The following is a 57671-nucleotide window of genomic DNA, read 5'->3' on the forward strand; positions in this document are numbered from 1 at the left end:
GGCGCCTTCAACCGGTGGACGGCGGGCAGCCCGCTGGCTCAGCCGGCCCGGCGCACGGTCGTGCAGATCGCCCTCAACCTGCTGGAAGGCGCGGCCATGGTGACCCGTGCCCATCAGTTGCGCTCGTACGGCGTACCCGTGCCTGGGGAAGGTTTTGCCCCTCGCCCTCGCCTTTTGTCCCTAGGAGCATGATGGAGCCGATCGCTGTCGTGGGGTTGGCCGCGCTGATGCCCGGGGCGCGCGACACGAGCGAATTCTGGGCCAACATCGTGGCCGGGCGCGATCTGATCACCGAGGTGCCGGCCGGGCGCTGGCCCGCCGACGGGTTCTACGACCCCGATCCGGCGACGCCCGACACGACCTACAGCAACCGCGGCGCGTTCCTGCCGGACATCGAGTTCGACGCCCTCGCCCACGGACTGCCGCCGGCCACCCTCGGGGCCATCGACCCCGCCCAGCTGCTGGGTCTGACCGTGGCCGACGCGCTGCTGGCCGACCTCGGCCGCAACCTGGCCGGCCCGCCCGACCGGGAGCGGGTGAGCGTCATCCTGGGCAGCTCCACCCTCAGCCGGGTCGGCACGATGGACGCGCGCATCCAGCGCCCGGTCTGGCTCGCGGCGTTGCGGGATCTCGGTGTTGGGGATGAAGACGCGCGGCGGATCTGCGACCGGATCGCCGACCGGTACGCACCGTGGCAGGAAGATTCCTTCCCCGGCCTGCTGTCCAATGTGGTGGCCGGGCGGATCGCCAACCGGCTCGACCTGCACGGCACCAACTGCACGGTCGACGCCGCCTGCGCCAGCTCGCTCGCGGCCCTGTCGGCCGGGGTGAACGAGCTGGCCCTGGGCCAGGCCGACCTGGTCATCACCGGCGGGGTGGACGTGACCAACAACCCGCTGATGTACGTGTGCTTCAGCAAGACACCGGCCCTGTCCCCCACCGGCGACGCCCGCCCGTTCGCGGCGGACGCCGACGGCACGATGCTCGGCGAGGGCCTGGCGATGGTGGGCCTCCGGCGCCTGGCGGACGCCGAACGCGACGGCGACCGGGTCTACGCGGTGATCAGAGGGCTCGGCACCTCCTCGGACGGCCGGGGCGGCGCGATCTACGCGCCGATGGCCAACGGGCAGGTCCGGGCGCTGCGGCGGGCGTACGAGGCGGCGGGCTACGGCCCGGACACCGTCGACCTGGTCGAGGCGCACGGCACCGCGACCCGGGCCGGGGACGCCGCCGAGTTCGAGTCGCTGCGCCGCGTTTTCGGCGAGACCGGGCGGCCGGACCGTGGCTGGTGCGCGCTCGGCAGCATCAAGTCCCAGATCGGGCACACCAAGGCCGCGGCGGGCGCGGCCGGGCTGGTCAAGACGGTGCTGGCGCTGCATCAACGGACGCTGCCGCCGACCATCAAGGTGCGCGAACCCAACCCCGCCCTCGGTATCGAGGGCAGCCCGTTCTACCTGAACACGGTCGCCCGCCCATGGACCCGGCGCGCTTCGCACGCCCGGCGGGCCGCGGTCTCCAGCTTCGGTTTCGGTGGGGCCAACTTCCATCTAACCCTCGAGGAGTACGGCGGTGCCAACTCGCCCGCGCGAATCGGGGCCGGCGAGCTCGTCCTGCGCAGTGCCGGGTCGCCGGCCGATCTGATCGGGAGCGACCACTTCGACGCCGGTGACCCGCATCGGTTGGCCGTGGTCGACGGCGGCGACCTGCCCGAGAAGCTCGACCGGGCGGCCGAGATGATGGCCCGGCAGCCCGGCGTGCCGTTCACCCTGCCCGGCGGCGTCTCCTACTCGTGCGGGCCGGCCGATCCCGGCCGGGTCGCGTTCCTGTTCCCCGGGCAGGGTTCGCAGTACGTCGGGATGGGCGGTTCGATCGCCCAGGCCCTGCCGACGGCGCAGGACGTGTGGGATTTCGTGGCCGGGCCCGATCTGGCCGACGTGGTCTTCCCGCCGCCGGTCTTCGGCGACGAACAGCATGCGGCGCAGGAACGCCGGCTCACCGACACCCGCTGGGCGCAGCCGGCGCTGGCCGCACACAGCCTGTCGCTGCTCGCGCTGCTCGACTCGATCGGGCTCGCACCCGACTGCGTGGCCGGTCACAGCCTCGGCGAGCTGGTCGCGCTGCACGCGGCCGGCGTCCTGGACGCGACGAGCCTGCTGCGCCTGGCCCGGCACCGGGGTTCGCTGCTGGCCGACGCCTCCGTGTCGCCGGGCGCGATGCTCGCGGTCGACGCGGAGGCGGCCGTGGTGGAGGCGGCGCTCAAGGGCGACGTCTGGATCGCGAACCGGAACGCACCCCGCCAGACCGTCGTCTCCGGAACCGCTACGGCGATCGACGCGCTGGAAGAGCGACTATCCGCGGACGGCGTCACCGCCCGCCGGCTGGCGGTATCCGCCGCCTTCCACAGCCCGATGATGCGGTCGGCCGAGGTGCCGATGCACGACTTCTTGGCGACGCTCTCCCTGGCCGCACCGCGCATCGACGTGTATGCGAACGAGGACGCCGCGATCTACGACCCATCGCCCGCCGCGATTCGCCGCGCTCTGGCGCGGCACCCCGGCGTCCCGGTGCGGTTCCAGGACCAGATCGAAGCGATGTACGCCGCCGGAGCCCGAACGTTCGTCGAGGTGGGTCCCGGCGCCGTGCTGACCGGCCTGGTCGGACGGATTCTCGGCGACCGGCCGCACTTGGCGGTCAGCCTGGACCGTCGCGGCCGGGACGGCGTTGCCGCGTTCCACGAGGGCGTCGGCCGGCTGGCCGTGCACGGCGTCGCAATGACCCTGCCACCGACCGAGAAGCCGGCGCCGACCGAGCGGCCCCGAATGCCGGTCCGCGTCAACGGCACAGGCTACGTCGCACCGCCGGCGCCGGCGCCGGCGCCGAGCTTGCCCGCCACCGCGCAGACCCTGCCGACCCCCGCCCAGCCGGCCCTGCCCACCTTCGCGCGGACCCTGCCCGCCTCCGCCCAAACCCTGCCCGCGCAGACCCCGGCCGCCTCCACCCCGCCAACCCATTTGGAGCCCGTCGCCCCGATGACCAAGCCAGAGCACAACGCCGATTGGCTGGCCGCAATGCAGGAGATGCAGCGCCAGACGGCCGAGGCGCACATGCATTTCCAGCGCACTCTCGCCGAGTCGCACCAGGCCTTCTTGCAGATGGCCGAGAACACGTTCGCCGCCTTCGCCGGACAAACCCCGCGAAAGGACCAGCTGCCTCGGCCGGCCCAGCCACCTCTCACGCCAACGGTTTCCGCGTTCGCGCCCCTGGCGCCTGCGCCTGCCGCGCCCGCACCCCTCACGCCCGCACCCCTTGCGGCAGCGCCGATCCAACCCTCACCCCTCGCGCCCACGCCCCCTCCAGCAGCGCCGAACCAACCCGCGCCCTCCGCGGCTGCGCCGACCCAAGCCGTGCCCATTGCGGCCGTGCCCATTGCGGCATCGGAGCTTCACCAGCCCGTGGCCGCGCCGGTGGCCCCGGCCGCGCGGGTCACTGAGCCGGTGAGCCTGACGCTTCTGCTGGCCGTGGTCGCGGACAAGACCGGCTATCCGGCGGACATGCTGAACGGCGGCATGGATCTGGAGGCGGACCTCGGCATCGACTCGATCAAGAAGGTGGAGATCTTCGCGGCGGTCCGGGAGCGCGCGGAAGGGCTGCCCGACACCGACTCGGCCCAGATGGCCCAGCTGTTCCAGGCGCGCACGCTGGACGAGGTCATGCGCGGCATCACCGCCGAACCGAACCTTCCCGGCCTGCCTCGATTACAGGTCCAGCCGGTCGCCGCGCCGGCATGCGGGCTGACTCTGGCCGGCCTCCGGGACGGACCGATCACCGTCGTCGACGGCGGCAGCGCGCTCGCGCCCGCCGTGGTCGAGCAGCTTCGCGCGCACGGCATCACAGCGACCGCCGCGGACCTGCCCGCCAGCGACGCGCACGGCGCCATCCAGCCCGACGGGGACGCACACGGCGTCCCCCTGCTCGGCGGCGACGTACACGGCGTCATCCTGCTCGGCGGCATGGCACCGGCCGCGGACGCCCGGCGCGGGTTCCAGGCCGCTCGGGTCGTCGCGGCCGCGATGACCGAACGCGGCGGTGTCTTCGTCACCGTGCAGGACACCGGCGGCTGTTTCGGGCTGGCCGAACCGAAGCCGGCTGCGAAGGAGACCGAGACCGACCTCGGCGGTCCGCAACGCGCCTGGCTCGGCGGCTTCGCGGCACTCACCCGGACCGCCGCCCAGGAGTGGCCGGCGGCCGCGGCCAAGGCGATCGACTGCGAGCGCGGCGGCCGCGGCCCGGACGAGGTGGCCGCCGCCATCGTCACCGAGCTGCTGACCGGCGGGCCGACCCTCGACGTCGGCCTGCGCGCGGACGGAACGCGATGGACATTGACGGAAATCGAGGCACCGCCGGATCCGTCCGACCCGCGGATCACCGACCGGTCGGTCCTCGTAGTCAGCGGCGGCGCCCGCGGTGTCACCGCGGCCGCGCTGCTGGCGCTGGCGGCCGAAGGCAAGCCACGAATGCTGCTGCTCGGGCGCACCGAGCTCGCCGACGAGCCCGAGTTCCTCGCGGCAGCCCACGACGAGCCGTCCCTCACCCGCCTGCTGGCCAACCACGAGCCGGCCGCCACGCCGGCCCAGCTGACCGCTCGGGCGCGGGTCGTCCTTGCCGTCCGGGAGGTGCGTGCGACGCTCGCCGGGCTCGAACGGGCCGGGGCAACCGTGCGCTATGCGGCCGTCGACGTCACCGACCGGGCCGCCCTGGACCGCGAGCTGGCCCGGGTGCGCCGCGAATGGGGTGCGGTCACCGGGCTCGTGCACGGCGCCGGAGTGCTCGCCGACAAACGGATCGCCGACAAGACCGACGACCAGTTCGACCGGGTCTACGCCACCAAGGTTGCCGGGCTCCACGCGCTGCTCGACGCGACCGCCGACGATCCGCTCGACGTACTGTGCCTGTTCTCGTCCGTCGCGGCCCGCTTCGGCAATCCCGGACAGTGCGACTACGCGATGGCCAACGAGGTACTCAACCAGGTGGCCCTGGCCGAGCAGCGGCGGCGGCCGGCCTGCCGGGTCCGGGCGATCGGCTGGGGACCGTGGGAGGCCGGCATGGTCACCCCGGCCCACGCCGCGCACTTCCGAGACCTAAAAATCCCGCTCATCCCGCTCGACGCGGGCGCACGCGCCTTCGTCGCGGAGTTGAGCACGCCCGGCGACGTGGTCCAGGTGCTCATCACCGGCGGCGAGACCGCCGAAGCGGGCCGGCCGCGGCTCCGGGCCGAAGCCCGTACGGATGATTTCCTGACCGACCACGCCCCGGCCGGTGTGCCCGTGCTTCCGCTGGCCATGGCGGTGGAATGGTTCGCGGCGGCCGGGCAGGCGCGCTACCCGGGCCGTCCGACCGCGTTGGGCGGCCTCCGGGTTCTCCACCGGATCGAACTGCCCGACCTGGCCAACGGCGGTCACCGGTTCACGATCGAGGTAACTCCGGCCGACGAACTGCGGCTCGGGAACCACTACCGCGCCCGGCTCGCCGCCCCGGAACGCCCACGCACCTGGAGCACGCCGACCGCGCTGGAACCCTTCAACGGATCGGTCTACGACTCCGACGTGCTGTTCCACGGTCCCCGGTTCCAGATGCTGCGAGAGGTGCGAGGGCTGTCCCGCGAGGGCGCCGAAGCGCAGGTCGTCGGAGTGCGGGCAGTCGGCTGGCCAGACGCTCCCTGGTGGTCGGACCCGGCCGCGGTCGACGGCGCCCTGCAGACCGCGGTGCTGTGGGCCCGGCACACCACCGGCCACGCGACCCTGCCGATGGGCGTCGAGGCGATCCACGTTCACCGCCCCGGACCGGCGCCGGCGACGCTGCGCTGCCTGGTCCGGGCCACCTCGGTCGCCACCGACGAGACACGCTGCGACATCGCGCTGTTCGACGGGGACGGGGAGATCCGCACCGAACTGCTCGGCGTCAGCCTCATCCGGCGCCCCGACGTCGCGCCGGCGGGTCGCCGGTGACCGAGCCGATCGCCATCGTGGGCCGCGGCTGCGTGCTGCCCGGCGCGCTGAGCCCCGACCAATTCTGGGACAACATCAAGAAAGGCCAGATCAACCTCGATGCCGTACGGCCTGAGGAGTGGCGAATGCCGCCGGGCTCACTCCCGGCCGGCACGACGGCCGGCCTGGTCCGAGGCTTCGCCGACGTCTTCGATCCGGACGGCTTCACCGCCGAGGCCGGGGCCGTCACCGCGTACGATCCGGCTCTGCAATGGGTTTTGCATGCCGGCCGGACCGCCCTGCGCGAGGCCGGCGAGCACGCGAGCCCGGCCCGCACCGGCCTGATCCTCGGCAACCTGGGTTACCCCAGCCGGAGCCTGGCCGCGTACGCCGAACGAATCTGGCTGGACGGCCATCCCGGCGGCCTGGACCCGCGGTCCCGTTTTTGCTCCGGCCTCTGGGCGCACACCGCGGCGAACGCCCTAGGTCTTACCGGCGGTTCGTTCGCCCTCGACGCGGCCTGCGCCTCCGCGCTGTACGCCATCAAGATCGCCTGCGACCGCCTGCACGACGGCCGGGCCGACCTCATGCTGGCCGGTGCGGTGAGCGGCTGCGACGGCCTGATCATCGACTCCGGCTTCGCCGCGCTCGGCGCACTGAGCCCGTCCGGCCGCAGCCGCCCGTTGCAGCGCGGCGCCGACGGCCTGATCCCCGCCGAGGGCGCGGCCCTGCTCGCGTTCATGCGCCTGCCCGACGCGGTGGCCGCGCACGTGCCGGTCCTCGGCGTCATCCGAGGCATCGGCCTGTCGAACGACGGCCGAACCGGCGGCTTCCTGGTCCCCGCGGAGGGCGGCCAGATCCGGGCCATGGACGCCGCATACCGCGCGGCGGGCTTCACCCCGGACACGGTGGAACTACTGGAATGCCACGCCACAGGTACGCCGGTAGGCGACGCCGTGGAGGCCCGCTCAACCGCCCGCTTCTTCGGCGACCGACCCGCGCCCTTGCCGATCGGCTCAGCCAAGTCAAACGTAGGCCACCTGCTGACCGCCTCCGGCGCAGCCGGCCTGCTGAAGCTCCTGAGCGCGATCGAGCACGGCACCCTCCCGGCCACGGCCGGCGCCACCGACCCCATCGACGACCTACGCGACGCCCCGCTGCGCCTGCTCCAATCCAGCGAACCGTGGCCGAGCGGGCGACGGCGGGCGGCGATAAGCGCGTTCGGCTTCGGCGGCAACAACGCCCACCTGATCGTCGAGGCCTACGACGACCACCCCGCAACGAGCATCGCGATGCCCAGCGCGCCCACCCCGGCCCCGAACTCGGCCCCGGATTCGGCCTCAGACCCAGACCCGACGCCGGCCACAGACCTGGACCCGGCCTCGGATTCGGCCCCGGACCCGGACCCGGGCTTGGGCTCGGACCCGGCCTCGGACTTGGTCTCGGACCCGGCCCCTGATTCGGCGGAGGCCGCGATCGCGATCGTCGCGATTGGCACTCGCGTCGGGGATGTGGACGCGGGTGGGCTCCGGGACGCCGTTCTCAGCGGGCGGGTGCCGGGCGAGGCGCCGGACACCGTCGAGGTCGCGCTCGACGACCTGCGCTACCCGCCGCGCGACCTTGGCGAGACGCTGGGCCAGCAGCTCCTCGTGCTGGAGGCCGCCCGGGAAGCGGTGCGCGGCATCGCGCTTCCGCCGGAGCGCACGGCCGTCCTGATGGGCATGGGATGCGACCCCGAGATCGCGCGGGCTCACGCCCGCCGGCGGCTTGAGGCCGCCGGCCAGGCCGGCGACGAGTTCAGCCCGGCGCTCACCGCCGCCCGCGTGCTGGGCGCCATGGCGAACATCGTGGCCAACCGCATCGGCGGCCAACTCGGACTGTCCGGACCGGGCTTCGCCGTCAGCGCCGAAGAGGCCTCCGGAATCATGGCGCTGGAGTTGGCGGCACGGGCCCTCCGAACCGGCGAGATCGACGCCGCGCTGGTCGGCGCGGTCGACCTGGCCGACGAACCCGTGCATCGCACCGCCCTCGCCCAGCTCGGCCGAACCGCGAAGCCGACCGACGCGGCCATCGTCCTGGTACTCAAACGCCACGACGACGCCCAACGCGACGGCGACCCCATCATTGCCTTGCTCGACCGCGACGCTCAGAGCAATCGCGACGGCGACGACGACGCCCAACACAACCAGAGCGCCCAACCCGCCCGCGGCGCGCGGAACGACCGCGACGCCCAGCACAACCGGGGCGCTCAGAGCGACCGCGACGCGCTGAATGACCGTGACGCTCAGGGTGACTGGCACGGCCTTGTCGACGGGGAAACGCTGGGCGCGGACGCGGGCTGGCTGTTGCCGAGTGGGCTGTTTGGGTTGCCGCATGCTGCTGTTGGGCTGCTTGACGTTGCGGTTGCGGCGCTGGCGCTGCGGCATCGGGTTCGGCCCCGGGCGGGGCTGCCCGCTCGGCCGGACCTCGGTGCTACGACCGTGGACGTCGTCACGTCGGTGCTCGGGGCTGCGCCCGTTCGGGTTCGGCTTCGGGCCGGTGACGCCGCGCCTTGGGCGCCTGGGCCCCTCGCCCGGCTGCACCTCTACTCGGGCGCGGACCGGGCGGGTGTGCTCGTCGCTGCCCGGGACGGCGTCGAGAGCGACACGGGGCCGGCTCGCCTTGCTGTCCTCGCCCGCGATTCGGGGCACCTCGCCGATCAGCTGGCGCGTGCTCGTGCCTGGCTTGGCGGCGAGGCGCTGCGGCCGGCCGGGGTGGCCTTCCGGGAGAGTCCGATCGGTGGTGAGACGGCGTTCGTCTATCCGATGAGCTCGTCGTTCTACCCGGGGATGGGCGCCGACCTCGCGCTCGCGTTCGCGCCGATCGCCGCCGCCGCGGACGGGGCTTCGCTGGTGTCCTGGCTGTACAAAGCGCAAACCGAACGGCCCGAGCCTCTGGACGAGATCCTCGCGGTCGGCTTCCTCTCCGGCTTGCAGACGAGGATCTCGCGCACGGTGCTGGGCATCGAGCCGCAGGCCGCGATCGGGTACTCCTCCGGGGAATCGGCCGCGCTCGTCGCCCTGGGGGCCTGGACCGACGGGGCGGCCATGGCCGCTGACGCCCGGGCCGACGGGCTGTTCACCCACGATCTGAGTGGCGAGCTGCGGGCGGTTCGGCGGTTCTGGGAACGGCGCGGGATCGACGGCGAGCGGTGGATCGGCTATCTGCTCGCGGCCGACCCGGAAGTGGTGCGGGCCATGGTCAAGGACGAGCCGGCCGTACACCTGTCGGCGGTTTGTGCTCCCGGAGCGTGCGTGGTCTCCGGGGAAGAGCGGGCCTGTACCGCTTTCGCCGAAGGGTTCGAGCGGATCCGGCTTCAGCTGCTGGTGGCGCACGTTCCCGAGGTGGCCGAGGTGCGTGACCGCTGGCACGCCCTGCACCGGCGGCCCACGGCCGGCGTGCCCGGCGTGCGGTTCTATCGAGGCGCGACCGGCGACTGGTACCACCCGACCGAGGAGTCGGCCGCCGACGCGATCACCGAGCAGATGCTCGCGCCGGTCAACTTCCCCAACCTGATCGAGCGTGCCTGGCAGGACGGGGTCCGGGTCTTCATCGAGCACGGACCGGCTGCCCAGTGCACCGGCTGGATCCGCCGCATCCTCGGCGACCGGGAGCACGTCGCGGTGGCGCTGGACGCCGTACCGGGTCAGGGTTTGTGGTCGTTGTCGGTGGCGGTCGCGGAGCTGGCCGCAGCCGGCGTCCCGGTGCGGCCCGACGCGCTGGCGGCCTACTTCGCGACGCCGGCGCCCGCCGGCCCTGGCGCCGGCATCACCATCGACCTGCCCAAACGGCTGCCCGCCCCGGTGCTGACCGAACCGGCCGGAGAGTACGAGGTGATGGCGCCCGCCCCGGATCTCACGCGGATGCCGGCCTCGGCCGCGCCCGCGGCCCAGACCGTGCACGAAGTGGACGAGGCCGCCCAGGCCGTGGACGAAATCGCCGCCCCCGCCCCCGCGCGGTCGCCGGAACCGGCCGCCTCGCCGGCTCTGGCCTGGTATGCCGCCATCACCGCCGCACACCACCAATACTTGGAGCTGCAGGCTGCCGCGCACCGGCAATTCCTGAGCGGCCGCTCCGCCGCCGTCGCCGCGATCACCCCGGCAGCAAACCCAACCGCCGCGATCGCCCCGGCGGCCAGCCCAATCGCCGCGATCACCCCGGTCGACGACGGGTGGCCCGGGCCGAAATTTGGCCGTGCGCAACTCGAACACCTCGCGTCGGGACGGATCTCCGAGGTGTTCGGGCCCGTGTTCGCGGCGCAGGATGACGACGTGCGGCAGACCCGGATGCCGCGGCCACCCCTGCTGCTGGCCGATCGGGTCCTCGGGATCGATGCCGCGCCGGGCGCGATGGGCACCGGCGTCATCTGGACCGAGACCGACGTACAGGCTGATTCCTGGTACCTCGACCAGGCCGGGCGGATGCCCGCCGGGCTCGTCGTCGAGGCCGGGCAGGCCGACCTGCTGCTGATCAGCTGGCTCGGCGCTGACCTGCACAACCGGGGTGAGCGGGTCTACCGCCTGCTCGGCAGCGACGTCACGTTCCACGGCCCGCCGCCGGGGCCCGGCCAGACCCTCCGCTTCGAGATCCGGATCGTCCGGCACGTCGCGCACGGCCCGATCCGCCTCTTCTTCTTCGAGTACGACTGCCACGTGGGCGACGCGTTACTGCTGACGGTCCGGGACGGCCAGGCGGGATTCTTCACCGACGAGGAGCTGAGCCGTACGGGTGGAGTGCTCTGGGAGGCAAAAGCCGACCGGCCGGCCGGGGCCGTGCGGTCCTTCGATGCCGCCGCGGTCGCGGCCTTCGCGGAGGGCCGCCCCGACGAGTGTTTCGGCCCGAAGTGGGCGGTAACCCGCGCGCACGTGCGCACCCCGCGCATCGGCTCGGGCCGGCTGCGCCTGCTCGACGAGGTGCCGGTCCTCGATCCGGCCGGCTACCTCCGGGCCGAGACGGCGGTCCGCCCGGACGACTGGTTCTTCGACGGCCACTTCCACAACGACCCCTGCATGCCCGGCACCCTGATGTCGGAGGGCTGCCTGCAGGCGGTCTCGTTCTACCTGGCCGCCGCCGGTCACACGATCGACCGCGACGGCTGGCGGTTCGAACCGGTGCCGGGACGCGTCGCGCGGATGCGCTGCCGGGGCCAGGTCACTCCGGACAGTCGGCGGCTGACCTACGAGGTCTTCGTCACCGAGATGTCGGCCGACCCGTTCCCGACCGTGGTCGCGGACGTGCTGGTCACCGTCGACGGCGTGAAGGCCCTGCACGTCGCGGATTGCGCGGTGCGGCTGGTGCCGGACTGGCCGCTCGAACACTGGCGGCATCTCGGACCGCCCACCGTGCAGCAAACCGAGCAGCCCGTGCCGCTCCCGGCGCTGGGCGGGCTCGCCGGGCACCACGAAACCCAGCCGGTGGCGTGGATCGGGGATCTGCCGCTCGGCTACGCCTCGTTGCTGGCCTGCGCCTGGGGCCGGCCGACCGACGGGCTCGGGCCGATGGCCGAGGCGTTCACCGGCAGCCGCCGAGGACCACGGCTGCCCGGGCCGCCGTACCACTTCATCAGCCGGATCGTCGCGGTCGACGGCCCGTACCAGGGCATGGCGGTCGGCAGTGCGGTTGTCGCGGAGTACGACGTACCGGATGAGGCCTGGTTTTTCGAAGGCGCGGCCGCCGCCCTGATGGAGATCGCCCTGCAGCCCTGCGGATGGCTGGGTTGTTATGTCGGCAGCCCGGTGCAGATCGACGCCGAGCTGCTGTTCCGCAACCTCGACGGCGACCTGCGGGTCCATCGCGCGGTGCGGCCGGCCAACCGCGTCGTGCGCACCCGCGCCGAGATCACCAACATCTCCCGGGCCGCCGGAATGATCATCGAGACGTTCCGGATCGAGTGCCAGGTGGACGGTGAGCTGCTGCTGAGCGGCACCGCCGTCTTCGGCTATTTCCTGACCACGGCCTTCGCGCAGCAGCCCGGTCTGCCACCGACCGCAGCCGAGCGCGAGCCGGTGACCGAGGTGCGCGAAAACCCTCCGGCAATGGGCCCGATGCTCACGATGCTCGACCGGATCACCGGATATTCACCCGCTGGCGGGGCAGCCGGCCTCGGCCGGTTGCGCGCCGAGAAGGACATCGACCCGGGCGACTGGTATTTCAAGGCCCACTTCTTCCAGGACCCGGTCATGCCCGGCTCGCTCGGCGTCGAGGCGATGACTCAGCTGCTGCGGTGGTACCTGGGCGAGCCGGTTGCTCTCGAGACGGCGCTGACCTGGACATATCGCGGCCAGGTGGTGCCCACCGACCGGCTGCTCACGGTCGAGGTGGAAATTCTCGAGATCAAGGACCGGAGCGTGTACGCCCGGGGCTGGCTCTGGATCGACGGCCGCCGGATCTATCGCGTCGACCGGCTCGGGGTCCGACTTGACGGCCAGTGAGCAGCCGTCAAGTGCCGATAAAGCGCGCCGACCTACGGTCTTGCCGTGACTGTGAACGTTTTCTACGACGACGACGCCGACCTGTCGATCATCCAGGGCAAGAAGGTCGCCGTGATCGGTTACGGCAGCCAGGGCCACGCCCACTCGCTGTCGCTGCGCGACTCGGGCGTCCAGGTGGTCGTCGGCCTGAAGGAGGGCTCGAAGAGCCGCGCCAAGGCCGAGGAGCAGGGCCTCGAGGTCAAGACGCCGGCCGAGGCGTCGGCCTGGGCTGACGTGATCATGGTGCTGGCGCCGGACACCGCGCAGCGCAAGATCTACGCCGAGTCGATCGAGCCGAACCTGACCGCCGGCAAGGCGCTGTTCTTCGGCCACGGCCTGAACATCCGGTTCGGCCTGATCCGGCCACCGGCCGACGTGACGGTGGCGATGGTGGCCCCGAAGGGCCCGGGTCACCTGGTGCGACGGCAGTTCGTGGACGGCAAGGGCGTGCCCTGCCTGGTCGCCGTCGAGCGGGACCCGGCCGGCGACGGCCTGGCCCTGGCGCTCTCCTACGCGAAGGCGATCGGCGGCACCCGGGCCGGGGTGATCGAGACGACGTTCACCGAGGAGACCGAGACCGATCTGTTCGGCGAGCAGGCGGTGCTGGCCGGCGGTGTGACCGCGCTGGTGCAGACCGGCTTCGAGGTGCTCACCGAGGCCGGTTACGCCCCGGAGATCGCGTACTTCGAGTGCCTGCACGAGCTGAAGCTGATCGTCGACCTGATGTACGAGGGCGGCATCTCCCGGATGCGTTACAGCGTCTCGGACACCGCCGAGTTCGGCGACTACACCCGGGGCCCACGGGTGATCGACGCCCGGGTCAAGGATGAGATGAAGAAGATCCTCTGGGAGATCCAGTCGGGTGAGTTCACCCGGGACCTGATCGAGGACGACGAGCACGGTGGCCCGCTGCTGGCCAAGTACCGTGAGCAGGGCGCCGGCCACCCGATCGAGGTCACCGGGCGGAAGCTGCGGGACATGATGAGCTGGGTCGACCGGCCGATCACCGAAACCGCCTGAGCGGAGCGAGCAATGACCCACAGCTTCCTGTTCCGCGGGACCAGGCAGGCCTATCACGTGGCCGGCACCGGCCCGATGCTTGTCGCGCACTCCGGCGGGCCCGGTGTCGACTACTCCTACCTGCGCTCGCCGGCCCTCGAAGAGCACTTCACCGTGGTCTACCCGGAACCGGTCGGCACCGGCGACTCCCGGCCGCTGCCCGCCGGTGCGACGTACGTGGACACCTACGTCGACTTCCTGGCCGCCCTGGTCGAGCACCTGGGCGTGCCGCGGGTGCACCTGCTCGGCCACTCGCACGGCGGCATCGTCACGCAGCGGTTCGCGGTCCGGTATCCCGAGCGGGTCGCCGGCCTCGCCCTGTACAGCTCGACGCCGGTCATGAACGCGGAGTTCTGGGCGGCCGCCCGGGCCGAGGCGGCCGCGTACCCGGGCCGGAATCCCGGGGTACCGGAGGCGGTCGCGGTGTGGGAGGCCTTCGACAGCGCCGAACCCGAGCGCACCGACGAGGAGATGACCGCCGGTCTGCGGGCCATCCTGCCGGTCTACTTCGCCGACTTCTGGGGGCGGCGCGCGGAGTTCGAGCCGCTCCGGGAAGACCTTCGGTGCTGGCTCGTCAACTTCGCCTCGACCGTCGTCGACACCCGGCCCGACCTGGGCGCGATCACCGCCCCGACGGTGGTGATCTGCGGGCGGCACGACTTCGCCTGCGGCCCGGTCTGGGCCGGGATGCTGCACGACGGCATCACCGGCTCGCGCCTGGCGATGCTGGAAAACAGCGGCCACTTCGGGCATCTGGAGGAGCCGGAACGGTTTGTTGAGGCGGTGCGCGGGCTGATCGGCCGGAGCTTCGCCGAAGAAATCAGAGCGACCTTCCGTAACGGCGACGACGCGGCGGTGACCCGGATGGCGCGGGCCGAGATCGACCGGGCCCGGGCCGCCGGGGAGCCGGCCGGGGAGGTCGAGGGGCTGTACGCGATCGCCCGGGTCGCGTTACGTGCCAACGATCTGCCCCGGGCCGAGGATCTCGCCTCAGCCGCCCTCGACGTCGCGGTGAAGTCGGGTGACCGGCGCCTGGAGGAGCGTCCGCGGCACGTGCTGGCCGCGGTGGCCCGGCTGTCCGGCGACCACGCCGAGGCGCGCATCCGCTACCTGGCCAGTATCGAGCTGAACGAGCTTCTCGGGCAGCCCGAGCTGGTCAACGCGGAGTACCACAACCTGGCCTTCACCGAGCTGCACCTGGGCCACCTCGACCGGGCCCGGGAACTGTTCGCCGAGGGGCGCGAGCGAGTGTTCGCCCACGGCTACCGGGACTTCCTGCCGTACCTCGGGGTGGCCGCCGCCGCGATGGCCTCGGCCGACGGTGACCACCGGCGCGCGGCCCGGATGGCCGGCTTCACCGACAGCGCCTACGCCACCATCACCCAGGTGCCCGACCCGGACGACGCCGCGGAACTGGCGAACGTACGGGCGGCGGCCACGGTCGCGCTGGGCGAGTCGGAATACGCCCACGAGTACGCGGCCGGCGCCGTCCTGGACACGTACGGCGCCTTCGGCCTGGAGTGGCGCAATTAGCGGGACAGCCGGGCGGCCAGCCGGCGCAGCTCGGCCTGCATCCGGCGGGGACCGCCGCCCTGGAACGACTGGAGCACCGCGCTGGCCCGGTCGAACGCCTCCCGCGCCCCCGGCAGGTCGTGGGTTTCGATAAGCAGCTCGGACAGACTCCGGAAGGCCTCGAAATGGTACGGACCCTGGCCCACCGACCGGGCGGCCTCGACCGCCCGCCTCAACTCGGCGGTGGCGTCGGCGGTGCGGCCGAGCTCGATCAGGTTGTGCGCGATCGACACCCGGATCATGGCTTCCTCGTGCCGGCGACCGACTGCGAGGTTGAGGTCCAGCGCGTGCTGCAGCTCGACGGCGGCCCGCTCGTACTGACCGAGGTGGGTCAGCGACCGCCCCTTGCAGTCGAGGCTGCGCATCTCGGCCTTCTGGTTGCCGACCGCGTGGCACAGCGACACCGCGATCTCGGCACGTTCCAGGGCCCGTTCGTGCTCGCCCAGCGCGGTGTACGCCGAGTGGAAGTTGATCTGCGTCAACGCCTGCTCGAGCAGCATGCCGCGCTCGACGAACACCCGCAGGGCGGCCGCCAGCAGCTCCAGGGATTCCTCGTTGGCGCCGAAGAACCACCGGGCCCCGGCCAGGCTGCGCAGCACGTGCGCCTCACCGACCGGGTCGCCACCCTCGCGGGCGGCCCGCAACGCGAACCGCATCACGTCCTCCCAGTCCTGGAAGTGACCGAACCACTCGAAGTACTGCTGCAGGGTGATGGCCAGCTGCCAGGGGACGATGCCGTAGCCGAGGTCGGCCGCGACCCGGACCGCCTCCTTGAGCACCTCGCGCTGGTCGGCGAACCAGTCGATGGCCTCCCGGTAGGACGCCGGCCGCTGCGGAACCACCCCCGGTTCGGCCGGGCCGGGCGCGATCGGAGTGCGGTTCGGTTCCAGTACGACCTGGGCGTGATAGCTGCTGTGCAGGTAGTACTGCAGCAGCCGGGTGACCGCGGCCCGCTGCTCGGCGACCGGATCAACGCTGCGGAAGAGCTCGTCGGCGTACGCCCGGACCAGCACGTGCGAGGTGAAGCACCCGCTGACGTCCTCGGCCACCAGCGCCGCCTCGGCCAGCTCCTCCAGCTCGGCCCGGGTCCGGCCGGCGTCCTGCCCGGCGAGGCTCACGCAGGCCTCGAGCGTGATGCCCGGGGTCAGCGCGACCGACAGCAGCCGGAACAGCCGGGCCGCGCCGGGGCTGAGCTGCCGGTAGGACCAGGAGAACGCGGTACGCGGATCGGTGACGCCGCGGCCGTTCGGGAAGGCGGCCAGCCGCTGGGCGCCGTCGCGCAGCTCGGCCGCGACGGTGGCCAGGGACAGATTCGGCCGTACGCTCAGCCGCGCCGCCAGGATCGCCAGCGCCAGCGGCAGCCGGCCGCACAGCTCGATGATCTCGTCGAGGACCGCGCCGTCGATGCTGCTGCGGGCCCGGCTCGGCAGGGTGGCCAGCCGGGTGGTCAGGATCTCGCGGGCATCCGGCAGGTCCGGGACGTACGCGCGGTAGAGCCGGGCGCCGTCGGAGGCGGCCAGGCCGACCAGCGGCCGGCGGCTGGTGATCAGCACCAGGCTGTCGACGGAGTTCGGCAGCAGCGGGCGCACCTGCGCAGCGTCGTGCACGTCGTCGAGCATCACCAGGATCCGCTGCCCGGCGGTCAGGCTGCGGTACGTGCCGACCAGCGCGTCGAAGGTGTCCGGCACGTCGGCCGCGCGCAGGCCCAGGCCGTACAGCAGGGACCGCAACGCGTCCGCGGCCAGCACGCTGCCGTCCTCCCCCTCGTGCCCGCGCAGGTCGAGAAAGAGCTGACCGTCGGTGAAGTCGGCGGCGACCTGGTGCGCGAAGTGGGTGACGATGGTCGACTTGCCGACGCCGCCCATGCCGTCCACCGCGACCACCATCGGGCTGGTGCGCCGGGTGTCGCGGGTGGAGCGCACCAGATCGTGCAGGACCCGCAACTCGTAGGTGCGGCCCACGAACATCGGCTGGTCCGGCGGCAACTGCGCCGGGCGCAGCAGCGGGAGCGCCTCGGGCTCCGCGATCGGGGCCACCGCCTGCATCAGTACCTGCTGGTGCGCCTCCTGCAGCTCACGTCCCGGGTCGATGCCGAGTTCCTCGACGAGGTGGTCCCGGATGTTCCGGTAGGTCTCGAGCGCCTCGGCCTGGTGCCCGGCGGCGGCCAGCGCCGTCATCAGGGCGGCGTGCACCGGCTCGTGCAGCCGGCCGATCCGGGCGGCGAGCCGCAGCGCGGCGAGGGCCTGAGCCGGCCGGCCGGCCCGCACCGCGACCTCGCCGGCCGCGATCGACGCGTCGAGAAACTCCCCGTCGATGCCGGCGAACACCGCGGTGGCACCGGGGCTGTCCGCGAGGCTGTCCCCGGCCGGCCCGTCGCACAGCCGCAACGCCTCGAGGTACTCATCGAGCGCCCGGTCCATGCGGTCCTGGCCGACGCTCTCCTTCGCACCGGCCACCAGCTGACGAAACGCGACGAGATCGAGGTTGTCCGGCCCGGCCAGGAAGCGGTATCCGCTGTCCCGCCGGGTGATGAACGCCCCGCCGGCGCGGGGCGGCAGGCCCGGTTCGAGCAGGCGGCGCAGGGCACCGACGTACTTGTGGATGACGTTGACCGCGCTGATCGGCGACTCCGAACCCCAGATCAGATTGATCAGCTCGCCCATGCCGACCGGGCGGCCCTCCCGGGCGGCCAGCAGCGCCAGCAGACAGCGCTGCTGGCGGGGGCCCGCATCGAGTTCGACGTCACCGCGCCAGACCCGCAACGGTCCCATGATCTGTAGGCGCACCGGTGAGTTGATCGCTCGACGGTAGTAAGCCGTAGTGAAGGACTTGTGGAATACGACTGAATCGGGAGACAGATGACGACGACCGGCGATCGGATCGCGGACGCGTGGCTCGACGCGATGACGGTGCTGTGCGAGCTGACTCCGCACGGCTGGCACGCCGAGCGGGGTGACGCCCGGGCCCTGGTGTCGGGGGTCGGGGTGGGCTCGCTCAACATCGCGGTCAGCACCGCCCGCGAACCCGGACCGGACTCGCTGCGGTCCCTGGACGAGGCGGCCCGGGACGTCGCGAAGCACGGGCTGCCGTGGTCGATCGTCGTGCTCGGCGAGGCCGGCGCCGACCTGGCCGGCCTGGCCGACCGGCACGGCCTGACCGGCGGCGGCCCGATCACGGTGATGGTCTGCGACGCCGACCGGGCCGACCTGCGCGCCAAGCCCGCGCTCATCGACCGGGTCGGGCCGCACCGCAGCCAGGACTACACCGAGGTGCTGGCCGCCGGATTCGAGACTCCGGCCGGCATCTTCGGCGACCTGATGGGCGGCGGCGTGCTCGACGACCCCCGGATCGCGGGCTATCTAACGGAATCCGCCACCGGGCTCGGCATCCGCACCGGCGGCCTGATCGGCGTCTACAACATCGCGGTCCGCCCCGAGGCGCGCAGTCAGGGCCTGGGCCGGGCGATGACCGCCCGGGTCATGGCCGACGGATTCGCCGCCGGCGCCACGTCGGCCTACCTGCAGACCAGCACGGTCGGACGGCCACTCTACGAGTCGATGGGATTCCGCACCGTGCAGACGTGGGCGACCTTCTTCACGACGTGACCGAAGTGACGCCTGACGCAGTTTCCGCAGGGTTTCCGCCGGGTAAGCTGTCGCCACCACGGGGAGGTCGCAGTGCAGATGCTGGCGGGGCGCTACGGGTTGGGCGACCCTGTCGGCCGGGTCGGCGGCGCCGTCGTGCACCACGGTTTCGACACCGTCCTGCGACGCTCGGTAGCCGTCAAGATCTTCCTTCCGTACGGGGTGGAAGCCACCGACGTCCTGCACGAGGCCCGCATCGCGGCCGGACTGAGCCACCCGAACATCGCCCAGATCTACGACTACGGCGAGATCCTCGACGGCCACCGCCGTACCCCGTACCTGGTCATGGAATTTCTCGAGGGTGAGACCCTGGCCGATCGACTGACCCGCACCGGCGGCCTGCGATGGCGCGAAGCGGCCGAGATCGGTGCCGGCATCGCCGGCGCGCTGGCCGCCGCCCACGCGCAAGACCTGGTCCACGGTGACGTCAGCACGCGCAGCGTGATGCTCACCCCGGACGGGGTAAAGGTTCTCGACTTCGAGACGGCCACCGCCACCGGCCGGAACGACGCCGACGTGGCCGCGCTCGCCTCGCTGATCCTCGAATGCCTCGATGGCGCGCCCGGACGCAACCTGCCGCGCGACCTCAGCCGCCTGCTCGAGGAGTGCGCGACCGAGAGTGGGCTGACGGCCGCGTCGGTCGCGGAAGCCCTCCGGCAGATCGCCGGGCCGGTCTCGATCCCCCGCTCGGTCCCACCGGCCCGCACCCGCTCTCGGCGGCGGACCGCGGTCCTGGCGTCGGCGGCGGCCGTCGCGGCGGTGCTGAGCATCCTCGGACTGCAGCTGGCGAACGGCACCGACACACCGGGCGGCCGGTCGGCCGAGGCCGCCGTGGAGGGCCCGCACCCGGCCACCACCACGCCGCTGATCACCAGCCTCGCGCCGACGTCCCGGCCGACCGTCACCGCCACGGTGCGCAAGCCCGCCGCGACGAGCGCGGGCCACGTTCGCAAGAAGGCCCCGACCCCGCGGCCGACCACGCCGTCGGCGTCTCCGAGCCCGACCGAGCCGACAGCGTCCCCGAGCCCGACCGAGCCGACGCCGTCGCCCACCCCGGATGACAGCCCGGCCCCGACCAAAACCGCGGAGCCGACCGCCGAGCCGACCACGCCGGCTCCCGAGGACACCCCGCCGACGACCGCCACCCCCGAAGCGCCCTGATGGACTTTTGAGGGTTTCCGGGGGGATGAACGCACGGTCACCGTTCATACGCTGAGCGGTATGCGTATCGGATTGATCGGCCTCGGCCGGATCGGCGCCTTCCACGCCGGCACCCTGAGCACCATCCCCGCGATCGACTCGCTCGTCGTCACCGATTTTCTACCGGAACGGGTCCGGGAGGTGGTCGACCGTTACGGTGCCCAGGGCGTCGACACGGTCGCCGACCTGCTCACCGCCGGGGTCGACGGCGTGGTCGTGGCCGCCGGCACCGACACCCACGCGCCGCTCATCCTGGCCTGCGTCGAGGCGGGAGTGCCGGTGCTGTGCGAGAAGCCGGTCGCGCCGGACGGTGCCACGGGTGCGGCGCTGCTGCGCCGGCTGGCGGACCACGACGTACCCGTCATGATTGGTTTTCAGCGTCGTTACGACGTCGCGATGGCCGCCGTCAAGGCGGCGGTCGACGCCGGCGAACTCGGCCGGCTCACCACGGTCCGATCGACCACGATGGACCCGGAACCGCCGTCCCGCGAGTACATCGCCGGGTCGGGCGGGCTCTATCGCGACTGCGGCGTGCACGACTTCGACACCGTGCGATGGGTGACCGGGCAGGAGGCCGTCGAGGTCTACGCCACCGGCAGTGACCGCGGCGCGGCCTTCTTCGCCGAGGTCGGTGACGTCGACACGGCCACCGCCGTGATCACCTTCGCCGACGGGACCCTGGGCGTGGTGTCCAACACCCGGTACAACGGGCGCGGTTACGACGTACGCCTGGAAGTGCACGGCTCGGCCGACAGCATCGCGGCCGGCATCGACGCGAAGTGGCCGATGCGATCGGCCGACCCCGCCGCCCCCGGCCGCGACCCGCAGCCGCATCGCTTCTTCATGGACCGCTTCGCCGGCGCCTTCCGCGCCGAGTTCGAGACGTTCCTCGACGTGGCCGCGGGCAAGCTGCCGTCGCCGTGCACGGTCGCCGACGGCCTCGAGGCCGACTGGATCGCCGAGGCCTGCGCCCGGTCGGCCGTGGAGCACCGACCGGTCCGCATCGAGGAGGTCCGCATCCTTTGATCGATCAGGGGCGGTCACCCTTGCGGTGCACGACGCCGCGTTCCAGGACGGCGGTGGTGCCGGTGAGCATGCCGGCCTTGCCGATCGAGGTGTCCCGGACCAGGTAGGAGCGCTCACCGAGGTACTCGAAGGTGGTCGGGTTGAAGATCCATTCGCGGCGCTCGCCGAGTTCGTCGGTGAAGGCGACCGCGATCCCGTGCCGGCCGGCGGCGTCGACCGAGTCGGCCACCAGGACCACGCCGGGGATCAGCGCGGCGGCCCGGTAGATGGCGGCGGCCACCGGCGGGGGCAGCAGCGATTCCCGCAGCGCCTCGCCGAGGAAGTCGAAGGCCGCGCCGTCCGCGCCGTTGCCCTGCCCCTGGGTGTCGGCGTAGACCTGCGCGAGCAGGGTGGCCGGGTCGGTGGGCAGGTCGGCGTACCGGCTGTTCGGCCGCGGGTTGGCCAGCCCGAACGTCTCGCCGCGCTCCCGGGCCAGGCCCTCGGTGTTCTGGGTGGCGGGCAGCCAGACCTCGCGGCTGTGCACCTTGTCGAGGACCGACCCGTCGACGCCGATCTCCTTCGGGCCGGAGCCGCCGTCGACGGTGAAGGTCATCCAGGCGACCTTGCTCTTGATGTAGACGTAGTCGTCGCGGCCGAGCGCGACCCGCGGCGTCACCCCGGCGACCTGCGCCATCCGCTCCAGCAGCGGGCCTGCTCCGGCCGCGTCACCGGCCGCCACCGCGACGATCGGGGCGGGGCCGGCGTTCGCTTCGTCGGCCCGGTGCCGGTCGAGCACCGTCGCCCCGACGATGGCCGCGACCAGCACCGCGGCCGCGACCGGAACCCCGAGCAGGGCGAACCGGCGGCCGGGACGGGTGGTGGTGGGTTCGGCGATCTGCTGCAGGAAGGCGTCCTTGAGCAGCCGGTGGCGGTAGACGGACAGTTCCGGGTCGGCCGGCGGGGGCAACAGGCGGGTCAGTTCGGCGCGCTCGTTCATCGGTTCCACTCCTGAGTCGACGGGACCGCGTCCTCGCGGCCGACCATTACCTGATCCCGGTCCGCGGTCAGCTGCCGCAGCTTGACCCGGGCCCGGGACAGCCGGGACCGGACCGTGCCGATCGGCACCCCGAGCGCCTCGGCGGCCTGCGCGTAATCCAGCCCGGACCAGACGCAGAGCATGAAGACCTCGCGCTCGGCGGTGCGCAACCGGCTCAGTGCGGCCGTCGCCGCGGCCAGTTGCTCGCTGTCGCGCATCCGGTTGACTATCTCGTCGGCGAAGTCCGGCATCGTCTCGGCCGGAGGTAGCCGGATCAGCGCGGCCGCGTGCCGCCGGGCCGCCCGCCGGGTGTTGCGCAGCACGTTGGTGGCGATGCCGAGCAGCCAGGGCAGCACGCTGTCGCCGTCCGGCCGCAGCCGCTCGCGCAGCCGCCACGCCTCCAGGAAGGTCAGCGACACTACGTCCTCGGCGCCGCTCCAGCCGCCCGTACTACGCACGACGTGGCGGTACACCTGGCCCGCATGGTCCTCGAAGAGCTGCCCGAACGCGGCGGTGTCACCGGCGCGTATCCGGGCTCGCTGAGAAAGGTTCACGACCATTCCTGTCCGCCCGCGCCGGCGGGTTCCCGGAGATTTGTGGCCGGCGCGCGAACCGGGTCGTCAGGATGGCCGCGGTGCCGAGCAGGCCGCTCAGGCCGACCACGGTAGCGGGGGCCAGCCCGGCCTGCACGGCGCCGCCGGCCGCGAGGAAACCGAGGCCCTGGCAGACCAGCAGGCCCGAGGAGGCCACGCCCATCGCGCGACCGCGGAACTCCGGCGCCACCCGGCGCACGAAGATCGAGTTGAGCGGGACCACGAACGAGGCGCCCGCGCCGGCCACCGCCAGCAGGATCAGCACCACCGGCAGGCCGGGACGGGCCAGCACCGGAACCAGCGCCACGGTGGACAGCAGGGCGGCCGGGCGCAGCAGGCGGTCCCGGGTGTCCGGGGTCAGCATCCGGGTCAGCGCGAGCGCGCCCAGCAGGAAACCCACCGAGGGCGCGGCGAGCAGCAGGCCGGCCTGGGCCGGGCCACCACCGAGCGAGATCGCGAACGGATAGGCGATCGCCTCCGGCGCGAAGGCGAAACCGCTCGCCACCCAAACCAGGGCCAGGCAGGTACGCAGCCACGGGTCGGCCAGGAGGTACCGGATCCCGTCCCGGGACTGGGCCAGCAGCCCCTGCGGCACGTCACCGGCCAGGGCGGCCGGGCGCCGGGCGACCCCGAACGCGATCAGCGCCGCCGACAGCACGAAGGTCGCCGCGTTGCCGATCAGCGACCAGACCGGGCCGATCGCCGCCACCACGATGCCGCCCGCGACGAAGCCGAGCAGCTGACTCAGCTGGTGGGTGATGTTGCCCAGCCCGTTACCGGTGATGTAGGCCTCGCCGGGCAGCACCTCGGGCATGATCGCCGCGCGGGCCGCCACGAACGGCGGGGAGAACAGGTGCGCCAGGTAGAGCAGGGCGATCGCCGACCACAGCGGCACGCCGGGCACGGCCACCAGGGCGATCAGCGCGGCGCGGGCCAGGTCGCAGCCGATCAGCACGGCCCGGCGGGGCAGCCGATCGGCGTAGGTGGACAGGATCGGACCGCCGAAGACACCGGGCAGCCAGGAGCTGGCGTAGGCGATCGCGGACAGCAACGCCGAGTCGGTCCGGTCGAAGACCAGCACCGCCACGGCCACTGCCGCTACCTGGTCGCCCAGGTAGGACAGCAGCTGACCGCCGTACAGGTAGCGGAATTCTCGATAGGCGAACAGCTCGCGATAGGTCGTCACGCACACCCCCCGGGTGGCGCCGCCCAGGGGCGTGGGCGGCGCCGTCCCCCCGTACTCCTAGCCCCAGGTAGCTCCGCGGTAGCCCCAGGTAGTTCCGTCGGTCTTCGCAGTCATGCCGAACTCCCTTCGCTGATGGCTGTTCGGCATCGACGATCGCGCATGCCCCCTGCGGAATTCCTGCGGAACCGTCAGGACAGCCGCGCTCGCACCTCAGCGGCGTTGGCGTGCCCCAGGTCCTCGTAGATCGCGAGCGCCTCCCGCCACACCGCGGTCGCCAGCGCCTCGCGCCCGCAGGCCCGATGGGTGTCCCCGAGGTGGACCAGCGTGTCGGCCACCCAGTAGAGGTCGCCGATCTCCCGGTACAGCCCCAGCGCCGTCTCGTAGCAGTCGACGGCCGCGTCGTACTCCCCCAGGCCGTGCCGGATGAAGCCGAGGCTGTCCCAGACCGCCGCCCGGTTGTCGGCGTCGCCGCTCTGCTCGTAGAGAGCGAGAGCCCGTTCGCAGCACTCCAGCGCCCCGGCGAAGTCGCCCAGCTGGGCCCGGTAGAAGCCGACCGTGTTGAGGGTGTTGGCGTTGCCGTAGTCGGAGATCTCCAGGGCCCGCTCGGCGTGCGCGAGGGCGTCCGGGATCCGGCCCTGCCGCTCGCACAGGATCGCCATCTCGTGGTGCACGCCGGACTGCCCGTCCAGGTCCCCGGCCCGGTCGTAGAGCTCCAGGGCCAGCCGATAATCGCGGTCGGCCTCGGCGGCCCGGTCCAGCAGCGTCCAGGCCCGGGCCAGGCGGGCGTACGCGTACGCCCGGGCCTGCTCGTCGCGCACCGTGCCCAGCGCCGCCTGCCACACGGTGACCAGGTCGTGCCAGGGGCCCTGCCGGTACAGGAAGGTGTCCAGCGTCCAGGCCAGCTGCCACGGCCGGTCGCCGCCGGACCGGGCCGCCAGCGCGAGCAGGACGGCCCGCTCGGCCGCGAACCAGCGCATCGCGGCGGCCTGGTCGGCGAGCGGCTCGCCGCCGGGCTCGATCGGCCGGATCGGCGCCGCCCGGGTCGGTGTCAGCAGCATCGCCGCCGCGAACGCCGTGCCGAGGTAGTGGTCGAGAAGCCGGTCTGCCGCGCCCGGGTCGGCCGCCAGACCTTCGGCGTACGCCCGCATGAGGTCGTGAAACAGAAACCGGCCCGGCGCGTGCTCGGTCAGCAGGCTCGACCGCACCAGCTCGGCCAGTTCGTCGGCCGAACCGAGAAGAGCGCCCGCTGCCGCGGCCGAAAAATCCGGACCCGGGTGTACGCCGAGCTGCCGGAACAACCGCGCGGCGGCCGGCGTGAGCGCCTCGTACGACCAGGAGAACACCGCCCGCACGTCGGTGTCCGGGGTGTCCCCGACCGGCGCCGACCACCCGGCCAGGCTGTCGGCCAGCGCCGCGAGACCGATCTCCGGCTGCATGACGGCGTGCGCGGCGGCCAGCGTGAGCGCCAGCGGCAGCCGGGCACACAACCCGATGAGGGTGTCGCCGGCGACCGGATCGGCGGCGATCCGGTCCGGACCGAGCCGCCGGCCCAGCAGCTCCTGCGCCTCACCGTGGCTGAGCACGTCCAGCCGCAGCGGCTGCGCACCGTCCGCCGCCACCAGCCCGGTCAGCTGGTTGCGGCTGGTCACCACGGCCACGCAGGCCCCGGCCCCGGGCAGCAGCGGGCGCACCTGGTCGCTGTCCCGGGCGTTGTCGAGCACCAGCACGAGCCGCTTGCCGGCCAGCCGGCTGCGCAGCAACGCCGACTGCGCGTCCGACTCGGCCGGGATCCGCCGGGCCGGCACGCCGAGCGCGCCGAGGAAGCCGCGCACCGCCACCCCCGGGTCCATCGCCGTGCCGCCCGGACCGAAGCCGCGCAGGTCGACGTAGAGCTGGCCGTCCGGGAACCGGTCGGCCGCGCGGTGCGCCCAGTGCACGGCCAGGGCGGTCTTGCCGACCCCGGCCGAACCACCGATGACCGCGAGGGACGGGACCTTGTCGAGGTAGCCGAGCGCGTCGACCCGGCCGGCGAAGCCGGTCACGTCGGCCGGCAGCTGGGCCGGCACCGGCTCGCGCGAGCCGACCGCGGCGTCCTGGTTGCTGGTCAGGATGGTGGCGTGCGCGGCCTGGGTGGCCGGTGCCGGGTCGGCGCCCAGCTCCTCGGCGAGCCGCCGGCGCAGCGCGTCGTACTGGCCGAGCGCGTCGGCGGTGCGGCCGATCGCGTGCAGCGCCCGCATCAGCGCGACCGCGATCGGCTCGACCAGCGGCTGCTCCCGGGCGATCGCGCCGAGCGGGCCGATCAGCGCGGCCGGGTCCTCGACCTCCGCCCAGGCCACCACCGCGAGCAGGCGTTCGGAGTCCCAGACCGCCCGCATCGAGGCGGCCCAGTCACCGGCCAGCCCGGCGAGCGGTTCGCCCCGCCACAGCCGGACCGCCTCGCGCAACCGGTCGACATCCCCGTCCGCCCCGTCGGCGAGCGCCCGGAACCGGAGCAGGTCGACCCGGTCGGCCGGCAGGTCGAGCAGGTAGCCGCCGGACCGCCGGATCAGCGGGTCACCGCCGCCGCGCCGCAGCGCACCCCGCACCCGGGCCAGGTGGGACTGCAACGCGTGCCGGGCCCGGGCGGGCGCGGTCTCGCCCCACACCCGGTCGATCAGCGTCTCGGCGGTGACCACCCGGCCGGCCTCGCAGGCCAGGGCGGCCAGCACCGCGCGCTGACGCGGCTCGCCGACCGGCAGCTGTTCCTGGCCGGCCCAGAGTTCCACCGGTCCCAGCAGGCGCACCTCAAGCACAGCGGTCCCGGCGCGGCGGTCAGATCGGGGCGGCCATCGCGGCGTGGCCCCGGCCGATGAGCTGATGGACCTCGTGGTGGCGGCCCTCGCGTTCGCGGCGGCCGATCTCCAGGGAGGTCTCCAGCAGGGCCCGGACCCGTTCGCGGCGGCGGTCCTGGTAGGCGGTGAAGGCGTCCGCCAGTTCGTCGTGCCGGGCAATCTCGTCGGCCAGCACCACGGCGTCCTCGATCGCCAGGGCCGCACCGCTGACCATCTGCGGCGACGGCGAGTGCGCGGCGTCGCCGACCAGCACGCCTCGGCCGGCGTGCCACGGGCCCTCGACCAGGAGGGCCTGGACCGGCCGGCGGACGACCTGGCCGGGCTCCGTGATGGCGTCGCGCACCGCGGCGAACCGGCCGGTGAACGGCGCCAGCAGGTCGCGCATCCGGGTAGCCAGTTCCTCGTCCGGAACCTCGCCGGGAACGTCGGTGACCTCGGTCAGGAACACGTACGCCTGGGTCGGCGAAATCGGGATGACCCCGGTGGTGCCGGCCGGGCCGGCGAAGGTGTGGATGTCGTCGGCCCAGGCCGGGCGGTCGACCAGGGCCCGCCACACCATCTGGCCGGTGAACCACGGCTCGCCGGGAAGGCCGAGCAGTTCCCGGGTGCGGGAGCGGACGCCGTCCGCGCCGACCAGGTAGTCGACGGTGCGCTCGGTGCCGTCGGAGAGCCGCGCGGCCCCCGCGGAGATCTCCACGACGGTGAGCCCGGTGCGCAGGGTGGCACCCCCGGCGGCGGCTCGTTCGCGCAGGATGCGGTGCAGCGCGGGACGGCCGATGCCGACCTCGGTGGGCTGCCCGGGACCGAGAACGCTGGGCGGCTCGGTGGTGGCGCGCAGCTCACCGGCCGAGTCGTGGTGCCGGTGGCGGTGGATCGGCGCACCGGCCGCGAGGCATTCGTCGGCCAGGTCGATGGCCCGCAGGGCACGCAGGGCAGGCCCGGTGAGGCTCAGACCCCAGCCGGCCACGGCCCAGTCCGGCCGGATCTCCAGCACCTCGACGTCGTGCCCGGCCCGGCGCGCCGCGATCGCATGCACGAGCCCGGCGATTCCGCCGCCCACCACCAACACCGTCACCGCTCCAGTGTGGACCATGGCGGCGACCTCTGGCGGCTCAGGCGGCCGAAATCAGAGGGAGGCGGAGCCCGGCATCGGTTCCAGCCGGTCGACGACGTACGTCTTGAGCTTGATCGTGTCGCCGGGCGCGGCGACCAGCTCCCAGCTGTGGTAGGCCTCGAAGCCCAGCCATTGGCTCTTGGCGGCCGGCGGATTCCAGATCCGGGCCTGCCAGTTGACGACGACCGAGACGGCCGCGGTGCGCTGGTCGAGTGCGGTGACGTCCACCGAGGTGATCGCGTGCACCTCATCGAAGAAGCGGTTGGTGACGGCCTTGTACCAGTCGGCGAAGCCGCCGTGCCCGTGTACGGTCGCCTCCGGGAACCGCATCTCCAGGCCTCGGTCGAGCAGGTAGGGCAGAACCGCGCCGAGCTCGTCGTGCCGGTCCAGCGAGCGGTACCACGCGGTGACAAGTTTGCGAATGTTGTCCTCGGTCAATGCCATGACCGGGCCTCCTAACCGGGTACTTCGCGGTCGCGTTCAGCGTTCATCCTGACCGTGGTAACCGCCCGGCGGCATCGAATCTCCCGAAAGGGACCACCGGTCACACCCCTTCGGCGCTACACAGCAAGAACTGTCAGGTCCCGCACGGCCCTCGGCCGGGACAATTCAGCGGTGACTAACGTGGGCCGGGACCGGCTGAGGGAACTGCTGGACGCGGTGCTCGCCGATGGCGAGGTGCGCTCGCTGGGCGACATGGCCGGCGACGCGTACGCCTCGCCGTTTCATTTCAGCCGGATGCTCGCTCGCGGCACCGGCGAGTCGCCGGTGGCCATGCGGCGGCGGGTGCTGCTGGAACGGGCCGCCTGGCAGCTGCGGAACGGCTCAGCGGTGACCGAGGCGGCGTGGGCGGCCGGCTACGACTCGGCCGAGGGCTTCTCCCGGGCGTACGCACGGGCCTTCGGGCACCCGCCGAGCCGGCCCGCGGAGCGGCACTGGCTGCCGGCGCCGAACGGCATTCACTTCCACCCGCCGATCTCGCTGTGGGTCGACACCAACGAGCACACGACCAACCCGCTCACCGAGCAACTGGTCCGCCACGACCTCGACGACACCACCGCCCTCCTCGCCTACGCGAAGCGGCTGTCCTCGTCCGAGCTGCACGAGGTACGGCTGCCAGGCACGGTGGTGCTGGAGTGGGACGGCACCGAGGAGAGCATCGGCGACGTCCTGCACCATCTGGTGCGCACCAAACAGACCTGGCTGGCCTCCATCGACGGCCTCGACACCCCGGTCTACCCGGCCCGGCCCACCGTCGCCGACCTCGTCGACCGGCATGAGGTGATCGGCCCGGCCTGGCTGGCGATGGTGCGCGACCTGGAGGCCCGCGGCGCGTGGGGCGACCGGCTGATCGACGCGCTGTGCGACCCACCGGAGAGCTTCGTGATGAGCGGCGTGGTCGCGCACGTCCTGACCTTCGCGGCCCACCGCCGCCAACTGGTACGCCACATGCTGCGCACGGCCGGCCACCCGGTCGGCCCGGGCGACCCGATCATGTGGCTGCGCCGCCACCGTAACGAGGAAACGACCGGAGACGATCTGACATGACAAGCACGATCTACTACGTGGCCAGCACCCTGGACGGCTTCATCGCCGACCAGCACCACTCGCTGGACTGGCTGCTCAAGCAGGACATCGACCAGCAGGGCCCGATGAACTACACCGACTTCATCGGCGAGGTGGGCGCGGTCCTGATGGGAGCGTCGACGTACGAGTGGCTCCTCCGGCACCAGACCGAAACCGGCGAGAGCTGGCCGTACACCCAGCCTTCTTGGGTTTTCACCCACCGCGACCAACCCGCCCAGCCCGGCGCCGACATCCGTTTCACCAGCGCCCCGGTCCCCGAGGTGCACGCCGAGGCGGTCAAGGCCGCAAACGGCAAGGACGTGTGGGTGGTAGGCGGCGGCGACCTGGCCGGCCAGTTCGCCGACGCCGGCCTGCTGGACGAGCTGGTGGTGAGCTACGCCCCGGTAACGCTGGGCGCCGGCGCACCCCTTCTCCCCCGCCGCCTGGATCTACGTCTACGAGAGACCGCCCGAAACGCCGCGTTCATCGCCGCCCGCTACGACGTGGTGGGCATCGCGGGCAGATAACGGTGTGCGGAAAGGTATCCACCTTGACTTTGCCGGAGAAGGCGCTGAAACATTTAAGAAACATTTGTGAGAGCGCTCTCCCCTGGCAACAAGGAAGAAGGACGGCACATGAAGGTTGTCCCTCGACGGCGCCACCGCGGGTTGCTCGCGGCCCTGGTGCTGATGGTGGTCGCCGCGCTCGGGCTGGTCGGTGGTGCCCAGGCGGCGTCGGCCGCCATCGTCGGTAACACGATCGCCGGCCCCGGCGGCAAATGCGTCGACGTCAGCGGTGACGACACCGGAGTCAACGGCACCGCCGTGCAGCTCTGGGACTGCCAGACCAACAGCGTGGACCAGCACTGGAGCTGGAGCGGCACCGCGCTGACCACCATCGGCCGCTGCCTGGACGTGGTGAGCGGCGGGACCGGCAACGGCACGCAGCTTCAGCTCTACGACTGCAACGGCACCGGCGCTCAGCAGTGGGCCCAGCAGACCAACGGCAGCCTCAAGAACCCGCAGTCCGGCCGGTGCGTGGACGCGCCGAGCGGGGCCACCGCCAACGGGACCCGCCTGCAGATCTGGGACTGCAACGGCACCGCCGCCCAGGCCTTCACCGTCACCACCGGGACGACCAACCCGGGCACCTGCCCGACCTACTCCGACACGCCGGACTTCGGGCCGAACGTGCACATCTACGACCACTCGATGACCGACGCCGCCATCCAGTCCTCACTGGACAGCGTTTTCAACGCCCAGAAGGACACGCTCTCCGCGCAATTCGGAACGCGCCGCGACGCGCTGGTCTTCAAACCAAGCACGACGCCGTACGCGGTGGGAGCGAACCTGGGCTTCAACACCTCGATCCTCGGCCTGGGTCAAAATCCCGATGACGTACGCATCAACGGTGCCGTGACGGTCGACGCGTTCAACGCCAGCGACGCCGGGAACGCCACCCAGAACTTCTGGCGCTCGGCCGAGAACCTGTCGGTCAACTCGCTCGGTGGCGCCAACCGGTGGGCCGTCGCCCAGGCCGCGCCGTTCCGCCGGATCCACGTGGTCGGCGGGCTCAACGCGTACCCGGCCAGTTACGGCTGGGCCAGCGGCGGATACATCGCCGACTCCAAGATCGACGGTACCGTCGAGTCCGCGTCGCAGCAGCAGTGGTACTCGCGGGACAGCACGTTCGGCGCGTGGAGCGGCTCGAACTGGAACATGGTGTTCTCGGGTGTGAACGGCGCCCCGGCCACCAACTTCAACACCGACCCGGCGTCGGGCCCGCGTTACACGACCCTCGCCACCACCCCGGTGTCGCGGGACGTGCCCTACCTGTACACCGACTCGGCCGGAAAGTACCGGGTCTTCCTGCCGTCGCTGCGCACCAACGCCTCCGGGCCCAGCTGGGCCGGCGGCAGCACGGCCGGTTCCTCGCTGCCGATGAGCAACTTCTACGTCGTGAAGCAGGGTGACACGGCGGCGAACATCAACACGGCGCTGGCCAACGGCTGCAACGTCTTCTTCACGCCGGGCATCTACCACGTCAACCAGACCCTGCACGTCACCAAGGCCAACACCGTGGTGCTCGGCATCGGTTACCCGACGATCATTCCCGACAACGGCGTCAACGCGATGGATGTCGCGGACGTCGACGGCGTACGCCTCAAGGGTTTGCTCTTCGACGCCGGCACGACCAACAGTGACACTCTCCTGAAGGTCGGTTTGGCCAAGTCGGGCGTAGCCCACGCGGCCAATCCGACGACCGTGCAGGACGTGTTCTTCCGGATCGGCGGCATGGTGGCCGGCAAGGCCACCAACAGCCTGGTCGTCAACACCAACAACACGATCATCGACCACACCTGGGCCTGGCGGGCCGACCACGGCGCCGGCATCGGCTGGACCGTGAACACCGCCGACAACGGCCTGACCGTCAACGGTGACAACGTGCTGGCAACCGGCCTTTTCGTCGAGCATTACCAGAAGAACGAGGTCATCTGGAACGGCGCCAACGGCAAAATCATTTTCTTCCAGAACGAGATGCCGTACGACCCACCGAACCAAGCCGCCTGGATGAACGGTACGCAGAACGGCTACCCGGCGATCAAGGTGGCCTCCGGCGTCACCACCTTTGAGGCCTGGGGCCTGGGCAGTTACTGCTTCTTCAACGTCAACAACTCGGTGGCCTCACTCCGCGCCTTCGAGGTGCCCGCAGTCGCCGGGGTGAAATTCCACAACATGGCGATCGTGTCACTCGGCGGCATCGGCACCATTTCCCACATCATCAACAACACCGGCGCCGCCGCCACGCCCAGCTACAACAACTCCTACCTGGTCAACTTCCCGTAAAACCGGCAGCCGGGCCCGAGCGATCGGGCCCGGCACCTGTCAGTAATCGGACGACCCCGAAGTGTTGCCCCCGTCGATACCATCAGGGCGGAAGGGGGCGACGCATGGCCCACGGCTCCAACCTCCTGCGCAAGGTCGCTTGGACACTGCTGGCCGGTTTTCTCAGCTTCAGCGTCACCGGCCTGCTCGACAAGGTCCTCAACGTCAGCCTGGCCGACCAACTCATCGTCACCATCGTGATCGGTGGCGTCGCCCTGATGGTGCAATACCTGGCCGAGGTGGAACGCCGCCTCAACGAGGCCGAGCGAAGCCAGCAGGCGGCCGTCGAGGAACTCCGGCGGTTGCTCCAACGTGGCTTCGAGAGCGTCGACGAGGCGACCGAGCTGATGGGTGAGATCGAGCAGTCCGCCGTCCGGCGCGATCTGCTCAAGCAGGTGATCCACCGCTCCGCGCACATCACGCCGACGGTGTTGCCGCTGGTCCAGTTCCTGGCCGACAGCGAGACCAAACGCCTGGCCGAGACCCTGCAGTCGCTGTCCGACGGGCATGAGGTGTTCTACGACGGCGAGGACCGCGAGTTCATGCTGGCGCTGACCCGCGGCATCAAGAAGTCGCTGCTCGCCACGAGTTGGGCGACGAGCACCGCGGCGGCCGTGGAGTTCGAGGCCGGCTTCTGGCTCACCGACCTCGGCGCCCGATACCTCGACCTGCAGCGGGCGGCGGTCCGCCGGGGCGTGGACATCCGGCGCATCTTCATTCTCGACTCACCGAAGCTGCGGGCCGACCCGGACCTGCGCCGGATCCTCGCGATGCAGCGCAGCGCCGGCATCCACGTGCGGCTCAGCGACGGCAGCGGGGTGGCGCAGGACGGCGGGCTGTCCGACTTCGTCATTTTCGACGAGGAGGTCTGTTACGACACCACGCCGGTCACCCGCCGGGAGGCCCCCGGTGCGCCGTGGCGGCTCACCACCCGGATCGTGCTCGACGAGGACACGACCCGGCATCGGGTGGAGCGGTTCAGCGACCTGTGGGAGAACGCGTTACCGCTGGACCAGGCCGACATCAGCCAGAACGGCCCGGCCGTGATCACCGGTCCGGAATCCCTCGGACCGGCGTAGGTCGGCGGCCGCGTGGACCACCCGCAACCACCGGTCACGGCCGTCGTAGCGCGCCTGGAACGCCCGCCGGCCATGCACGCTGCGCAGGTTGTCGATGATCAGGATCTCGCCCGGCGCCAGCCGCACGTCCTGCAGCCGGTCGTCGACCGCCTTGATCACGGTCTCCAGGGCGTCACACGCCTCGCCGTCGGCAGCGTCGCGGATCATGAAGGCCGGATCCAGCCGGACGAACGGGCGGCTGCGGTCACCGGCCAGCACGGCAACCGCGGGCGGCTCGGCGACCGCGGTACTGCTCACGTTGGACGAGTCGGGTTCGATGCGGAAGCGCGGCTGGAACAGCAGCGACCGGGTGGGCTCCTCGATCGGCACCTCGGTGATCGGCACGAAGCTGGTCGCGGTGCTGTCGGGGTTACGCAGGCACAACAGGCAGATCCAGTCCGGCCGCAGCGGGTGGTAGGCGTCCTCGTTGTGCCACATCAGCTCGCCGGAGGAACTGGAGCCCAGCTGGGTCGTCTCGTGCCCCGGCTTCGGGCTGATATCACGGATCAAACGGCCGTCGTCCACACCGGCCTGCGAGACCGGATAGCCCAGGAACGACGCGATCAGCAGGAGCATCGCGTCGGCGCGCGCCAGCTCGTCGCGCTGCGGCGGCGTCGCGGTGACCGGCGGGCTGGTGCCGAGATCGGCGTCGGCGAGCGGGAGACCGCCGACGACGACACCACTGTCGCCGGAGAGGCGGAAGTCGACGAGAGCGCGGCGCAGGAGGACCGGCAATTCCTGGCTGAGAAGCGCGATCTTACGAAGCCGAGCGGCGGGTGAATCGTCCGACCATTCGGCCAAGATCCGATCTGCCAAGCTCCGAACGGCCGCTCCGTCGGCCTGCGAGAGTGGCACTCGCGTAATCGGCCACGCTGCGTTCTCAGACACCGTTGTCCTCCGCTGATCCGCTATGTCGGCGCCGCCTCAAGAACGGGACAAACCGGTCTGGCGGCGATACTTCAGAATGGTACGCTCGGGACTGTTGATCATTGCGCGCACCCGGCCGATGAGTGTCAGCCGGCCGGGAATGGGTATGCCTTTCCTAATGCGTAGCGGATTGGCACAAGGGCAGGACAGTGCGCGCGGGCTCACCCGGCGTGTTGTCCGTCTATTTGTGCTGGTCGGCGTGGCCGCTGCGGTCTATCTCGGGCTGAGCCTCATCGACCACGCGGCATGGGCCGACGGCGGCGCGACTGATCGAATTGGCACAACGGATCCGGTCACCACGGTCAACGAGCTGGCCACCGGTGCCACAAAAGCCATCTCGGAACCGAAGTCGATCATTCCGAAGCCGCCTGCCCCGAAGGCCCATCCGCCGAAGCCCGACCGGCCGCTGATCAAGGCAGCCGCAGCCCACACGCCGAAGATCCAGAAGCCGAAAAAGATCTCCGCTGCGAAGATCCAGGCACCGGCGACGACCCCGGCCCCGGCCCCGGCCATCCGGCCCAGCGAGGCCGCCCGAGCCGACAAGGCAGTCCGGCCCAGCGAGGCGATCCGGACCGACAAGGTAATCCGGCCCAGCGAGGCGATCCGGACCGGCGAAGCGGCCCGGCCCAGCGAGGCGGTCCGGCAAGCGCGGGCCAGGACATCGAAGCTTCGGCAGCCCGCCTCCGATGTGGTCCGGGAGGCTGCCCAGGGCAGGGTGAGCCGGGCGCGGGCGGCGGTCGCCCAGCTCCCTTCGCTGCCCAAGCTCGCCGATCTGCCGCAGGCTGAACTCCCCACCTGGCCGCAGGTGCCCGCCTGGCCGCAGGTCCCCGCGTGGTCGCAGCTTCCCGCTTGGCCGCAAGTCCCCGCGTGGTCGCAGCTCCCCACGTGGCCGCAGATTCCCTCTTGGTCGCAGGTGCCCGCCTGGCCGCAGGTTCCTTCCTGGCCGGAGGCCGGGCTCCCCTCCCCGGCTCAGATTCCCTCCTGGTCGGTGGCGCCCGTCCGGGCGTCGACACCGGCTCGGGCTGCGGCATCGCCTACCATCCCGGTGCTGCGCCAACCCCTGGTGGCCGCCCTTGGGTGCCCGCTGCCGTCATCGCCCGCCTTCGGGCCGGCGCCCGAGCTGTCCGGCGTGATCACACCACCGGACGCACAGACCCGGCCGCCGGCGGCGCCGACGCGGCAGCCCGCTGACCGCTCCACGCCCACCGGGCAGGCGCGTGACTCCGGTGGCGGCAACACACCGGTGATGGGCACCGTCGCGTCGTCGTGGCGGCCCGAGGTGGCGGCGGCCGGCCATTGCCGGGCCGGCGATCTCACCGCTCGCGGGCGCACCGTCCGCTATTCAGGTCCGCCCAGCTGAACCAACTCCCGCAGGGATCCGGAAATCGGCCGGCTTTCGGCCGTACCGAAGCTTTGACCCTGGCTGGGAGGCCTTCATGATCCGCATTCTGCTCGTCGAACCGATGAATCTGCTCCGTGGCGCCCTGACCGCGACGTTGTCCCTGGAGGAAGACCTCGAGGTGGTCGCCGACCTGGGCGTCCTCGACCAGGCCCTGGATATGGCCCGCGCGGTGCCGCCGGACGTGGCCGTGGTCGACGTCGCGCTGCTGGCCGGCGACGGCCTGGCCACGCTCGCCCGGCTCACCGCCGAGCTGCCCGATTGCGCCATCCTGGTGTTGGCCGGCCCGGACGAGCCGGGACTGCTCAACCGGGCCCTCGACCTGCGTGTCGACGGTGTGGTCGGCACCCAGGCGGCCCCGTGCGAGCTGGTCCGCGCCATCCGCCGGCTGGTCCGGGGCGAGCGGGTCATCGACGCGCAGCTGGCCGTCGCGATGGTGGCCGCGCCGCGCAGTCCATTGTCGCGGCGGGAGCTCAACGTGCTGAGCGTGGCCGCGTCCGGGGTCCCGTCCACCGAGGTGGCGGCCGAGCTGCACCTGAGCGACGGCACCGTGCGCAACTACATCTCGGCGATCCTCCGCAAGACCGGCGCCCGCAACCGCCTGGAGGCGGTCCGCCTGGCCGAGGGCGCCGGCTGGCTCCGATGACGGCGACCCGAGCGGGCCGGCCGGCTGTGGAGACGGCGGCGCAGCCGCACCTGGCGGGGTGCGACTGCGCCGGCGTTACCGGTCAGAGCTGAGCGGGGTCAGAGCTGGCCGAGCAGAGCCAGGATCGCGTTGAGCAGTGCGGCCAGGCCGCCCGCGGTGGGGGTGCCGTCGAGCAGGTGGGTGATCGCGCACAGCAGGTTGCCGAGCAGGTTGCCGGCCGCCTGCACCGCGGTGATCACCAGGTGCACCTGGTTCAGGTCGACCACCAGGCCGAGCAGGTCGAGGTGCAGCGGCCCGAGGACCAGGTTCAGCACCTGGCACGTCACCGCGGCGATGGTCACCGGCATGCTGACGTCACGGGTGACGGTGCCGACGGGTGCGCCGGACGAGTCGCTCACCGTACCGGTAAGCACCCCGGTGGCCAGCAGATTTCCGTCCTGCGTGACGAACTTCGACGGCGTGAAGGTGCCGGCGAAGGAGCCGTTGTCGGCCGTGCCGGTGATCGGCGTGGCAAGCGCGGCCACCGGTGGCGCCGCCGCACTCGGGGCGGCACTCGCCGGTCCCGCGCCGGCGAAGCCGAGCCCCAGCGCCGCGATCAATGTTACGACGATCATCGTGATCCGTTGCCGATGTGTCATCGTTCCTCCTGCCGATAATGACCCTGGTTCGGGCTTCCGTGTTCATCGACAAGCCTCGTTGTCAACGGAAGCCCGAACCAGTGAGTGCAGTCAGCGGGATCGCTGACAATAGTCATGTTTCATCGGTCAGTTGAGGGCGAACCGCTGGTTGCTCTGCCCGCTGCAGTCGTAGATCTGGACCTGCTGGCCGTTGCCGGTGCCCCAGACGTCGAGGCAGCGTCCGGACTGGACACCGGTGATGGTGCCGTTGGAGTTGACGTTCCACTGCTGGTTGGCCTGGCCGTTGCAGCTGTAGATCTGCACGGCCGAGCCGTTGCCGGAGCCGGCCGCGTCCAGGCACCGGCTGCCGTACACGGTCAGCTGCTTGCTGGAGGTCAGCGTCCAGGCCTGGTTGCTCTGGCCGTTGCAGTCGTAGAGCTGGACCCGGGTGCCGTTGCTGGTCGACGAGTTGGGCACGTCGACGCACCGGCCGGACTGGGCGCCGACGATCCGGCCGCCGCCACCCGGCGAGACCGTCGGGGACGGCGTCGGCGAGGTGGTGGTGCCGGGCGAGGTCGGCGACGTCGTCGGGTTGGGCGAGGCAGAGTTGAGGGCGTTGAGCACCGAGGTGTACGCCGCCTTCTTGTTGCCGCTGTTGTCGAACAGCAGCGGGCTCTCGCTGGAGCGCCAGGAGTCGCTGTCCCGGACGCCCCAGACCGTGATGCCGATGCAGCGGGGCACGTTGATGCATGCCTGGGTGAGCCCGGCGTACTGCGAGGTCGACGCGTTCGTGACGTCCACCTCGGTCAGGGCCACGTCCACCCCCAGCGCGGCGAAGCTGGACAACGTGGTCTGGAAGTTGCCCGGCAGCGAACTGCCGCCGGTGAAGTGGGTCTGCAGCCCGACGCAGTCGATCGGGACACCGCGGGACTTGAAGTCCCGGATCATGTTGTAGACGCCCTGCGTCTTGCCGTACGACCAATTTTCGATGTTGTAGTCGTTGTAGCAGAGCTTGACCGACGGGTCGGCACTGCGCGCGGTGCGGAACGCCACCTCGATCCAGTCGTTGCCGGTGCCCTGCAGGTTGGACGACCGGCGGCTGCCGTCCTCGTTGAAGGCCTCGTTGACGACGTCCCAGGCGGCGAGCTTGCCCTTGTAGTGGGCCATCACGCCGTTGATGTGATCGATCATCGCCTGGCGCAGGCTGCTGCCGCTGAGGCTCTGCATCCAGCCCGGCTGCTGCGAGTGCCACGCGAGGGTGTGCCCGCGGACCTTCAGGCCCCGCTGGGTCGCCCAGTTGTAGATCTGGTCGCCCGAGCTGAAGCTGAACTGACCGCGGTTCGGCTCGGTGGCGTCCGGCTTCATCTCGTTCTCGGCGGTGACCATGTCGAACTCACGACCGGCGATGGTGGAGTAGGTCGAATCACCGAGCCGGCTGGCGGCGACCGCGGTGCCGAAGTACCGGCCCGACTGGGCGGCCGCCGCACCGAGCGTGCCGGCCGCGGCGTTCGCATCCGGCGTCACCATGATCACGCCGAACGCCGCGGCCGCGGCCACGGCGCCGGCGAGCAGCAGCCGGGCTGGGGTTCTGGTTGCCACGAAGGCCTCCTTTTCCATTCCGGATCCGGTGGCCGGGCATCGAATGCGCGCTGCGGGAAGCGACCGCCGAGCGCCAGGGGATCGATGGACGGCATTATCCGAACCGAATAGGGACGGGTGTCAATATGGGAGCCATGCTGGCACGGTAACAACAACGAAACAAGAGTTTCCGGAGAACTTCCGGAAGGTATCAACGGCCTGAATCCGGATAAATACGCTGCTTAACGGCGTTTTTCGAGAACCAGGGGCGATCGCTGCCATCCGAAGCACGGTCGAGGCTCCGAAACTTCCGGAGCCTCTGGTGGAAGTGTCACAAGAATTCCACCAGTCACTTAAAAGGTGTTATGACGAAGCCTGCGCGGTAGTCGTACGCATTCTTCTCTTTGAATGCATTGCTTTTCTCGGCAAGCACCCGAAACACGCCCGCACTCCCCCGGCTGCCGACAACAACTTTTCAGTGACCACTTAGGAAAAGGTTTTCCTATGGCGTCAATGTCTCCCCTACCAGGTCACAAGCGCGATCGTTATCGTCGCGGAAAAGGTTTTCCCATCCACCGAAGGGAACACACCGCGCATGTCCCCCACCATTCGTCGCGCGATCGCCGCGGCCACGGCCGGACTGTTCCTCACCGGCCTGGCCGCGGCGCCCGCGGCCGCGGCCCCCACCGCGAACACCCTGACCGTCAACGCCGGCCAGGCACTGCGACCGGTCACGCACGTGGCGACCGGGAGCCTCTACGGCCTCGCGAACGCTTCGCAGCCGACGGTCGCGCTGGCCCAGGCGATCAAGCCGAACACCTTCGTCCAGATGCCGGCCGGCGGCCGCCAGCAGCCGACCGGGGACATCTCGGTGGTCGCGCCGACGGCGGTCGCGGTGGGCGCGAAGATGGTCAACCGGCTCTCCGACTACTACCCGGGCTGGCCGTACCAGTTCAGCTGGAGCACCTGGACGCCGTTCATCACCTCGCAGATCAACACGATGAAGGCGTCGTCCTACTACAACAGCATCTCCGCGTACGAGCTGTGGAACGAGTCCGACAACACCTGGAACAACGCCAACGGCACCTACGAGTCGTTCTGGACCACCACGTTCCGCCAGGTCCGCTCGCTCGACGCGAACAAGCCGATCCAGGGCCCTAGCTTCTCCGACAACATCGGCGACATGGAGAACTTCCTGCGCAACGCGGTCGCCACCAACACGGTGCCGGACGTTCTGGCCTGGCACGAACTGTCCAGCCCGTCGAAGATCGCCGGAGACGTGGCGAAGGTCCAGGCGCTCGAGGACCAGCTCGGCATCGCCCGCCGCCCGATCGCCATCGAGGAGTACGCCTCGCCGAGCGAGGTGGGCCTGCCCGGCCCGCTGGTCAGTTACGTCGCGAAGTTCGAACGACTCGGGATCCGCGACGCCGAGCTGGCCTTCTGGAACCAGTCCGGTGCGCTCGGCGACCTGCTCACCGGCCGGGGCGGCAGCCCGAACGCCGCCTACTGGATGTACACCTGGTACGCGGCCATGAGCGGCACCATGGTCACCACCACCCCACCGGCCCAGACCGGCATCGACGGTTTCGCGGCCGTGCCGTCCGGCCAGAACCTGGTCAGCGTTGTCGCCGGCAACTGCTCCGGGTCGTGCGCGGTCACCGTGAACGGGCTCAACCTCGGCACCACCGTGACCGTCAAGGTCGAGCAGACCGTCTCGCTGGGCCGCACCGTCGCCTCGTCCGGCCCGAGCACGATATCGACCTCGGTCTACACGCCGGTTAACGGCACGATCACGGTGCCGATCACGATGGCTACCAACAACGCCTACCGGGTCACCATCACCCCGGGAAGCGGCGGAGGCTCGAGTACCGACCTGTCCGGTACCTACCGGATCACCAACGCCAACAGCGGCCTGCCCCTGGCCACCCGCAATGCCGGAACGGCGTGGGGCACCGCCGCGGTGCAGGAGACGGCCGGCGGCAGCACGTCCCAGATCTGGACGCTGGCCTCGGCCGGCAACGGCCAATACAAGATCGTCAACCAGCTCAGCGGTCTCGTGCTCGGCATCCAGAACGCCTCGACCAGCGCGGGCGCGAGTGCGCTGGTCTGGGGCGACACCGGCACCGCCGACCACCTCTGGACCGCCACTCCGGACGGTTCCGGCCGCTACAAGATCTGGAACGTCAACAGCGGGCTGCTGCTCGGCGTCACCACCATGAGCACCGCCTCCGGCGCACAGGTGCTGCAGTGGGGCGACACCGGCACGGCCGACCATCTCTGGACCCTGACCAGGGTCTGATCACTTCGGGCCGGGCGGCTTGGGTGCCTTCGCCGGCGGCTTGCCGGCGGGCGGAGCCGGCTTCGGCTTCGCCGCCGGGCCGGTACTTTTCCGGGCCACCGAGGCGGTTCGTACCTTGGTCCTGGTCGTGGAGGCCGAGACAACCGGCGCCGGCGCGAGGGATGGTCCGGCCCGCGGTCAGTTGTCCGTCCTCCGCGCCGAACCCGGTCCTCCGCGAACGAGGGCGAAACCTACCGGCCCAGACCGGCCGCCAGATCGGCGACGGTGTGCGCCCGGATCTCGGAGCCGTCGCCATGGCGGTTGGCCACCGCGCGTACATGTTCCTCGGCGACGTCGGCCAGTCCGTCGTAGACGGAGGTGAACAGCTCCCGGGCCGGCTCCCGCAGCCAGCCCCGCGGCAGCAGCCGGATGGGCAGGTGCGGGTCGAGAACGGGCAGGCGACGGTAGGTGTCCATGACCTCGGTGCGGGCGCGGACCGCCTCGGCGCCGGTCAGCGTCCGGGGCAGTGCCGGTCGCCAGCGCTCGATGAACGACTCGTAGTGCCGCGCGATCTGCCCGGTGTCCCACGCGTCGAGCGGATTCCGCCGGATCGCCGCGTCGATCTCGACGTGCCGGGCGCGGAAGACGGTGAGGGTGCCGAGGGTCAGTTCGGCGAGCCGCGCCCTGGTCTTCTCGCCGAGGTCGTGCGGGGAGATCCACAACCCGTCGTACAGCGGCGCGTAGCCCAACCACCGGAGCTGGTCCCGCAGCCCACGCCGGAGGCTGCCCTCCTGCTGCGGCAGCGAGAAAGCGATGAGCGTCCACTGCTCCTCCCACGGCGGCGCACCGGCGGCCCCGGCGATCGCACTCCCGCCGATGGCCAGGAACGTGCCGGCCGCCGCGGTCAGGCGGTAGGAACTACGCCGCCCCTGACGATGCCCTTCGAGCACACCGCGGCGGGCCAGGCGGCTGATCGCCGTTCGGGCGCCGGCCGGGCTGACCCCGGACTCGGTCAGCAGCGCGACGATCGCGGCGGTCGGCAGCCACGCCCGGGTGCGCAGCGTGTAGTCCGCCATCAGGGTCACAGCCAGGCCCTGCGGCGAGTTGCCGGCCTGCCGCCGGGGAAGCCGAACGGAAACATCGGGAAAAATCTCATCGATGTCGTACGGGCTGGTCACGGCGACGACTCTACGGCGCCAGTCGACTCTTTGATCGACGTACATCGATTGACAGTTTTTGGTCCGGGGTGAAAGCTTTCTGTCACACGACGGTGTGGACCGGTTCCGCACGACGCCTCTCTCGGCGCACCCACGCGTGCCTACCCCCTCCCCACCTGCCACCACGCACCGCGTCCACCGCGCGGAACGAAGGAGACAGGGAATGAGAATCAGACGGAAGCTCCTGCTCGCCGCGGCCACCTCGCTGGCCGTCGCCGGGCTGGCAGTGCCGGCCGCCCAACCCGCGTTCGCCGCCTCGCTGACCGAGGTGACAAGCTTCGGCGACAACCCCGGCGGCATGCGGATGCACATCTACGTCCCCGACGCGCGACCGGCCGCCCCGGCCATCGTGGTCGCCATGCACGGCTGCGGCGGCTCCGGCCCGGGGTTCTACTCCGGCAGCGAGTTCGCCGCGCTGGCCGACCGGTACGGCTTCCTGGTCATCTACCCCAGCGCGACCCAGCAGGCCGGCTTCGGCAACTGCTTCGACACCTGGTCGGACGCCGCCAAACGCCGGGGCGGCGGCAGCGATCCGGTGTCGATCGTCTCGATGGTCAGTTACGCCGAGCGGCAGTACGGCGGCGACCCCAACCGGGTGTATGCCACCGGCAGTTCCTCGGGCGGAATGATGACCAACGAGATGCTCGCCCTCTATCCGGACGTGTTCAGGGCCGGCGCCGCCTTCATGGGCGTGCCGTTCAACTGCTTCGCCGGCGCCGCCGACTACCCGCCGGGCACCAGCAAGTGCACCGGCGGCAGCATGAACCGCACGCCGCAGCAGTGGGGTGACGCGGTGCGGCAGGCCTATCCGGGCTACGCCGGCCCGCGCCCGCGGATCCAGCTGTGGCACGGCACGGCCGACACCCTGGTGCCGTACTCGTTGCTGCAGGAGGAGATCGAGCAGTGGACCGACGTGTTCGGGGTGAGCCAGACACCGACGTCGAGTGACACGCCGCAGTCCGGCTGGAACCGCCGCCGCTTCGGCGACAGCATCGAGGCGTACAGCATCCAGGGCGCCGGGCACAGCCTGCCGAGCTCCGGGATGGCCGCGCAGGCGATCGCCTTCTTCGGCCTCACCGGCGGCACTACCACGCCGCCGACCACGCCACCCACGACCCCGCCGACCACTCCGCCGGCTTCGGGTGGGTGCCGGGTGACGGCCGCGGTCAACGCCTGGAACACCGGCCTGACCGAGAACCTCACCATCACCAGTACGGCCGCCGTCAACGGCTGGTCCCTGGCCTTCACCCTGCCGGCCGGGCAGACCATCACCTCCGGCTGGAACGCCACCTATTCACCGTCCACCGGCCAGGTCACCGCCCGGAACGCGAGCTACAACGGCGCGATCCCGGCCGGCGGCTCGGTCACCGTCGGCTTCCAGGCCACGCACACCGGCAACAGCGCCGCGGCCGGCGCGTTCACGCTCAACGGCAGCACCTGCACGACCGCCTGACGGAGGGAAGGGGTGCCGCCGTCGTCCGCCGGCGGCACCCCTCATCCCCGCGCGCACCGTCCTCATCCGTCTACGCGCAGGTCATAACCGCGTACCCGCCGGCCCCGGGGAGTCGGGCCGGAGAGCAACATCCCGAGAAACCGTCAGCCTTTGCCGAGGCCACTGGTCAGGCCGCCGATCAGCTGTCGCTCGGCCAGGGCGTAACAGACCAGCGACGGCAGCATGGCGAGGGTTACGTAGGCGAGGATGCGGGCGGTGTCGGCCGAGTACTGCGACTGGAACTGCTGCACGCCCAGCGGCAGCGTCCACCAGCGGGAGTCGTTGAAGACGATCAGCGGCAGCAGGTAGTTGTTCCAGCTGCCGACGACGGCCAGCACCGAGACCGTGCCGAGGGCGGGCCGGGCCATCGGCAGCAGGATCCGCCAGAAGAACCGGAACGGTCCGCACCCGTCGAGCACGGCCGATTCCTCCACCTCGGCCGGGATGGTGCGGAAGAAGCTGCGCAGGATGACGATCGTGATCGGCAGGCCGAACGCCACCTGCGGAAGGATCACCCCGAGCGGGTTGCCGAGCAGGCCCATGCCGCGCAGCAGGACGAACAGCGGCAGGATCGCGACCGCGAACGGGAACATCAGGCCGACCGCGAACAGCGTGAACAGGAACTCCCGGCCGGGAAAGGCAAACCGCGCGAAGATGTACGCGGCCATCGCGCCGACCCCCACCACCAAGGCCGTGCTGACCACCGCGATGACGACGCTGTTGGTCGCCTGCTGCCAGAACGCCGTCGAGCGCAGCGCGTCGAGGTAGTTGCCGGGCAGCCACGGGTCGGGCAGCCCGAACGGGTTGGTGAACAGCTGGCCGTTGTCCTTGAACCCGCCGAGGATCCCGAAGATGATCGGCACCACCACGGCCGCGCCGACCACCAGGCTGGTGGTGTGCAGGGCGACGGAACGCATACGGGTCATCATCGCTGGTCCCCCATCGTGGTGACGGCGCCCTCGAGGTCGCGGCGCAGCACGAAGCGCTGATACAGCAGGCCGAAGGTGACGCTGATCAGGAAGATGACCATGCTGATCGCGCTCGCGTAGCCGACGTGGAAACGCTTGAAGCCTTCCTGGAACATCGTCACGGCCAGGGTTTCCGACGAGCGGATCGGTCCGCCGCCGGTGAGCACCCACACCATGTCGAACAGCTGGATGGTGCCGAGAACGGAGAGGAACACGCTGATCCGGATCGTCGGGCCGAGCAGCGGCAGGGTGATGTGCCGGAACGCCTGCCACGGTCCGGCGCCGTCCATCGCGGCCGCGTCGTGCAGTTCCGGCGGGATGCTCTGCCGGCCGGCCAGATAGAGGATCGTGTGGAAGCCGAAGTACTTCCACGAGATGACGAAGAACAGCGAGTACATCACCGTGTCGGGGTCGGCCAGCCAGGTCGCGCCGAGGTCGCCGAGCCCGGCCAGGCGGGTGAGGTGGTTGGCCAGGCCCTGGTTGGGCGAGAAGATCATCGTGAACAGGACCGCGGTGACCACCTCGGACAGCACGTACGGCGCGAAGAACAACATCCGGTAGACCCGGCGGCCCCGCAACGGCTGGTTGAGCAGCATGGCCAGGGCCAGTGAGATCGGGATCTGAATGCCAAGAGACAAGGCAACCAGCAGGAGCGTACGGCGGAGGTCACCGACGAAGATCTGGTCGGCGAGCAGGCGCCGGAAGTTCTCCAGTCCGACGAAGTTGCTGGGTGCCCCGAAGCCGTTCCAATTGAAGAAGCTGGCATAACCGGCCACCACGATCGGGGTCAGCACCAACAGCGCGAACAGGAACAATGCCGGGCTCAGAAACAGCGCCACGGTCGGCCAGGGGCGCCGTCGTCGCTGGGGCGGGGCCGCGACCGGCACCGGCCGCCGCACTTCGGTCAGCACCGCTGTCAGCCCTGCTTTGCCGCGGTGGTGATCGCCTGGGCGACCTTCTCCGGTGACGTCTTGCCGGCCAGCAGCTCGGCCACGCTGTCGTTGACCTGCTGGCCGACCGCCGGGGCGTACGCCTGGTCGAGATAGAGCTGGAAGCCGGTCGATTCGGACAACGCCTTGCCGACTAGTTTGAGGTTGGGGTCGGTGACGGCGTCCGCGGCCGCCGCCACTACCGGAAGAACACCGGCCGTCTTCGCCTCGATGCGGGCGTTCTCGGGCTGGGCGATGTACTTGAGGAACTCGATCGCCTCCGGTGGCGCGTCCTTGCCGACGGCGAACCCGCCACCGCCGCCGAACACATCCGTACCCTTGCCCTTGCCGCCGTCGACCGCGGGGAAGGCGAAGAAGCCGAGCTTGTCACCGAGGCCCTTCTTGCCGGCCGAGTTGTCCCGCTGCACGACCGGGGCCCACTGGCCCATCAGCTCCATCGCGGCCTTGCCGTTGCCGACCGTGGCCGCCTGCCCGTCGGCCGTGGAGTAACCGGCCGCCAGGAATCCGGTCTGGAACGGCTGCAACGCCACCAGCTCGGCCAGCCGGGTGCCGGCCGCCACGAAGTCGGGCGTGCTGAAGTTCTTGTCGACGGCCGCCTGCTGCAGCGCCGCCAGGCCACCGACCCGCATGGCCAGGTAGGCCCAGTAGTAGTGGCCCGGCCACTTCTCCTTGCCGGCCAGGGCGATCGGGGTGGTGCCCGCGGCCTTCAGCCTGCGCACGGCCTCGAGATAGTCGGCCCAGGTGGCCGGCGGTGAGTTCACCCCGGCCTTGGCGAAGAGCTCCTTGTTGTACCAGAAACCGACCATGCCGGTGTCCACCGGCGACGCGTAGGTCTTCCCGCCGGTGCCGTACGCGTCGAGCGCGGTCGGGATCAGGGTGTCCTTCCAGCCCCCGACGTCCGAGGTCAGGTCCTTGACCATGCCCGCCTCGGCCTGCTGGAAGAGCACCCCGCCGCCCCAGGTGTGGAAGATGTCCGGCGGGTCACCGGCCTGGATGTTGGTGGTCAGCTTGGTCTTGAACGCCTCGTTCTCCAGCGGCGTGATCTTGAATTTGACGCCGGGGTGGGAAGCCTCGAAGCGGGTCGCCATTGCCGCCCATTCCGACAGCATCGGGTCGGTATTGGCGATGTGCCACCAGCGAATAGTCTTGGTCCCCCCGGACGACTGTCCGTCGCCGTCGCTGCAGCCGCCGAGGACCGCACCCACCGCGCCGGCACCGGCAATTTCCAAGAAAGATCGACGACTGAACCGGGTCGCGGGCATGACGGTATATCCCTTCGCAGGAATTTCAGGTGTTTAAGAAGTAGCGAAAGTTGCGGGTATTGATCGTCGCCATTTCGTCGCTGACTGCGCACGTTACGGCGATGTGTCCGACCGGTCAAGACCGCCGGCCACCAATAGCAACTGCGGAAGGTTCGGGCGACGATCGATATTTTCGGAGCCGAAAATATCTCGCTGAAAAGTTGTTATGAAATGACCCGCCGGATGGTCGCCGTAAAGAAATTACGCCCTTGAATGTGCGGGAAACATTCTGGCAACATGACGCCTGACGTCTCCGTCGGGAGCGCTCCCACAATGCTTTCGGCATTGACTCCCGACATAGCGAGCCGCCATCCCCCATCCCCGAAAGGCAGCACGCATGACCACGAAATCGACCCCGCGTCGCTGGTGGCGCCTCGCCGTCGCGGCGGTGACGCTGGCGGCGGGCGGGAGCATCGTCGCGCTCACCGCCTCCGTGGCCTCGGCCGCGACCATCGACACCAGCGCCTCGTACGTGCTGGTCAACCGCAACAGCGGCAAGGCCCTCGACGTCTACAACCTGGCCACCACCGACGGCGCCCGGATCACCCAGTGGACCCGCAACGACCAGGCCCAGCAGCAGTGGCAGTTCGTCGACTCCGGCGGCGGCTTCTACCGGCTCAGGTCCAAGCACTCGGGCAAGGTGCTCGACGTCTACAACTTCTCCACCGCCGACGGCGGGTCGATCGTCCAGTGGACCGACAACAACACCACCAACCAGCAGTTCAGCGTCCAGGACATCGACGGGTACATCCAGCTGATCAACCGCAACAGCGGCAAGGCGATCGAGGTGCAGGGCGCCTCCACCGCCGACGGCGGCAACATCGTCCAGTACGCCGACTGGAACGGCACCAACCAGCAGTGGCAGCTGGTCCAGGTCGGCACCTCCACGCCGACCACGTCACCGACGACCGCGCCGACCGGTGGCACGTGCACCCTGCCGTCGACCTATCGCTGGTCGTCGACCGGTGTGCTGGCCACCCCGAAGTCAGGCTGGGTGTCACTCAAGGACTTCACCACCGTCCCGTACAACGGCAAGCAACTCGTCTACGCGACCACCCACGACACCGGATCAACCTGGGGCTCGATGAACTTCGGCCTGTTCACCAACTGGTCCGACATGGCCTCGGCCAGCCAGAACGGCATGTCCTCCGGCACCGTCGCACCCACCCTGTTCTACTTCGCGCCGAAGAGCATCTGGGTGCTGGCCTATCAGTGGGGCGCGACCGCGTTCTCCTACCGCACGTCCAGCGACCCGACCAACGCCAACGGCTGGTCGGCGGCCCAGCCACTGTTCTCCGGCAGCATCACCGGCTCCGGCACCGGCCCGATCGACCAGACCCTGATCGGTGACGGCACGAACATGTACCTGTTCTTCGCCGGCGACAACGGCAAGATCTACCGGGCGAGCATGCCGATCGGCAACTTCCCCGGCAACTTCGGCTCGTCGTACACCACGATCATGAGCGACTCCACGAACAACCTGTTCGAAGCCCCGCAGGTCTACAAGATCCAGGGCCAGAACCAATACCTGATGATCGTCGAGGCCATCGGCTCGAACGGCCGCTACTTCCGCTCGTTCACCGCGACCAGCCTGGGCGGCTCCTGGACGCCCCAGGCCGCGACCGAGAGCAACCCGTTCGCCGGCAAAGCCAACAGCGGCGCCACCTGGACCAACGACATCAGTCACGGCGAGCTGGTGCGCACCAGCGCCGACCAGACCTTCACCGTCGACCCCTGCAACCTGAAGCTGCTCTACCAGGGTCGCTCCCCCAGCTCCGGCGGCGACTACGGCCTCCTGCCGTACCGTCCCGGCCTGCTGACCCGGCAGCCGTAACAGTTTTTCAGTAGAGAACTTCCGATAGTCAGGTACGGGATTCGCTCGTAGCATGCGAGTCCCGTACCTGACCATGGAGGACGCCATCGTGGACGTCGCCGTCATCACCGCGGCACGCGCCGGTGACCGCGGCGCGCTCAATGAGCTGGCCCGGCTCCAGCTGCCGTTCGTCTACCGCCTGGTGTGGCAGGCCATGCCCGGCGATCCGGATGTCGACGACGTCGTGCAGGACATCATGCTGCGGGCCTTCCGGGAGCTGCCCGGCCTGCGCGACCCGGCGAGCTTCCGGCCCTGGCTGACCGCCACCGCCTTCCGGCAGATCGCCACCCACCGGACCCGGGACAACCGGTACGCGGACCGGGCCGCGACGCTCGACGAGGCCGATGGCCGGCCCGATGCGGCCGCCGAGGTGGAGGGCCCGGCCCTGCTGCGGGCGGACCTGGCCACCCAGCGCCGGCAGATCGGGCACGCGACCCGGTGGATGGGCGCGCGGGAGAGAGCCCTCTACTCGCTGTGGTCGCTGGAGACGGTCGGCGAGCTGACCCGGGCGGACATCGCTCACGCTCTGCACGACAGCGCGGCGGTTACCGGCGTGCGTATTCAACGCATGCGCGAACAGCTCGACCTGAGCCGCCGGATCGTCGCCGCCCTGGAGGCCGCCCCCGGCTGCGCCGAGCTGGAGGGCATCGTGGCCGGTTGGGACAGCAGCCCGACCGCGTTCTGGCGCAAACGGATCGGCCGGCACGTACGCTCCTGCCCGGTCTGCACGCCGGCGGCGGACGGCCTGCTCCCGGTCGAGCGGCTGCTCGCCGGCCTGGCGCTGGTCACCGTCCCAGCGGCCCTGACCGGCGCGGTGCTCACCAAAACGACGGCCGGAGCGGCGCTCACCAAAGGGGCGACCTGGCTCGGTGGCGCCGCGCAGATGATCGGGGCACACCCGGTGGTCGCCACCGTCAGCGCGGTCGTCCTGGCCGCCGGAGTGGCCGTGCCGACGTCCGGGTGGACAACGTCCGGGCCACACCAGCGGACCGTCTCGCCCGCGCCGAGCCGGCCGGCCGGTTTACTGGCGGCCGGCAAGGTGTCGCTCGAGTCGGCCGACACCACCGGGAGATATGTCGCGGTCCTCGCCGACACCGGACTTCTCGCCCAGGTCAGCCCGTCCAGCGATACCGACGCCCGGCAGCGGGCCACCCTGCTCACCGTCTCGGGGATCGCCGACCCGGCCTGCGTCTCGTTCCGTGGCCAGGACGGCCGTTTCCTGCGTCATCAGTCGTTCCGGCTGCGGACCGACACCGAGGTGGGCACCGTCCTGTTCCGCCAGGACGCGACCTTCTGCCCGCGCGCCGGGTCGGCCGTCGGCTCGATCAGGCTGGAGTCGAAGAACTACCCCGGCTTCTTCATCCGGCACGTCCGCGACGAGCTGTGGCTCGACCAGGACGACACCAGCGCGGACTTCCGCAGCCAGAGCTCGTTCCTGGTCCGCGGCCCGCTCGCCTGACCGAACGGCCACCCGAGACACATCCGTACAGGTAGATCGATCGACCTGTACCCTTCGCCGGACCCCAAACCCGGAAGGTACGTCTCGTCGTGCGCGCGTTATTCGTCATCGTCGTCGCCGCCCTGGTCGGCTTTGTCATCAGCCCTCTGCTCCGCGCGGACGCCGACTGCACCCCCGCGCCCGCCACGTCCGCCGCCGTCCAGGGCGCCTGGAGTGACGAGCAGATGGCCAACGCGCGCACCATCGTCACCGTCGGCAACCAGCGGCGGGTGCCGAAGGAGGGCCAGGTGATCGCGGTCGCCACCGCCCTGCAGGAGTCCCGCCTGCGTAACCTGCGCGGCGGCGACCGGGACTCGATCGGCCTGTTCCAGCAGCGCCCGAGCCAGGGCTGGGGAACGCCCAAGCAGCTGTCCGACCCGGAGTACCAGACCCAGAAGTTCTACGACAAGCTGCTCCGCCTTCGCGGCTGGCAGGACATGCGGGTCACCGAGGCGGCCCAGGCCGTACAGATATCGGCCTTTCCGGAGGCGTACGCCAAGCATGTCCCGGCCGCGACCGCCCTGGTCGACCAGCTGAGCCACCCGGCCTCCGCCTGCACGACGGCCCATTGAGCAATTGTTTCCGGCATCGGCGCGTTTGGTAAACGGCGCGTTTCGGCCGGTTCCGGTTCCCGGTCGGCCACTGTCCACCGTGCGGAGTGGTTCGTAGGTTCAGCTCGCTCGGCGGCACTACCGCCGAGGGAGAGGACTCGCGCTGTGCTACCCATCGACAACCATTCCTCACGGCGGGCAGGCCGGCGGCTGGGATCCGGTCTCGCCGCCCTGCTGGTCGCCACCGCCGGTTTCGGACTGCCGGCCACGCCCGCTCTCGCCGACCCGCTCGGCGACGGCACCGCCACCAAGGCACCCAGCACGGCCGGACGGTATGTGGTCCGGCTGACCGACGCACCCCTGGCGGCGTACGACAAGACGAAGGCCGCCGCCGGGCAGCGGCTCAGCCGGACCACCGCGGCGGCCGGGTCCTACCGGTCCTACCTCGGCCGGCGCCGCGCCACGGTCGCGGACAAGGCCGGGGTCAAGGTCGGCAAAGCCTACGACACCACCTTCAACGGCTTCTCCGCGCAGCTGACCGCGAAGCAGGCCGACACGCTGCGCAAGACCGCCGGGGTAGCCGGCGTCTACCAGGACAAGACCGTGCACGCGCTGGTCTCCAACACCGCCGACGAGCTCGGGCTCACCGGCCGTGGCGGCGTGTGGCAGCAGCAGTTCGGCGGCGACACGCACGCCGGCGAGGGCACCATCATCGGCGTGATCGACAGCGGTTACTGGCCGGAGAGCAAGAGCTTCGCGGCCCTGCCCACGCCCCGGCCGGACGCCGCCACGATCGCCGCCAAGTGGCACGGCGTCTGCGACTTCGGCACCGTCGAGAAGCCGAAGTGCAACAACAAGGTGATCGGCGCCCGCTGGTACGACAACGACGGCCTCTCCACCATGAACCCGGCCGAGTTCCTGTCGCCGCGCGACAGCCACGGCCACGGCACGCACACCGCCAGCACCGCGGCCGGCCTGAACGGCGTGCACGCGACGGTCGGCGGCATCGACATGGGCACCATCACCGGCATGGCACCGGGCGCGCGCCTCGCCATCTACAAGGCGCTGTGGTCGGACGGGGCGGGTGGCGCGTACGGCAGCACCGCCGACATCCTCGGCGCGATCGAGGACGCGGTCGCCGACGGCGTGGATGTCCTCAACTACTCGATCGGCGACGACAGCGAGGCGTGGGGCCCGATCGACGAGGCCTTCCTCAACGCCGCCGCGGCCGGGGTCTTCGTGGCCGCCGCGGCCGGCAACGCCGGACCGGGCGAGGGCACTGTCGACAACACCGCGCCGTGGGTGACCACCGTCGCCGCCACCGAGCAGGACCACCGCTGGCTGCGCACCATCACGCTGGGCAACGGCACCACCTACACCGGCATCGGCATCGGCGCCGCGCTCGGCAGCGCCCCGCTGATCGACAGCGAGGTCGCCGGGACGAGCGACTCCGACGGCTACTACTCGGCGATGTGCCTGCCGGACTGGCTGGATCCGGCCAAGGTCAAGGGCAAGATCGTGCTCTGCGCCCGCGGCATCTCCGGCCGCGTCGCCAAGAGCGAGCTGGTCAAGAGCCTCGGCGGGGTCGGCATGATCCTGTACCAGCCGTTCTGGGAGGCGGGCGACGGTCTCGCCGACTTCCACGCGGTCCCCACCGCGCACGTCGGCCAGGCGACCGGCGAGGCGATCCGGCAGTACGCCGCCGGTGGCAAGGGCACCGCGAAGCTGTCCGCCGGCGCCTTCACCAAGGTCGAGGCGCCCGCGGTGGCCAGCTTCTCCTCGTCCGGCCCGTCCTCGCTCAGCGGCGGCGACCTGATCAAGCCGGACCTCGGCGCCCCCGGCGCGGACGTCGTCGCGGCGGTCTCGCCGGCCGAGCACGACGGCGACTTCACGATGATGTCCGGCACCTCGATGGCCGCCCCGCACATCGCCGGCATCGCCGCCCTGGTCAAGGCCAAGCACCCGGGCTGGGGCCCGACCGCGATCCAGTCGGCCCTGATGACCGGCTCCCGCGACCGCACCGACAAGGGCAACACCATCTCGTACGTCGACGAGCCGGCCACCCCGCTGAACTACGGCTCCGGCGAGGTCGTCCCGGCCGCGTCGCTCGATCCCGGCCTGGTCTACCAGTCGACCGCCCAGCAGTGGCAGCAGTTCGCCTGCGGCGCCTACGACAACCGGGAGGACTCCAACGACTGGGCCGAGGTGCCGAACTGCACCGGCGTCACGTCGATGAAGTCGGTCGACCTCAACTACCCGTCGATCGCGTTCGGCAACATGGTCGGCGCGCAGTCGGTCAAGCGCACGGTCACCAACGTCGGCAAGTTCAAGAGCCGCTACGTGGTGAAGATCGAGCAGCCCAAGGGCTACACCGTCAAGGTCAGCCCGGCCACCTTCGAGATCAAGCCGGGCGCCTCGGTCACCTTCACCGTCACGGTGTCGCACAACGGCGGCGCCTACGACAAGCCGGTCGCCGGCAACATCACCTGGGTCGACCTGCTCGGCCACCACGTGCGCAGCCCGATCCTCATTCGCAACACGCAGATCGTCGCCCCCGCGTCGGTCACCGGCAGTGGTGGCAACGGCAGCCAGACCATCAAGATCCAGAAAGGATGGAAGGGTACGCTCACCGCGGCAACCGCCGGCCTGACCGCGGGTACGACTACCGCGTTCCGCCTCGACGGCCTGGCCAAGGGCTGGGACGACACGTACGAGACGATCCCCGACCCGGCGCCCGCCACGATGAAGGTCACCAAGTTCCACGTGCCGGCCGGCACTCTCGGCTCGGCCGTCCGGATCGACTCGGCGCTGCCTCGCTGCTACTGGGACGACGAGCACGAGGGCATCCCCTGCGGCGACTTCTACGCCAAGGTCTTCGACGCCACCGGCGGGTTCGTCGACGCCCAGTTCATGCACAACCCGCACACCGCCACCCTTCAGTTGCCGGATGGTGCCGGCGACTACACGCTGGTGGTGGAGCAGGTCGACCTCGGTTACCTGCCGGCCGGCGAGACCGGCCAGCCGTACAGCCTTACGGTGATCACGCCGGGCGCGCCCGGCACCACCGTCGGCAAGTTCACGGCGAGCCCGTCGTCAAGTTCCGCGGCCGCCGGCGCCACGGTCGGGGTGACCGTGCGCTGGTCCGGCCTCACCGCCGGCCAGCAGTACCACGGCGTACTGGTGGTCGGTGACGGCAAATCCGTCGTCCAGCGGATCCCGGTCGACATCACCGGCTGACGTCCCCCCGCGTCAGCGTGTCCCGCGGGCCATGGCGGCCCGCGGGACACCCGCGTTAACCTCGCCCTCGGTGTCTCAACTGACCGCGTTCTTCGCCCTCCCCACGCCCGGGCTGTTCGTCGGGCGGCGCAAGCTGCTCGCCACCGTGCGCGCGTCACCGATGGTGCTGCTCAGCGGGGAGGCCGGGGTCGGCAAGAGCCGGTTGGTCGTCGAGTCCCTTCTGGACAGTGGCCTGCCGGTGGTCGTGGCGCACTGCGACGACCTGCGCGAACCGCAGCCGCTCGGCCCGCTGCTGGACGGCCTCCGGCTCGCGCACGCCACCGGCACGCTGCCGCCGCTGCGGACCCCCGACCCGGTCACCGGTGTCCTGGCCCGGCTGCTGCCGCCGCTCGCCGATCAGCTTCCGCCGCCGCTGCCGGCGCTACCGGGTCCGGACGCCGAACGGATGCGGCTGTTGCGCGCGGCGGCCGCCCTGCTGGCCGCACTCGCGCCGCTCGCACTCGCGATCGAAGACCTGCAGATGGCCGACCCGGCGACCCTGGAGCTGATCGACCATCTCGGCGCGTACCCCGTACCCGGCCTGAAGGTTTTGATGACCGTCCGGGAAGGCTCGTTCCCGGCCGGGTGGCAGCCCAGCCCGGCGGTACGCCGGCTGCGGGTGCCGCCGCTGACCCGCGACGAGGTCGGCCGGCTCGCGACCGCCCTGCTGGACCGGCCCGACGCCGGCGCGTTCGCCACCCACCTGTACGAACGCACGGCCGGCATCCCGTTCCTGGTCGAGGAGGTGGTGCGGGCACTCACCGACGGTGACATGGCCGCCATCCGGCAGCATCCGGACACCCTCGCCGACGTCGCCGTGCCGGCCCTGCTGCGCGACGTCCTGCACGCCCGGCTGCGGCACCTCGACGAACCGGCCCGGGAGATTCTCGGCGCGGCCGCCGTGCTGGGTCAGGCCGCGGACCCGCGCCCGCTGGCCGCGATCACCCAGACCGACGACGGTACGATCCTGGCCGCCCTGCAGCAGGCACGTGCGGCCGGCTTCCTGCACCAGCGCGACGGGCGGCTGTGGTTCCGGCACACCCTGGCCCGTCAGGTCCTGCACGAGCTGCTGCCCCCGGTCACCCGCCGGCATCTGCACCTGCGCACCGCCCGCCTGCTCGAGGAGCAGCAGCCCCGCCCGTACGCCCGGCTGGCCCACCACTACCGCGAGGCCGGCAGCCCGGCCGACCACGTCCGCAACGCCGAGGCCGCCGCCGACCTGGCCACCGCCCGCGGCGACGACGCGACCGCGGCCCGCTTCCTGCTCGGCACCACCGCATATCCGGGCCTGCCGCGCCCGGTCCGGGTCCGGCTGGCCGCCAAGCTCGGCCGGTCGGCCATCGAGAGCGTCGCGCAGGCCTCGGCCATCCCGGTCATGCGCGAACTGGTCGCCGACCGCCGGCTGCCACCCGGCGCCCGGGGCGAACTGGGCCTGGCCCTGGGCCGGATGCTGCGCCAGCAGGGCGAGGCCCGCGCCGGCTACGAGGAGATCGAACGCGCGGTGCCCTACCTGCGGCAGGACGGCCGGCGGGCGCGGGCCTTGGCCGTACTGTCCGCTCCGGACACCGTCGTCGGCCGGCACCTGACCGAGCACCAGGCCCGCTGCGCGGAGGCGGCCGTGGCCGCCGCCCGGTCGGGCGATCCCTCGGCCGTCCTGGCGGTCGAGATCGCCCGGCTGTCCCTGCTGCTGGAGAGCGGCGACCCGGCCGCCGGACCGGCCATCGCCGAGACCGCCGCCGGGCTGGCCGGCAATCCGCGCGAACGCGCCCGGGCCTGCCTGAACTGGGCCCAGGGCGCGCTGCACGTCGGCGACCTCGAACTGGCCGCGACGATGCTGGCCACCGGCCGGCAGCTGGTCGACGACGCCGACTACGAACGGTTGCGGCCACTGGTCGAGCTGACCTCGTTCGGGCTGGACCTGGCCACCGACCGGCACGCCGGCCTGGAGCAGCGGCTGCTGCGGTTCCTCGCCCGGCCGTACCGCCTGCCGCTGGCCATGCCGGACGCCCGGCTGTACCTCGCCCGGCTGCGCTACCGGCAGGGCGAGAGCGAGGTCGCCGAGCAGGGGATGCGCGAGGTCATCGCGGAGGCCGAGCGGGTCGGCGCGGTGTGGCCGCTGATCCCGGCCCGGACCGCGCTGGCGGAACTGCTGCTGGCGCGCGGTTCCCGGGCCGACGGGCGGGCCGAGGCCACGGCGGCGCTGGCCCTGGTGGCCGGCAAGGGTTTGCCGGCCTGGGGCCGCGACGCCGCCCGCCTGCTGGCCTGACCGGTCACCGCCGCCAGATCCAGTTGTCCCGTTCGTAGATCGGCGCCAGCCCGGCCCGGAGCATGTTGGCCAGCGATCCGTTGTGCGCGCCGTCGGCCGGTTTCCAGGTCTCGGCGAAGATCTGCCGGCACCCGGCCTCGGCGGCGGCCGCGGCGCGGGCCGCGATCAGCGCCGACTGCGCGCCCCGGCCCCGGTCGTCCGGGCGGGTGGCGGCGGCGTTCAGCGCGGCCTCCGAGCCGTTGACGTAGAGGTTGGCCCCGGCCACGATCCGCTCGCCGTCGAAGGCCGCGAACGGATGCCAGCCCGGCCGGCCGACCGTGCCGGCCAGCATCTCGGTGAGGTCGCCGGCCGGCATCCCGAAGGTCCCCAGCACGAGGTCGGCCCACTCCCGCGCCCGGCCGGCCGGCACCGGGCCGATTCGTAGTTCGGTGGCGGGCGCGGCGACCTTGGCGGGATCCCCGGCCAGCTTGACCCAGGTGCCGGCGTGTTCCAGGCCGCGGTCCCGGGCCAGCTCGGCGAACGGCGGGGTCAGCTGGATCACCGCCCGCTCGGCACCGGATTCCCGGTAGAACTCGAGCACCTCGTCGAGCACCTCGGGCGCGAGGTCGAAGCCGAAGCCGAGCGCCTTGCTCCAGTAGGTGGACGGGTCGTGCACCATCGCCAGGGCCACGCCCCTGCCGATCCGCGCGGACCGCACCCCCAGCCGGTCCCGCGCGGCCTCCGGCATCCGGGTCTCGTAGTCGTACATGAAGTCGGCCTCGATCGTCATGCGCCTCAGGCTATTGATGCTTGGCGAGGACGTCGCGGTAGTGCTGGTTGAGCATCACGCCGAGGATGTTGCCGAACGGGTCGAGCACCGACGCGGTCACGAAGCCGGGCCCGCGCTCGGTCGGCTCGTCGTGCGGCGCCGCCCCCAGTGACAGCAACCGCCGGTAGGCCTCCTCGACGTCGTCCACCGCCCAGTAGACGATCGCCCCGGCTGGCCCGCCGCTGACCGGATGCGGCGCGAACTTGCTGTTCAGCACGCCGAACTCGTGCTGGTAGTCGCCGACCCGCCATTCCAGATAGGCCCCCTCGCGGACGAAGTAGGGCTCGAGGCCGAACACCTCGGTGTACCAGGCCCGGGCCCGGTCGAGGTCGTCGGCGAAAACGGTGATCGTGGTCAGTCCGCGAAGAGTCATGACTCGATCCTCACGGCAAAAGTGCTCACCTTCTGAGCACTTTTCCAGGCAGTATCGGGGTCATGCGAGCCGACCGCCTCCTAGCCGTACTTCTGCTGATGCAGGCCCGCGGCCGGGTAACCGCCGCCGAGCTGGCCACCGAGTTGGAGGTCTCGGTGGCCACCGCCCGCCGCGACCTGGAGGCGCTGTCGGCGGCCGGCATCCCGGTCTACCCGCAGCCCGGCCGGCACGGCGGATGGCAGTTGGTGGGCGGCGCCCGTACCGATCTCAGTGGCCTGTCCGCCCCCGAGGCCAAGGCGTTGTTCCTGCTGGCCGGTCCGGCCGCGGGTTCGTCACCGGAGGTGAAGGCCG

The 57671-nt window shown here is 71.3% G+C and carries 38 protein-coding genes (2 of these 38 only partly in view); 22 read left to right on the forward strand and 16 right to left on the reverse strand.

Going from position 1 to position 57671, the window contains the following annotated elements; translation table 11 throughout:
• The 5 genes in view from Ate02nite_RS31615 to Ate02nite_RS49080 are tightly spaced (at most 45 nt apart) and all read left to right on the forward strand, a layout consistent with a single transcriptional unit that may run on beyond the window.
• On the forward strand, positions 1 to 192 hold the final stretch of the coding sequence (locus Ate02nite_RS31615) for a PfaD family polyunsaturated fatty acid/polyketide biosynthesis protein (protein WP_239147834.1). Its footprint begins 1326 nt before the window's first position; only the last 192 of its 1518 coding nucleotides appear in the window; its start codon lies off the left edge, out of view; the stop codon is at positions 190 to 192.
• Entirely contained in the window at positions 189 to 6005 is a 5817-nt protein-coding gene (locus tag Ate02nite_RS49550; protein ID WP_203811510.1) for a type I polyketide synthase, read from the forward strand. The genes Ate02nite_RS31615 and Ate02nite_RS49550 overlap by 4 nt, the downstream gene beginning before the upstream one ends.
• Complete coding sequence (locus tag Ate02nite_RS31625) at positions 6002 to 12454, forward strand: beta-ketoacyl synthase N-terminal-like domain-containing protein (protein ID WP_203811511.1); 6453 nt, start codon at positions 6002 to 6004, stop codon at positions 12452 to 12454. Before Ate02nite_RS49550 ends, Ate02nite_RS31625 begins: the two co-directional genes overlap by 4 nt.
• A gap of 45 nt (positions 12455 to 12499) precedes the next feature.
• Positions 12500 to 13513, forward strand: a complete 1014-nt coding sequence (gene ilvC, locus Ate02nite_RS31630) for a ketol-acid reductoisomerase (RefSeq protein WP_203811512.1) — start codon at positions 12500 to 12502, stop codon at positions 13511 to 13513.
• Between the two features lie 12 nt (positions 13514 to 13525).
• On the forward strand, positions 13526 to 15085 hold the full coding sequence (locus tag Ate02nite_RS49080) for an alpha/beta fold hydrolase (protein WP_239147835.1): 1560 nt from the start codon (positions 13526 to 13528) through the stop codon (positions 15083 to 15085).
• Here the strand turns inward: Ate02nite_RS49080 and Ate02nite_RS31645 are convergent.
• On the reverse strand, positions 15082 to 17910 hold the full coding sequence (locus tag Ate02nite_RS31645; RefSeq protein WP_239147836.1) for an AfsR/SARP family transcriptional regulator: 2829 nt from the start codon (positions 17908 to 17910) through the stop codon (positions 15082 to 15084). The two genes, Ate02nite_RS49080 and Ate02nite_RS31645, sit on opposite strands and share 4 nt — an antisense overlap.
• A gap of 72 nt (positions 17911 to 17982) precedes the next feature.
• On the opposite strand from Ate02nite_RS31645, the gene Ate02nite_RS31650 reads away from it, so the two are divergent.
• The 3 genes from Ate02nite_RS31650 (at position 17983) to Ate02nite_RS31660 (ending at position 20994) form a co-directional block, all read left to right on the forward strand.
• Complete coding sequence (locus tag Ate02nite_RS31650) at positions 17983 to 18729, forward strand: GNAT family N-acetyltransferase (protein ID WP_203811513.1); 747 nt, start codon at positions 17983 to 17985, stop codon at positions 18727 to 18729.
• 78 nt (positions 18730 to 18807) lie between these two features.
• Positions 18808 to 19929 carry a serine/threonine-protein kinase gene (locus Ate02nite_RS31655; RefSeq protein ID WP_239147867.1) on the forward strand — a complete coding sequence of 374 codons (1122 nt, stop codon included), beginning with the start codon at positions 18808 to 18810 and terminating at the stop codon, positions 19927 to 19929.
• Positions 19930 to 19989: 60 nt separating this feature from the next.
• Entirely contained in the window at positions 19990 to 20994 is a 1005-nt protein-coding gene (locus Ate02nite_RS31660) for a Gfo/Idh/MocA family protein (RefSeq protein ID WP_203811515.1), read from the forward strand.
• Positions 20995 to 20998: 4 nt separating this feature from the next.
• Here Ate02nite_RS31660 and Ate02nite_RS31665 read toward each other — a convergent pair whose 3' ends face one another.
• From Ate02nite_RS31665 to Ate02nite_RS31690, 6 genes are all read right to left on the reverse strand, one after another.
• Entirely contained in the window at positions 20999 to 21970 is a 972-nt protein-coding gene (locus Ate02nite_RS31665; protein ID WP_203811516.1) for a CU044_5270 family protein, read from the reverse strand.
• On the reverse strand, positions 21967 to 22563 hold the full coding sequence (locus Ate02nite_RS31670) for an RNA polymerase sigma factor (RefSeq protein ID WP_239147837.1): 597 nt from the start codon (positions 22561 to 22563) through the stop codon (positions 21967 to 21969). The genes Ate02nite_RS31665 and Ate02nite_RS31670 overlap by 4 nt, the downstream gene beginning before the upstream one ends.
• Entirely contained in the window at positions 22526 to 23788 is a 1263-nt protein-coding gene (locus Ate02nite_RS31675) for an MFS transporter (RefSeq protein WP_203811518.1), read from the reverse strand. The genes Ate02nite_RS31670 and Ate02nite_RS31675 overlap by 38 nt, the downstream gene beginning before the upstream one ends.
• Positions 23789 to 23976: 188 nt before the next feature.
• The gene (locus Ate02nite_RS31680; protein WP_203811519.1) at positions 23977 to 26580 is read right to left on the reverse strand and encodes an AfsR/SARP family transcriptional regulator; all 2604 of its coding nucleotides are present in this window, start codon (positions 26578 to 26580) and stop codon (positions 23977 to 23979) included.
• 19 nt (positions 26581 to 26599) lie between these two features.
• Positions 26600 to 27694, reverse strand: coding sequence for an FAD-dependent monooxygenase (locus Ate02nite_RS31685; RefSeq protein WP_203811520.1), 1095 nt, complete (start codon positions 27692 to 27694; stop codon positions 26600 to 26602).
• Between the two features lie 51 nt (positions 27695 to 27745).
• Entirely contained in the window at positions 27746 to 28177 is a 432-nt protein-coding gene (locus Ate02nite_RS31690; RefSeq protein WP_203811521.1) for a nuclear transport factor 2 family protein, read from the reverse strand.
• Between the two features lie 171 nt (positions 28178 to 28348).
• Between Ate02nite_RS31690 and Ate02nite_RS31695 the strand changes: the two genes are divergently transcribed.
• The 4 genes from Ate02nite_RS31695 (at position 28349) to Ate02nite_RS31710 (ending at position 33263) form a co-directional block, all read left to right on the forward strand.
• Entirely contained in the window at positions 28349 to 29281 is a 933-nt protein-coding gene (locus tag Ate02nite_RS31695; RefSeq protein WP_203811522.1) for a helix-turn-helix domain-containing protein, read from the forward strand.
• Positions 29278 to 29826, forward strand: coding sequence for a dihydrofolate reductase family protein (locus Ate02nite_RS31700; protein ID WP_203811523.1), 549 nt, complete (start codon positions 29278 to 29280; stop codon positions 29824 to 29826). The genes Ate02nite_RS31695 and Ate02nite_RS31700 overlap by 4 nt, the downstream gene beginning before the upstream one ends.
• Positions 29827 to 29934: 108 nt before the next feature.
• Positions 29935 to 32145, forward strand: coding sequence for a pectate lyase-like domain-containing protein (locus tag Ate02nite_RS31705; RefSeq protein WP_203811524.1), 2211 nt, complete (start codon positions 29935 to 29937; stop codon positions 32143 to 32145).
• Between the two features lie 104 nt (positions 32146 to 32249).
• The gene (locus Ate02nite_RS31710) at positions 32250 to 33263 is read left to right on the forward strand and encodes a DUF6879 family protein (RefSeq protein WP_203811525.1); all 1014 of its coding nucleotides are present in this window, start codon (positions 32250 to 32252) and stop codon (positions 33261 to 33263) included.
• On the opposite strand, the gene Ate02nite_RS31715 is transcribed toward Ate02nite_RS31710, so the two are convergent.
• A complete protein-coding gene (locus Ate02nite_RS31715) occupies positions 33186 to 34103 on the reverse strand; it encodes a TauD/TfdA family dioxygenase (protein WP_203811526.1) in 918 nt (305 codons plus the stop codon). The genes Ate02nite_RS31710 and Ate02nite_RS31715 overlap by 78 nt on opposite strands.
• Before the next feature lie 181 nt (positions 34104 to 34284).
• On the opposite strand from Ate02nite_RS31715, the gene Ate02nite_RS31720 reads away from it, so the two are divergent.
• The gene (locus tag Ate02nite_RS31720) at positions 34285 to 35589 is read left to right on the forward strand and encodes a hypothetical protein (RefSeq protein ID WP_203811527.1); all 1305 of its coding nucleotides are present in this window, start codon (positions 34285 to 34287) and stop codon (positions 35587 to 35589) included.
• A gap of 76 nt (positions 35590 to 35665) precedes the next feature.
• Positions 35666 to 36274 (forward strand): response regulator transcription factor, encoded by a 609-nt coding sequence (locus Ate02nite_RS31725; RefSeq protein WP_203811528.1) that lies wholly within the window; start codon positions 35666 to 35668, stop codon positions 36272 to 36274.
• 98 nt (positions 36275 to 36372) lie between these two features.
• On the opposite strand, the gene Ate02nite_RS31730 is transcribed toward Ate02nite_RS31725, so the two are convergent.
• Together Ate02nite_RS31730 and Ate02nite_RS31735 are read right to left on the reverse strand one after the other, a co-directional pair.
• Complete coding sequence (locus Ate02nite_RS31730; RefSeq protein WP_203811529.1) at positions 36373 to 36912, reverse strand: hypothetical protein; 540 nt, start codon at positions 36910 to 36912, stop codon at positions 36373 to 36375.
• A gap of 126 nt (positions 36913 to 37038) precedes the next feature.
• Positions 37039 to 38490, reverse strand: a complete 1452-nt coding sequence (locus Ate02nite_RS31735) for an endo-1,4-beta-xylanase (RefSeq protein ID WP_275422975.1) — start codon at positions 38488 to 38490, stop codon at positions 37039 to 37041.
• 574 nt (positions 38491 to 39064) lie between these two features.
• Here Ate02nite_RS31735 and Ate02nite_RS31740 point away from each other — a divergent pair.
• Positions 39065 to 40768: an RICIN domain-containing protein gene (locus Ate02nite_RS31740; RefSeq protein ID WP_203811531.1), complete on the forward strand. Its 1704-nt coding sequence runs from the start codon at positions 39065 to 39067 to the stop codon at positions 40766 to 40768.
• Positions 40769 to 40998: 230 nt separating this feature from the next.
• Here the strand turns inward: Ate02nite_RS31740 and Ate02nite_RS31745 are convergent, their stop codons facing one another.
• Positions 40999 to 41925 carry a PaaX family transcriptional regulator gene (locus tag Ate02nite_RS31745; RefSeq protein ID WP_203811532.1) on the reverse strand — a complete coding sequence of 309 codons (927 nt, stop codon included), beginning with the start codon at positions 41923 to 41925 and terminating at the stop codon, positions 40999 to 41001.
• Between the two features lie 202 nt (positions 41926 to 42127).
• Here Ate02nite_RS31745 and Ate02nite_RS31750 point away from each other — a divergent pair, with 202 nt between their 5' ends.
• The gene (locus Ate02nite_RS31750; RefSeq protein WP_203811533.1) at positions 42128 to 43417 is read left to right on the forward strand and encodes an extracellular catalytic domain type 1 short-chain-length polyhydroxyalkanoate depolymerase; all 1290 of its coding nucleotides are present in this window, start codon (positions 42128 to 42130) and stop codon (positions 43415 to 43417) included.
• A 143-nt stretch (positions 43418 to 43560) separates the two neighbouring features.
• On the opposite strand, the gene Ate02nite_RS31755 is transcribed toward Ate02nite_RS31750, so the two are convergent.
• From Ate02nite_RS31755 to Ate02nite_RS31765, 3 genes are read right to left on the reverse strand one after another with little or no spacing between them, the layout of a single operon-like run.
• Positions 43561 to 44373, reverse strand: a complete 813-nt coding sequence (locus tag Ate02nite_RS31755; protein WP_239147838.1) for a carbohydrate ABC transporter permease — start codon at positions 44371 to 44373, stop codon at positions 43561 to 43563.
• Positions 44374 to 44381: 8 nt separating this feature from the next.
• Positions 44382 to 45335 carry a carbohydrate ABC transporter permease gene (locus Ate02nite_RS31760; RefSeq protein WP_203811534.1) on the reverse strand — a complete coding sequence of 318 codons (954 nt, stop codon included), beginning with the start codon at positions 45333 to 45335 and terminating at the stop codon, positions 44382 to 44384.
• Positions 45336 to 45340: 5 nt separating this feature from the next.
• Positions 45341 to 46636, reverse strand: coding sequence for an extracellular solute-binding protein (locus Ate02nite_RS31765; protein ID WP_203811535.1), 1296 nt, complete (start codon positions 46634 to 46636; stop codon positions 45341 to 45343).
• A 376-nt stretch (positions 46637 to 47012) separates the two neighbouring features.
• Between Ate02nite_RS31765 and Ate02nite_RS31770 the strand changes: the two genes are divergently transcribed.
• From Ate02nite_RS31770 to Ate02nite_RS31790, 5 genes are all read left to right on the forward strand, one after another.
• Positions 47013 to 48509: a non-reducing end alpha-L-arabinofuranosidase family hydrolase gene (locus Ate02nite_RS31770; protein ID WP_203811536.1), complete on the forward strand. Its 1497-nt coding sequence runs from the start codon at positions 47013 to 47015 to the stop codon at positions 48507 to 48509.
• 52 nt (positions 48510 to 48561) lie between these two features.
• Positions 48562 to 50007, forward strand: coding sequence for an AbfB domain-containing protein (locus Ate02nite_RS31775; protein WP_239147839.1), 1446 nt, complete (start codon positions 48562 to 48564; stop codon positions 50005 to 50007).
• 89 nt (positions 50008 to 50096) lie between these two features.
• Entirely contained in the window at positions 50097 to 50618 is a 522-nt protein-coding gene (locus tag Ate02nite_RS31780) for a peptidase M23 (RefSeq protein ID WP_203811537.1), read from the forward strand.
• 144 nt (positions 50619 to 50762) lie between these two features.
• The gene (locus Ate02nite_RS31785) at positions 50763 to 53834 is read left to right on the forward strand and encodes a S8 family serine peptidase (RefSeq protein WP_203811538.1); all 3072 of its coding nucleotides are present in this window, start codon (positions 50763 to 50765) and stop codon (positions 53832 to 53834) included.
• A 70-nt stretch (positions 53835 to 53904) separates the two neighbouring features.
• Positions 53905 to 56139 (forward strand): ATP-binding protein, encoded by a 2235-nt coding sequence (locus tag Ate02nite_RS31790; RefSeq protein ID WP_203811539.1) that lies wholly within the window; start codon positions 53905 to 53907, stop codon positions 56137 to 56139.
• 4 nt (positions 56140 to 56143) lie between these two features.
• On the opposite strand, the gene Ate02nite_RS31795 is transcribed toward Ate02nite_RS31790, so the two are convergent.
• Complete coding sequence (locus Ate02nite_RS31795) at positions 56144 to 56908, reverse strand: GNAT family N-acetyltransferase (protein ID WP_203811540.1); 765 nt, start codon at positions 56906 to 56908, stop codon at positions 56144 to 56146.
• Between the two features lie 10 nt (positions 56909 to 56918).
• Positions 56919 to 57320, reverse strand: coding sequence for a VOC family protein (locus Ate02nite_RS31800; protein ID WP_203811541.1), 402 nt, complete (start codon positions 57318 to 57320; stop codon positions 56919 to 56921).
• A 62-nt stretch (positions 57321 to 57382) separates the two neighbouring features.
• Here Ate02nite_RS31800 and Ate02nite_RS31805 point away from each other — a divergent pair, with 62 nt between their 5' ends.
• Positions 57383 to 57671: the 5' portion of a helix-turn-helix transcriptional regulator gene (locus Ate02nite_RS31805; RefSeq protein ID WP_203811542.1), read on the forward strand. The gene runs 644 nt beyond the window's last position; 289 of the gene's 933 nt are visible here — the first part of the coding sequence; it begins with the start codon at positions 57383 to 57385; its stop codon lies beyond the right edge, outside the window.

Source organism: Paractinoplanes tereljensis (genome assembly GCF_016862435.1).
GTDB lineage: Bacteria > Actinomycetota > Actinomycetes > Mycobacteriales > Micromonosporaceae > Actinoplanes > Actinoplanes tereljensis.

Excerpts from the sequence above, each read along its gene's own strand:
- Ate02nite_RS31740 (WP_203811531.1), top strand. The coding sequence starts at position 39,065 with ATGTCCCCCACCATTCGTCGCGCGATCGCCGCGGCCACGGCCGGACTG.
- Ate02nite_RS31755 (WP_239147838.1), bottom strand. The coding sequence starts at position 44,373 with ATGCGTTCCGTCGCCCTGCACACCACCAGCCTGGTGGTCGGCGCGGCC.
- Ate02nite_RS31800 (WP_203811541.1), bottom strand. The coding sequence starts at position 57,320 with ATGACTCTTCGCGGACTGACCACGATCACCGTTTTCGCCGACGACCTC.
- Ate02nite_RS31730 (WP_203811529.1), bottom strand. The coding sequence starts at position 36,912 with ATGACACATCGGCAACGGATCACGATGATCGTCGTAACATTGATCGCG.
- Ate02nite_RS31750 (WP_203811533.1), top strand. The coding sequence starts at position 42,128 with ATGAGAATCAGACGGAAGCTCCTGCTCGCCGCGGCCACCTCGCTGGCC.
- Ate02nite_RS31655 (WP_239147867.1), top strand. The coding sequence starts at position 18,808 with ATGCTGGCGGGGCGCTACGGGTTGGGCGACCCTGTCGGCCGGGTCGGC.
- Ate02nite_RS31700 (WP_203811523.1), top strand. The coding sequence starts at position 29,278 with ATGACAAGCACGATCTACTACGTGGCCAGCACCCTGGACGGCTTCATC.
- Ate02nite_RS31770 (WP_203811536.1), top strand. The coding sequence starts at position 47,013 with ATGACCACGAAATCGACCCCGCGTCGCTGGTGGCGCCTCGCCGTCGCG.
- Ate02nite_RS31765 (WP_203811535.1), bottom strand. The coding sequence starts at position 46,636 with ATGCCCGCGACCCGGTTCAGTCGTCGATCTTTCTTGGAAATTGCCGGT.
- Ate02nite_RS31725 (WP_203811528.1), top strand. The coding sequence starts at position 35,666 with ATGATCCGCATTCTGCTCGTCGAACCGATGAATCTGCTCCGTGGCGCC.
- Ate02nite_RS31775 (WP_239147839.1), top strand. The coding sequence starts at position 48,562 with ATGCGAGTCCCGTACCTGACCATGGAGGACGCCATCGTGGACGTCGCC.
- Ate02nite_RS49550 (WP_203811510.1), top strand. The coding sequence starts at position 189 with ATGATGGAGCCGATCGCTGTCGTGGGGTTGGCCGCGCTGATGCCCGGG.
- Ate02nite_RS31690 (WP_203811521.1), bottom strand. The coding sequence starts at position 28,177 with ATGGCATTGACCGAGGACAACATTCGCAAACTTGTCACCGCGTGGTAC.
- Ate02nite_RS49080 (WP_239147835.1), top strand. The coding sequence starts at position 13,526 with ATGACCCACAGCTTCCTGTTCCGCGGGACCAGGCAGGCCTATCACGTG.
- Ate02nite_RS31660 (WP_203811515.1), top strand. The coding sequence starts at position 19,990 with ATGCGTATCGGATTGATCGGCCTCGGCCGGATCGGCGCCTTCCACGCC.
- Ate02nite_RS31705 (WP_203811524.1), top strand. The coding sequence starts at position 29,935 with ATGAAGGTTGTCCCTCGACGGCGCCACCGCGGGTTGCTCGCGGCCCTG.
- Ate02nite_RS31710 (WP_203811525.1), top strand. The coding sequence starts at position 32,250 with ATGGCCCACGGCTCCAACCTCCTGCGCAAGGTCGCTTGGACACTGCTG.
- Ate02nite_RS31795 (WP_203811540.1), bottom strand. The coding sequence starts at position 56,908 with ATGACGATCGAGGCCGACTTCATGTACGACTACGAGACCCGGATGCCG.
- Ate02nite_RS31650 (WP_203811513.1), top strand. The coding sequence starts at position 17,983 with ATGACGACGACCGGCGATCGGATCGCGGACGCGTGGCTCGACGCGATG.
- Ate02nite_RS31665 (WP_203811516.1), bottom strand. The coding sequence starts at position 21,970 with ATGAACGAGCGCGCCGAACTGACCCGCCTGTTGCCCCCGCCGGCCGAC.